43 protein-coding genes, 2 tRNA genes and 3 rRNA genes (1 of these 48 only partly in view) are annotated in these 57,671 nt (G+C 44.6%); 21 read left to right on the top strand and 27 right to left on the bottom strand.

What is annotated here, in order from left to right; translation table 11 throughout:
• The 4 genes from folM to AC2CZC_RS05765 all read right to left on the bottom strand — a co-directional run.
• A protein-coding gene (gene folM, locus AC2CZC_RS05780; protein ID WP_484584137.1) for a dihydromonapterin reductase crosses the window boundary here: on the bottom strand, nt 1-270 show its 5' end (the start). The gene continues 438 nt to the left of window position 1, outside the view; only the first 270 of its 708 coding nucleotides appear in the window; its start codon is at nt 268-270; its stop codon lies beyond the left edge, outside the window.
• Between the two features lie 252 nt (nt 271-522).
• The gene (gene nadE, locus AC2CZC_RS05775) at nt 523-1,362 is read right to left on the bottom strand and encodes an ammonia-dependent NAD(+) synthetase (RefSeq protein ID WP_484584136.1); all 840 of its coding nucleotides are present in this window, start codon (nt 1,360-1,362) and stop codon (nt 523-525) included.
• Nucleotides 1,363-1,440: 78 nt separating this feature from the next.
• Nucleotides 1,441-2,058: a YceH family protein gene (locus AC2CZC_RS05770; RefSeq protein WP_484584135.1), complete on the bottom strand. Its 618-nt coding sequence runs from the start codon at nt 2,056-2,058 to the stop codon at nt 1,441-1,443.
• Between the two features lie 99 nt (nt 2,059-2,157).
• A complete protein-coding gene (locus AC2CZC_RS05765; RefSeq protein ID WP_484584134.1) occupies nt 2,158-5,487 on the bottom strand; it encodes an ATP-binding protein in 3,330 nt (1,109 codons plus the stop codon).
• Between the two features lie 216 nt (nt 5,488-5,703).
• On the opposite strand from AC2CZC_RS05765, the gene AC2CZC_RS05760 reads away from it, so the two are divergent.
• Nucleotides 5,704-8,001 (top strand): penicillin acylase family protein, encoded by a 2,298-nt coding sequence (locus AC2CZC_RS05760; protein ID WP_484584133.1) that lies wholly within the window; start codon nt 5,704-5,706, stop codon nt 7,999-8,001.
• 23 nt (nt 8,002-8,024) lie between these two features.
• Here the strand turns inward: AC2CZC_RS05760 and AC2CZC_RS05755 are convergent, their stop codons facing one another.
• Together AC2CZC_RS05755 and AC2CZC_RS05750 are read right to left on the bottom strand one after the other, a co-directional pair.
• Nucleotides 8,025-9,083, bottom strand: a complete 1,059-nt coding sequence (locus tag AC2CZC_RS05755; RefSeq protein WP_484584132.1) for a GGDEF domain-containing protein — start codon at nt 9,081-9,083, stop codon at nt 8,025-8,027.
• A 110-nt stretch (nt 9,084-9,193) separates the two neighbouring features.
• Complete coding sequence (locus AC2CZC_RS05750) at nt 9,194-10,075, bottom strand: DMT family transporter (protein ID WP_484584131.1); 882 nt, start codon at nt 10,073-10,075, stop codon at nt 9,194-9,196.
• Between the two features lie 300 nt (nt 10,076-10,375).
• On the opposite strand from AC2CZC_RS05750, the gene AC2CZC_RS05745 reads away from it, so the two are divergent.
• The gene (locus tag AC2CZC_RS05745) at nt 10,376-10,759 is read left to right on the top strand and encodes an MAPEG family protein (protein ID WP_484584130.1); all 384 of its coding nucleotides are present in this window, start codon (nt 10,376-10,378) and stop codon (nt 10,757-10,759) included.
• 3 nt (nt 10,760-10,762) lie between these two features.
• Here AC2CZC_RS05745 and AC2CZC_RS05740 read toward each other — a convergent pair whose 3' ends face one another.
• Complete coding sequence (locus AC2CZC_RS05740) at nt 10,763-11,479, bottom strand: pseudouridine synthase (RefSeq protein WP_484584129.1); 717 nt, start codon at nt 11,477-11,479, stop codon at nt 10,763-10,765.
• A gap of 113 nt (nt 11,480-11,592) precedes the next feature.
• On the opposite strand from AC2CZC_RS05740, the gene AC2CZC_RS05735 reads away from it, so the two are divergent.
• Nucleotides 11,593-11,898 carry a DUF6482 family protein gene (locus AC2CZC_RS05735; protein ID WP_484584128.1) on the top strand — a complete coding sequence of 102 codons (306 nt, stop codon included), beginning with the start codon at nt 11,593-11,595 and terminating at the stop codon, nt 11,896-11,898.
• Nucleotides 11,899-12,088: 190 nt separating this feature from the next.
• On the top strand, nt 12,089-12,868 hold the full coding sequence (locus AC2CZC_RS05730; RefSeq protein WP_484584127.1) for a hypothetical protein: 780 nt from the start codon (nt 12,089-12,091) through the stop codon (nt 12,866-12,868).
• A 26-nt stretch (nt 12,869-12,894) separates the two neighbouring features.
• On the opposite strand, the gene AC2CZC_RS05725 is transcribed toward AC2CZC_RS05730, so the two are convergent.
• The 9 genes from AC2CZC_RS05725 to lptM form a co-directional block, all read right to left on the bottom strand.
• Complete coding sequence (locus AC2CZC_RS05725) at nt 12,895-14,040, bottom strand: TIGR02281 family clan AA aspartic protease (protein ID WP_484584126.1); 1,146 nt, start codon at nt 14,038-14,040, stop codon at nt 12,895-12,897.
• A 23-nt stretch (nt 14,041-14,063) separates the two neighbouring features.
• Nucleotides 14,064-14,942, bottom strand: coding sequence for a dTDP-4-dehydrorhamnose reductase family protein (locus AC2CZC_RS05720; protein ID WP_484584125.1), 879 nt, complete (start codon nt 14,940-14,942; stop codon nt 14,064-14,066).
• A 136-nt stretch (nt 14,943-15,078) separates the two neighbouring features.
• The gene (locus tag AC2CZC_RS05715) at nt 15,079-16,602 is read right to left on the bottom strand and encodes a peptide MFS transporter (protein WP_484584124.1); all 1,524 of its coding nucleotides are present in this window, start codon (nt 16,600-16,602) and stop codon (nt 15,079-15,081) included.
• A gap of 157 nt (nt 16,603-16,759) precedes the next feature.
• Nucleotides 16,760-17,461, bottom strand: coding sequence for an HAD-IA family hydrolase (locus tag AC2CZC_RS05710; RefSeq protein WP_484584123.1), 702 nt, complete (start codon nt 17,459-17,461; stop codon nt 16,760-16,762).
• An 81-nt stretch (nt 17,462-17,542) separates the two neighbouring features.
• On the bottom strand, nt 17,543-18,463 hold the full coding sequence (locus AC2CZC_RS05705; protein WP_484584122.1) for a tyrosine recombinase XerC: 921 nt from the start codon (nt 18,461-18,463) through the stop codon (nt 17,543-17,545).
• Entirely contained in the window at nt 18,460-19,086 is a 627-nt protein-coding gene (locus AC2CZC_RS05700) for a DUF484 family protein (protein ID WP_063360888.1), read from the bottom strand. The genes AC2CZC_RS05705 and AC2CZC_RS05700 overlap by 4 nt, the downstream gene beginning before the upstream one ends.
• Nucleotides 19,083-19,913: a diaminopimelate epimerase gene (gene dapF, locus AC2CZC_RS05695; RefSeq protein WP_484584121.1), complete on the bottom strand. Its 831-nt coding sequence runs from the start codon at nt 19,911-19,913 to the stop codon at nt 19,083-19,085. Before dapF ends, AC2CZC_RS05700 begins: the two co-directional genes overlap by 4 nt.
• Before the next feature lie 46 nt (nt 19,914-19,959).
• Nucleotides 19,960-21,216, bottom strand: a complete 1,257-nt coding sequence (lysA, locus tag AC2CZC_RS05690; RefSeq protein WP_484584120.1) for a diaminopimelate decarboxylase — start codon at nt 21,214-21,216, stop codon at nt 19,960-19,962.
• Nucleotides 21,217-21,396 (bottom strand): LPS translocon maturation chaperone LptM, encoded by a 180-nt coding sequence (gene lptM, locus AC2CZC_RS05685; protein WP_063360891.1) that lies wholly within the window; start codon nt 21,394-21,396, stop codon nt 21,217-21,219.
• A 132-nt stretch (nt 21,397-21,528) separates the two neighbouring features.
• Here lptM and cyaY point away from each other — a divergent pair, with 132 nt between their 5' ends.
• The 7 genes from cyaY (at nt 21,529) to add (ending at nt 28,427) form a co-directional block, all read left to right on the top strand.
• On the top strand, nt 21,529-21,849 hold the full coding sequence (cyaY, locus tag AC2CZC_RS05680) for an iron donor protein CyaY (protein ID WP_046354930.1): 321 nt from the start codon (nt 21,529-21,531) through the stop codon (nt 21,847-21,849).
• A complete protein-coding gene (locus AC2CZC_RS05675; RefSeq protein WP_484584119.1) occupies nt 21,849-22,502 on the top strand; it encodes an alpha/beta hydrolase in 654 nt (217 codons plus the stop codon). Before cyaY ends, AC2CZC_RS05675 begins: the two co-directional genes overlap by 1 nt.
• Before the next feature lie 16 nt (nt 22,503-22,518).
• Nucleotides 22,519-23,361 carry a DUF2914 domain-containing protein gene (locus tag AC2CZC_RS05670; RefSeq protein WP_484584118.1) on the top strand — a complete coding sequence of 281 codons (843 nt, stop codon included), beginning with the start codon at nt 22,519-22,521 and terminating at the stop codon, nt 23,359-23,361.
• A gap of 18 nt (nt 23,362-23,379) precedes the next feature.
• Nucleotides 23,380-24,318 carry a hydroxymethylbilane synthase gene (hemC, locus tag AC2CZC_RS05665; protein ID WP_484584117.1) on the top strand — a complete coding sequence of 313 codons (939 nt, stop codon included), beginning with the start codon at nt 23,380-23,382 and terminating at the stop codon, nt 24,316-24,318.
• Between the two features lies 1 nt (nt 24,319).
• Complete coding sequence (locus AC2CZC_RS05660) at nt 24,320-26,143, top strand: uroporphyrinogen-III C-methyltransferase (protein ID WP_484584116.1); 1,824 nt, start codon at nt 24,320-24,322, stop codon at nt 26,141-26,143.
• Nucleotides 26,140-27,264 carry a heme biosynthesis HemY N-terminal domain-containing protein gene (locus AC2CZC_RS05655; RefSeq protein WP_484584115.1) on the top strand — a complete coding sequence of 375 codons (1,125 nt, stop codon included), beginning with the start codon at nt 26,140-26,142 and terminating at the stop codon, nt 27,262-27,264. Before AC2CZC_RS05660 ends, AC2CZC_RS05655 begins: the two co-directional genes overlap by 4 nt.
• 167 nt (nt 27,265-27,431) lie before the next feature.
• Entirely contained in the window at nt 27,432-28,427 is a 996-nt protein-coding gene (add, locus tag AC2CZC_RS05650; RefSeq protein ID WP_484584114.1) for an adenosine deaminase, read from the top strand.
• Between the two features lie 13 nt (nt 28,428-28,440).
• Here the strand turns inward: add and AC2CZC_RS05645 are convergent, their stop codons facing one another.
• From AC2CZC_RS05645 to ubiD, 3 genes are all read right to left on the bottom strand, one after another.
• Nucleotides 28,441-28,851: a CBS domain-containing protein gene (locus tag AC2CZC_RS05645; protein ID WP_237137967.1), complete on the bottom strand. Its 411-nt coding sequence runs from the start codon at nt 28,849-28,851 to the stop codon at nt 28,441-28,443.
• 129 nt (nt 28,852-28,980) lie between these two features.
• The gene (gene fre, locus AC2CZC_RS05640) at nt 28,981-29,694 is read right to left on the bottom strand and encodes an NAD(P)H-flavin reductase (RefSeq protein WP_484584113.1); all 714 of its coding nucleotides are present in this window, start codon (nt 29,692-29,694) and stop codon (nt 28,981-28,983) included.
• A gap of 142 nt (nt 29,695-29,836) precedes the next feature.
• Nucleotides 29,837-31,312 carry a 4-hydroxy-3-polyprenylbenzoate decarboxylase gene (gene ubiD, locus AC2CZC_RS05635; RefSeq protein ID WP_063360901.1) on the bottom strand — a complete coding sequence of 492 codons (1,476 nt, stop codon included), beginning with the start codon at nt 31,310-31,312 and terminating at the stop codon, nt 29,837-29,839.
• 287 nt (nt 31,313-31,599) lie between these two features.
• On the opposite strand from ubiD, the gene AC2CZC_RS05630 reads away from it, so the two are divergent.
• Nucleotides 31,600-34,215 carry a putative bifunctional diguanylate cyclase/phosphodiesterase gene (locus tag AC2CZC_RS05630; protein ID WP_484584112.1) on the top strand — a complete coding sequence of 872 codons (2,616 nt, stop codon included), beginning with the start codon at nt 31,600-31,602 and terminating at the stop codon, nt 34,213-34,215.
• On the opposite strand, the gene AC2CZC_RS05625 is transcribed toward AC2CZC_RS05630, so the two are convergent.
• Both AC2CZC_RS05625 and AC2CZC_RS05620 read right to left on the bottom strand, forming a co-directional pair.
• Nucleotides 34,200-34,976 carry a hypothetical protein gene (locus AC2CZC_RS05625; RefSeq protein ID WP_484584111.1) on the bottom strand — a complete coding sequence of 259 codons (777 nt, stop codon included), beginning with the start codon at nt 34,974-34,976 and terminating at the stop codon, nt 34,200-34,202. The two genes, AC2CZC_RS05630 and AC2CZC_RS05625, sit on opposite strands and share 16 nt — an antisense overlap.
• Before the next feature lie 84 nt (nt 34,977-35,060).
• Nucleotides 35,061-36,470, bottom strand: a complete 1,410-nt coding sequence (locus tag AC2CZC_RS05620) for a M20/M25/M40 family metallo-hydrolase (RefSeq protein ID WP_484584110.1) — start codon at nt 36,468-36,470, stop codon at nt 35,061-35,063.
• Nucleotides 36,471-36,689: 219 nt separating this feature from the next.
• Here AC2CZC_RS05620 and dbpA point away from each other — a divergent pair, with 219 nt between their 5' ends.
• Nucleotides 36,690-38,072 carry an ATP-dependent RNA helicase DbpA gene (gene dbpA / locus AC2CZC_RS05615; RefSeq protein WP_484584109.1) on the top strand — a complete coding sequence of 461 codons (1,383 nt, stop codon included), beginning with the start codon at nt 36,690-36,692 and terminating at the stop codon, nt 38,070-38,072.
• An 11-nt stretch (nt 38,073-38,083) separates the two neighbouring features.
• On the opposite strand, the gene AC2CZC_RS05610 is transcribed toward dbpA, so the two are convergent.
• Nucleotides 38,084-38,683 (bottom strand): DNA-J related domain-containing protein, encoded by a 600-nt coding sequence (locus tag AC2CZC_RS05610; protein WP_484584108.1) that lies wholly within the window; start codon nt 38,681-38,683, stop codon nt 38,084-38,086.
• 68 nt (nt 38,684-38,751) lie between these two features.
• Between AC2CZC_RS05610 and AC2CZC_RS05605 the strand changes: the two genes are divergently transcribed.
• Complete coding sequence (locus tag AC2CZC_RS05605; protein ID WP_484584107.1) at nt 38,752-41,607, top strand: ATP-binding protein; 2,856 nt, start codon at nt 38,752-38,754, stop codon at nt 41,605-41,607.
• A 61-nt stretch (nt 41,608-41,668) separates the two neighbouring features.
• Here AC2CZC_RS05605 and AC2CZC_RS05600 read toward each other — a convergent pair whose 3' ends face one another.
• The 3 genes from AC2CZC_RS05600 to trxA form a co-directional block, all read right to left on the bottom strand.
• Nucleotides 41,669-42,850 carry a methyl-accepting chemotaxis protein gene (locus tag AC2CZC_RS05600; protein WP_484584106.1) on the bottom strand — a complete coding sequence of 394 codons (1,182 nt, stop codon included), beginning with the start codon at nt 42,848-42,850 and terminating at the stop codon, nt 41,669-41,671.
• A 132-nt stretch (nt 42,851-42,982) separates the two neighbouring features.
• Nucleotides 42,983-44,242 carry a transcription termination factor Rho gene (gene rho, locus AC2CZC_RS05595; RefSeq protein WP_023399073.1) on the bottom strand — a complete coding sequence of 420 codons (1,260 nt, stop codon included), beginning with the start codon at nt 44,240-44,242 and terminating at the stop codon, nt 42,983-42,985.
• A gap of 199 nt (nt 44,243-44,441) precedes the next feature.
• A complete protein-coding gene (gene trxA / locus AC2CZC_RS05590) occupies nt 44,442-44,768 on the bottom strand; it encodes a thioredoxin TrxA (RefSeq protein WP_039611268.1) in 327 nt (108 codons plus the stop codon).
• A 92-nt stretch (nt 44,769-44,860) separates the two neighbouring features.
• Between trxA and rhlB the strand changes: the two genes are divergently transcribed.
• The 7 genes from rhlB (at nt 44,861) to rrf (ending at nt 53,608) form a co-directional block, all read left to right on the top strand.
• Nucleotides 44,861-46,150 carry an ATP-dependent RNA helicase RhlB gene (gene rhlB / locus AC2CZC_RS05585; RefSeq protein WP_484584105.1) on the top strand — a complete coding sequence of 430 codons (1,290 nt, stop codon included), beginning with the start codon at nt 44,861-44,863 and terminating at the stop codon, nt 46,148-46,150.
• Between the two features lie 24 nt (nt 46,151-46,174).
• Nucleotides 46,175-47,677: a guanosine-5'-triphosphate,3'-diphosphate diphosphatase gene (gppA, locus tag AC2CZC_RS05580; protein WP_484584104.1), complete on the top strand. Its 1,503-nt coding sequence runs from the start codon at nt 46,175-46,177 to the stop codon at nt 47,675-47,677.
• Nucleotides 47,678-48,146: 469 nt separating this feature from the next.
• Nucleotides 48,147-49,679 (top strand): 16S ribosomal RNA (locus tag AC2CZC_RS05575).
• Nucleotides 49,680-49,754: 75 nt separating this feature from the next.
• Nucleotides 49,755-49,831 (top strand) — tRNA-Ile (locus AC2CZC_RS05570).
• A 112-nt stretch (nt 49,832-49,943) separates the two neighbouring features.
• Nucleotides 49,944-50,019 (top strand) — tRNA-Ala (locus tag AC2CZC_RS05565).
• A gap of 413 nt (nt 50,020-50,432) precedes the next feature.
• Nucleotides 50,433-53,315, top strand: a 23S ribosomal RNA gene (locus AC2CZC_RS05560).
• A 178-nt stretch (nt 53,316-53,493) separates the two neighbouring features.
• Nucleotides 53,494-53,608: ribosomal RNA gene (rrf, locus tag AC2CZC_RS05555) — 5S ribosomal RNA — on the top strand.
• Together the 16S, 23S and 5S rRNA genes with 2 tRNA genes alongside form the textbook arrangement of a ribosomal RNA operon.
• A 234-nt stretch (nt 53,609-53,842) precedes the next feature.
• On the opposite strand, the gene AC2CZC_RS05550 is transcribed toward rrf, so the two are convergent.
• Both AC2CZC_RS05550 and AC2CZC_RS05545 read right to left on the bottom strand, forming a co-directional pair.
• A protein-coding gene (locus AC2CZC_RS05550) for an IS630 family transposase (protein WP_484584823.1) occupies nt 53,843-54,809 on the bottom strand; the annotation gives its coding sequence in 2 pieces (ribosomal slippage) (nt 53,843-54,409 and nt 54,411-54,809; 966 coding nt in all).
• Nucleotides 54,810-55,959: 1,150 nt separating this feature from the next.
• Complete coding sequence (locus tag AC2CZC_RS05545; RefSeq protein WP_484584040.1) at nt 55,960-56,973, bottom strand: IS110 family RNA-guided transposase; 1,014 nt, start codon at nt 56,971-56,973, stop codon at nt 55,960-55,962.
• Between the last annotated feature and the right edge of the window lie 698 nt (nt 56,974-57,671).

Here is a 57,671-nt window from a genome sequence, read left to right as displayed (position 1 = left end):
TAGTTTTTCACAGTCCCAGCTTGAAGCATTATGAATGACAGCACGTAATGCGTTGGTGTGCCCTGTTATTTTCTCTACAAGTTGCGCTATTGCATCTGGTTCATTGAAGTCGACTTGGATACATGTCACACCTTTTGCCTCTAACTCATCGACGCTTTTATGTCGTGTCCGGTAAGTCACAATCAGCGGTAGATCAGCAGAAATAAAGTGCTTTGCAAGTGCAAGCCCGATACGTTGTGCTCCACCTGTAATTAAAATTGGGGCTGCCATTATGTTTCCTTAAAAAGTGGTGTCTTGTGACTATAAATCTGGTGAAAAAATCAGAATATGCTGTGCTTTTGGCACCATCACTGACACATTTGCCAAATTAATACGGGACGAGTTGCCTTTGTGATCACTAACTTAGCATGGGTTTTCAGTGACTGTATAGTAACTTGTTACTTTTTTGTTAAATTTAGGGCTCGGCTATACAAAAATAAAAAAGGGTGCAAAGTGCACCCGATCTATAGACAAATTTTGTGCTTACGCTTGCTCATCATACACTGTTGGAATAGGTTGTCGTTTGTGCTGCGTTCGCAGATAAATAGCAACAAGCTTATCTTCAACTTCTTGTGTAACGGGCTGGCCTTCCAAGAAGTCATCAATGTTGTCATAGCTCAATCCGAGTGCGTCTTCATCAGCTAGACCCGGTCGGTCACATTCTAAATCAGCAGTCGGTATTTTATCGACTAGTTGCGCAGGTGCGCCCAGTTTCGCGGCAAGTGCACGTACTTGGCGCTTTGATAAACCAAACAAGGGTGCTAAATCACAGGCTCCATCACCAAATTTAGTATAAAACCCGGTAATATTTTCTGCGCTGTGGTCCGTGCCAACTACAAGACCGGCGCTTAAACCTGCAATCTCATACTGTGCAACCATACGTTGCCTCGCTTTCACGTTACCTTTAACAAAATCAATTTGGGTCTGTTGAGGTAGCGTCAGATCTGCGTCTGTCATCGCTTGCATAGCCTGCTCGTGCATGGCATCTGCAGCCGGCTTGATATTGACAGTCAGTCGCTTAGAAGGTTTTATAAAATCCATCGCTAGCTGCGCTTCATCTTCGTCGGCTTGCACACCGTAAGGTAGCCGCATTGCAATGAACTGATAAGATTTATCAGGATGGGCTTGATTTAATTCATCTACAGCTAGTTGGCAAAGACGACCACAAGTTGAAGAGTCAACACCCCCGCTGATCCCAAGAACAAGGCTTGTGCAGTGTGCAGATAGCAAACGCTGCTTGATAAACTGAACGCGACGTGTGATCTCTTCTGTCACGTTGATGCTGGGTTTAACTTTCATTTCGGCAATTATTGCGTCACGCATTGAATATCCTCAGGCCTATTTATTTTCTTCACAAATAGTGTAATTGATCCACAAGTCTCTGGGCAATGATGTTTTTAGTTAAAGTCCAAGATGTTGCTTTATGGCGTTAAGCTCGGCTTTTAACTGATTTATTTCCTCTAGCAAAGCATTCAGTTCATTTGGATTATTGATATCTGCTTGTGCTGTCGTTTGTGGCTCTGGTGCATCACCAAATAAATGTTGATAGCGGCTTTCGCGTTTGCCAGGCTCACGCTCTAGTTTCACCACGAGTTCTTTTTCTTGTAGTTGAGTTAATGCCGTTTCAACTTCACTGACATTGCCAAATTCAGCTAAGCGACCACTGCGGGTTCGCAATTCCCCTGGCGTTTGTGGGCCGCGAAGCAACAGTAAGCAGACAATGGCACGTTGTTGCTCGTCCAGTTGTAAACTACTGAACTCTGTATTACAAAAACGGTGTGTATATTTAGTCACACGTCCCGATAATGCCTCGTCACACATTACTAAGCGCTGCGTTTTAAGTTGTTCTAAGCCATCTAATACATCTGATTCGGTCAGTGAAAGTACAGGCTCTCGATTGGACTTTTGATTGCATGCATTGGTGAGTGCATTCAATGACAGTGGATACTGATCAGGTGTGGTGGTTTCTTTTTCTAATAGGCAGCCAATTAAGCGCTGTTCTATGGTAGTGAGCTTCATAGTTTCCCTTTTCAAATCGTATCGTAATATGAAACGTGGCCGCGCTTGATTGTGACTAACTGAATGTACGCACGCAAAGCTCAGGCCATTAAATTAGCTTTACTCTATGCTATTTAAGGATATTTTCCTAGTTGTGCTGGTCCACTCTTGAAGTGATTGTGTCAGTAAATCGAAATCGATGGGCTTGCTTAAATACGCATCCATGCCTGCGGCAAGGCACTTCTCTTCATCACCTTCCATCGCATTTGCAGTGAGGGCAATGATGACAGTATCTTTATGATGTGTGCCCCCTTTTCCTTGACGGATCACCTGTGTGGCTGTGTATCCATCCATTTCAGGCATTTGGCAGTCCATCAAAATGATATCGTAAGGTTGCTCTGTCTTTTGTAAGTGCTCAACGGCTAATCGACCATTGGCTGCGCAGTCTGCTTTGATCCCAATCTTCGAAAGTAAGCTCAGTGCCACGGTTTGATTGATTTTATTGTCTTCAACGAGTAACACCGAACAATCTAGCTGTATGTTTTGAGGTTCTTGCTGTGCAGTGTGCTGCTTTTGCACCAGTGCTAGCGCGGTTGCAGGGGTTAATGGGGCAAGCACCGTGTTGCATTCATGCACTTTTGGCAGTGCCGCTAATTCATCTGGGGTATGGCACAAAATAGCATAGTTGAGTTGATGTTTTTTGATAAATGAGAATAGGGCCTGAGAGATCAACTCAGAACTCTGTGTGAGTACAGTGGCTGTTACTATGAGCGCTGGATGGGTGTTGCTTTGTGATTCGCAGAACTCTAGCGCATCGGGGATCGTTAAAAAATGTTCTGTTGGCACTCGCCATGCATTAAGCATATGCCTAGCACTCAACTCAGTTTGTGGGTGTTGATCGATAATGAGTAGGTAATCACTGGTACTTTCGAGCGCTTTTATGGGTTGCGCATCTTGTAATTCAATATAAAAAGTAAAGGTACTGCCGACGGAGAGCTTGCTGTATGCATGTAAAGCGCCGCCGAGTAATTCGCACAGCTGTTTTGCAATGGTGAGCCCAAGCCCCGTGCCACCGAACTTACGCGTTGTGGAGGGATCTGCTTGTGTAAAAGAGTCAAATATTTTATCTAGCTGCGCCTTACTGATCCCAATGCCAGTATCTTCAATGCTGCACCAAAGACGCGTATTTTGATTGCTTTGCTCAGTGTAGCAAGTCAGGGTTATCTTGCCGTTTTCAGTGAATTTAATGGCATTACTGATCAAATTATTCAATATTTGCTTTAAGCGGTGGGGATCTGTATTGGCATATTGATACTGCATATTACGACTATCGAGGAACAGCTCGGTATGCTGATCAATGGCCTTCGGCGCAAAGGCTGCAAAGCAATCACTGATAATTTGAATGAGATCGCATTGCACAGTATCAATCGACATTTTCCCTGCCTCGATCTTAGAGAAATCGAGGATATCGTTAATGATGGTTAATAAAGACTCTGCAGAGCTTTGCGCCAGCGTGAGGTGGCGTTTTTGCCCGTCATTTAAGTTTGAGCTGTTAAGAATATTAAGCATGCCTAAAATGCCGTTCATCGGCGTACGTATTTCATGACTCATACTGGCTAAAAAGGATGCCTTTACTTTGGCAGATTGCTCGGCCAGTTCTTTTTCCATTACGGCTTGATGTTGTGCTTGTTGTTGCTGTTGACTGCTAAACAGGCTCGCGAGCATGGCTGCGATGGCTTTCAAAAATCGCTTGTCACTTTGCGTCCACTGTGGATAAGCAGTGTTAAACTCTGCGGTTAATGCACCATACAAGGTATCCTTAAAGAAAATAGGAACAAATACAATGGCATCGATCTCAAATGGGGATAGATATTGCTCATTGATCGCACGCGTGACCGAATGGCTTTTGGCTGACCAGGCTTCAATGGTGTGCCTACTTATTAAGGCATTAAATAAAGCGGCCTGAGATGTTCTGCGCCATGGTGGATAGTGTTGTAAGCTGTCTTTTTTAGTATTACTAAAGCAAGCTGGATATAGATGGGTTTGCTCGTCATTAAACAGCCAGATACTGGCTCGTGTCGCCCCAACTCCTTGGCAAATGGTGTCTATACAAAGCTCTTGAGCACGATCAATATGGCTATTTAAAATGGCTTCATGTGTGCTGAGCTGTGCCAATAATTCATTATTTTTAGCAACCTTTTCGTGTTCAACTTCCATGGTTTTACGTTGATGAATATTTTGAATAGAGCCAAACACTTCAAGGGTTTTGCGACCGGATGTTTTCGTTTGAGCTTTGATCAGAACCCAGCAAGGCGGTTTGTCTTTTGGGACGATTAAAAATTCACCTTGGAAGCTTTTACCGTTTTTGATTGCTAAGCCCATGGCGTCTTGGAAGCGCTTTCGTTGGGCGCCTTCTTTAAAAAACTCAGTGCTGCCCATCCAAGTTGGTTGGTAATGAGGTGGTACATTAAAAATCTGCTGTGTAACGGTAGACCAGTTAATATGATGGCTGCTGAGCTCGACTGACCAAGCACCGACTTCTGCCAAGGAGCCCATACTGGTCAGTGAATTTGCTTGATCTTCGAGTTGTTTTAATAGTCGTGTAAAGAAGACAAAGGCGACCATAAAAATGATCACAATGGTGAGTAATGCAAGACGAAATGGCCACAGGGCTGATTCTTCTCCAGACCAGCCAAACCGAGGTGCTGCATAGAGTACCCAAGAGCCCGATGGCACGTTAATTTCAAAGGTTAATGGGTTAAGTTGCTGAATATCACTTGTACCATAAAAATATGCGCCCTGTGTACCACGGGCATGTTGTCCGCGTATGGCGATTTGATAGTTGTCTTCAAGTTCACTGAGCTGCGTATTTTGATACAGCTTTTGCATATCAATGACCACAGAAAGCAGCCCCCAAAATTGACGATCAGCATCATAAACAGGTACGCGCGCTATGAGGGCGTCTCCACCTTGCAAGAGTTTTAGTGGACCTGCCAATACAATCTCACCGGTTTGCTGTGCTTGTAATGCTTCAAAGCGTTGGGTGGGGTGGGTACGATAGTTTAATCCAAGGGCTTTCTCATTCCCTTCTAGCGGGTAGATGAATTTTAAAACCATATCTGGGGCGGCGCCCAAATTGCGTAACACCTCATCGGTTTCAAATAGGGGAGCCGCGATCTTGGCAAATTTTTCTTGGGTTAGGGTTTGTTCATTACCCAATGCAATTGCAAGCCCCCGAACTAATTGAATATTGGCGGCCAACTGCCCTTCGATTCGCGTCCGATAGACATTCACTTGCTCATAAGTGCGGTTTTTTTGAACTTCAATGAGGTGTTTATAATTTACTCGATCGACATACCATCCTGTGGCAATGATCACAGTTAACAGTATGAGCACTCCGAGCTTTGATAAGATAGCTTTCCTTGGCGGCACAACATTCTCTGTTTGCATGTCTGGTCTGTCGGTTCCATGAATATGATAACTATAGTTGGCTTGCTAAAAAGTCGCCAAACCAAAGTGCTTTAAATGAATTGCAAAAAAAGCATGATAGGTTCATTGGTGTTGACGTGTTTTTGAATCTGCCTCATTGACTTGCTATAACTGATGAGCAAGTTTCTCTATGGTGTAGGGGCGCAGGTACTCGCTCACTCAAATAAAGGAAGGTATATGCTGAAATGGTTAAAGATAGGTATTTCAATTGTGGTGATAGGGGTACTCGCCGTGACTGCAATGATTTATGGTGTACTCTCGTTGAGTTTGCCCGCGCTGGATGGGCATGCAAAAAGTCAGGCTCTAACAGCGCCAAGCACGTTGAGTCGAGATGGTATTGGACAGGTCGTGATTACGGCAAAAAGCCGCCAAGATGCAGCTTTTACTCTGGGGTATGCCCATGGTCAAGATCGCTTTTTTCAAATGGATTTGTTGCGACGTAATGCAGCTGGAGAGCTTAGTGAGCTATTTGGGGAAGGCGCACTAGAGCTTGATAAATCACTGAGATTCCATCAATTTCGACAGCGCAGTGAACGGATCATTGCAGCAATGAGCGAGGCGGAGCGTACCTTGCTCGAGGTATATGCGCAGGGCGTTAATGAAGGCCGAGCGCAAGCCGGTATGTTGAGTTTTGAATATTTACTGCTGGGCACTGAGCCGCGTCCATGGCAGCCAGCTGACTCATTGCTTGTCATTTTTAGCATGTATTTAGACTTGCAGGCTGCCACGTTTAAACGAGATAAAACTTTAATCCATATTGCCGAGCAGTTTGGTCAGTCGATGGTTGATTTCATATTGCAGCCGAGTCAATATCAGGCTGCGCTAGATGGTAGTCTACTCGCCATGCCTGTTGTGCCCATTCCAACTTTAGATAAGCAAAACCTGTCAGTAAAACAGATCCCCCAAATTACAGAAGCCCCCATATTTGGCAGTAATAACTGGGCCGTGGTGGGGAGTTTGACCTCAACGGGTGCAGCCATGGTATCTGATGATATGCACCTTGGCCTCAATGTGCCCTCAATCTGGTACCGTGCCCAATTGAACTATCAAACTGAATCTGCAGAGCCAGTTACAGTGACTGGGGTAAGCTTACCTGGGGTGCCCGCAATTGTGGTGGGCAGTAATGATAAAATTGCTTGGGGTTTTACTAATGGGTATCTAGACACCGCAGATTGGATAGAGTTGTCTGAGCAAACGCCTCTGCAAAGCATCAATGAAGAGATTAAATTACCAAATGGCCAAGTGCATACTTATACATTGTCGCTCAGTAGATTTGGTCCCGTTAAGGCGTTTAACGGTAAGCAATATGCGCTGCAGTGGGTCGCACATCAGCCATATGCGGTTAATTTAAATTTGTTGCAGCTAGAAACCGCAGAGTCTGTGGTGCAAGCACTGAATATCGCACCGCATGTTGGCATTCCAGTACAGAACTTAATGGTGGTTGATAAGCAGGGCAATGCCGCATGGCGACCTATTGGTGCCTTGCCATCGCGGGTGTTTCCGAGTGATTTGGCGGTCTCGGCTAATCGTGCAGAGTTACCCTTATGGCAGCAAAATGAATTGGTTCGGCCACAAGTGATTAACCCTGATAATGGTAAGTTATGGACTGCGAATTCACGTGTTATGTCGGCACTGGAGCACCGCCGTTTTGGCGATGGGGGATATGCACTTGGCGCGCGTGCGGTACAGATCCGCGATAGATTATTGGCTGATAGCCAATTTAGTGAAGCCAGCTTTAATCAGTTACAGTTAGACAATGAAGCGCGTTTTTTACTGCCGTGGCATGAGCTGCTGGTTGAAACCCTAACAAACTCTCAGGCCCCTTTAGCTGATCAACAACAAATCCTAGATTACTTGGCTGATTGGCAAGCTTGTGCATGCAGTGACTCAGTAGGCTACACCTTGGTGAAGTATTTTAGAAAGAGCGTGATTGACACCGTATTTAGCCCCATTGAGTCCTCTTTAAATGCGCAAGATGAAACGCTCAGTCACTTATCGCGGTATTTTGAGCCCGCACTTTGGCAACTATTGGCGTCTAAACCAACAAGCTGGTTGGCACAGCATGCAGATTGGCAGCATTTACTTGAGGCTGCTTTTGTCCATTCACAGCAAAAGCTGACAGCACTATTTGGCAGTAATATGGCGAACTGGGCATGGGGCAAGGTCAATATGCTTACAGTGCAACATCCATTTAGTCAGCAGATGCCTTTTTTAAGTCGGTTTTTAGACATGCCTACAGTCCCAGGTTTTGGCGATAGCTTTATGCCAGCAGTGCAAGGAAAGCGTTTTGGGGCATCACAGCGCTTTATTGCGCAGCCTGGGTTTTTAAAGAATGCCGTGATGACAGTGGCAGGGGGTCAAAGTGGTCACCCGCTTTCGCCTTATTATCGCAGTGGTTTTGATGCCTATGCACAAGGTGAATTGACGCCGTTATTGCCCAGTGAAATAAGGCATACGATAACCTTGTCTAAATAAGAAAAGCCCATTTAAGCGTTCTGTCATACGGCTTTTAATGGGGCGCTTGTAGTACGATTACGCCCCTGCGCTTTGCTCATGTAAAGCGCATCATCGGCTAACTTGACGGCGATACGAAATGGCAGAGCAGGGGACCACTGCGCTATGCCAAAGCTCATGGTGACCTGTAATTCATGCGTATGAAATATATGTTGTGCAATATCGCGTCGCAGGCATTCCACGCGTTCTTGTGCATGGTGTAAATCGCAGTTAACTAATACCAGCAAGAACTCCTCGCCTCCCCAGCGCACTGCAATATCAGACTCTTGTGTGTATTTATTAATTTTTAGCGCAACTTCAATCAAAACATCATCACCAATATCGTGGCCAAATTTATCATTGATGTTTTTAAAATGATCAATATCCGCCATGATGATGGTTAATTGTTGTGACGTGTTGACACAATTTTCTTGTGCGTTGTTTATCAGCTCTTTAGCATAGCGACGGTTAAATAAACTCGTTAAAGGGTCTTTGGCGGCCAGTTGTGCAAGCTGATAACGGTTGGAGAAGGTCACTTCACGAATATGGCCAATGGTGTAAATACTAGGTATGGCACAGATCAGCACGTTGATAAAATGGATGAAAGGCGCCAGTTCGCTAAATAAAAATTGGCTATTCACCTTGCCAAATAACTCGAATAAAAGTGCAAAGGTGATAATAAGCATCAAAGCCATTGCTGAAGCGATTTTAAGCTTAAGTTGGTAATCGAGTAAGATCAGGCTGGCGATTGTCCAGAGGTAATACTGAAATCCATAGTCCATGCCTAATGTGGCGCAAACAAAAATAGAGTGCAGCGTGACTTCCACGCAAAATAGCCGCAAGGCCAGATGGCTCTTATTCTGATGTAGTAGTTTGATGCCGAGTGACCAAGCGATAACACTGCCGATATTGACCACGGCTAATATCAGAATGTCACAGTACCAGAACAACACCAATAGTAAGCAATGGAGCCCTAAACAATAGTAAGCCAGCTGTTTGAAGAGCCGAATTTTAACTTGTTCGACGCTGTCTGGTTGACTGAAGTAATGTTGACGTGTTGCCACACCATGCTCATATATCTTTGATGATTAGTTGAGTATAGGAGAAGGATCACCTGCTGAACAATTGTTGCTGGCGGACTCTCAACTGTGGCTCGTGTCTTGGTATTTTTACCTCAGAGTATATCGCCCATCATCACCAGTATGGCTGCCAAAGCAATTAAGCAAAGACCGAGTGTATCGCGCTTTTTAGGTGGTGATTTAAGCCAAAATGTCGCAATCAAGAGGGTAAAAAAGACTTCAATTTGCCCCAATGTTTTGACATAGGCGACATGTTGAAGACTCATTGCGCTAAACCAACCAATAGAGCCGATGCAACTGCTTGTGCTAATCAGTAACACCATAAATAGGTGTGATTTAAGCGTCTGCCACGCCTTGGGTTCTGTGATACCGATATATAATGACAGAATAAGTGTTTGGCAACTTAGGACACAGAGTAAAACCCAGCCTGCGCTGTGCGGAAATGGTAAGCCGGATGCAAGAGATGCCTCTCTCACCCATAACGAAGTTAGCGCAAAACATGTACCACATAACAGCCCGAGGCAGGCAGTTTTGAAATTGAACTGTTTAAAGCTAAACCCACTGAGCAGCAATACGGCAGCGCCGCCGATAAGCACGCCTATCCAGCCTAACCATGTCAGTGCCGAACCAAAAAATAGCATGCTTAATATCGCGGCCATTAATGCTTCACTTTTTGCTAGCCCTGCGCCAATTGCAAAGTTTTTTTGTTTGAATAATACGACCATCAATGCGGTGGCGATGATTTGCATAAAGCTTGCCGCGAGTATGTAGATGATAAGCGGTTGCGAAGGGGACAGAGGTGGTGCAGGCTCAAATAGATACAACACATATAAATACAAACCGGCAATTGGGGTAGCAAAGATAAATCGGGCAAGCGTCACCATACTTACGCTGGCATGTTGACTCAGCTTACTTTGCAGCGCATTGCGCCAAGCTTGGCTCATAGCGGCAAGACAGGTAAATAAAATCCACCCCATAATCGACCTTGAATAAATGAGTTTTTTATTAAACTACTATTTTATGGTGCTGAATCATAATGAATTTTCGTGATGTTGAACATATCACTAGGGGACGAGCACACTGCGACAGTCTGTCACAGTGTACTCTTTTTACAAATTGCCTATACTGTATTCGATGTTACTCATAAAGCCACTAACGTGTATTAGAGTGGCTTTATTTCCCGCCTAAATGTCTGTACATTATCTGACCTAGTGTGTATTTCAACTAGACGATAAAACGAGAATAAATAGCACCTAGTTCAAACTCAAGGAGTGACCATGACCGTCATTATTATATGTGCGTTAATTGCGGTGATTTTGCCTTATGCAGCTAAGATACCGATTATCATTGCGGCCAATAAAGCGGGTGGCTATGACAACAAGCAGCCCAGAGCTCAGCAAGGTCAATTATCTGGATTAGGTGCCCGTGCTGTGGCGGCGCATTATAACTGCTTTGAGTCTTTAATCGTGTTTGGAGTCGCTGTTGCTGTTACCCTCTCTACAGAGACTACAGGCAGTGCAATTCAAAGTTTGGCTATCGCGCATATTATTGCGCGCTGCTTGTACTGTGTGTTTTATTGGACGGACTTGGATCTACTGCGTTCTCTGAGTTGGACCGTTGGCATACTTTGTCCTATTACCATGATAGTGATGTGCTTGTAACTGTCACTGAGATGTTTGCAAGGTCAAATCACTGATGGCGATTTGACGATATTGCCCCTCGGGTAATGCATGTGCGTCAAGCGTTAGGTTAGCGATGCGAGTTCGATGTAGGTCGACAACACGGCGGTCGCAGTATTTCGCCATTTTTCTTATTTGTCTATTGAGGCCTTGTTTTAAAATGATGATAAAGGTCTTGCTGGCAACTTTCTTGACTGAGCAGGGTAACGTCAGCTGCCCATCTACTGGCACACCTTGCGACATTTTTTGGCAAAAACTCTCATCAATTTCTCTATCAACGGTCACTCTATATTCTTTCTCTTGATGTTGATCCGGATGGATCAGTGCATGACACAACTCTCCATCATTGGTTAGCAGCAGTAAGCCGCGGCTATCTTTGTCTAATCGACCTATCGGATAAACACGTGCGCCCTTTGGTAGGTGATGGACTAAACTTGCAGGGTCTTGCTCATTTAGTTTGCAGTCTACGCCCACAGGTTTGTGATACATAAACAGGAGTTTAGGTGCCAGTCCTGTAATTTTTTTGCCTTCGACGTGTATTTCGTCTTGCTCAGTGACGTGATCAATATGATTGGCTGGGCGACCATTGACTTGCACTACGCCTTGTTCAATGAGTCTCGATGCTTGACGCCTTGAGCAGACACCACAGTGGCTGAGGTATTTAGCTAAGCGCATGGGAGGGGGATTAATTGGTTCGCTCATGGGCACTTTTTAGTAACAAGGCAAGCTGGCATGATAGCAAAATTATTGGCATATGTATTGGCACTAAACCTGACGATGAAATCTTACGTATAAGGTTAATTTGGAGGCTAAAAATGAAAATCACGCTCGCTGCGCTCGCAGATAAACCCATGATAGATAAATTTGTTGCTAATTCGCTCGAGCAGGCACTGTATCAACTAACGGTGTGTTTGGGGGACACAGAGTATGTAGTGGTGGATGCCAAAGGACAAGCCATCAAGGCGCACAACCCGTTAGCACTGCAAAAGATGATTCAACATTTACCATACAAGGCAATGACATTGCGCCATCAAAGTGCCTATGACGAAATGATTGGGCAACCGCTGAGGCAAGGCAGTAATCAGCTCGAAGTTCCCTTTGGCGATAATAAGCTTTATTAGGTTAATGTTGAAACAATGTATGCTTTTTTACACATGTTCGACATAAAAACTATACGATAATATTGAATACTGATATTTATCTATTTTTTGTAAGTTATTGCCTTTTAAGTTTTTTATTTTTAAATTGCGCGTCATTCATTTTTATAAATAACTTCATTTTTATTTTTTTTCACACTTTATTAAAACAATCATGCGTTTTGAGGTTACACTTAATGTAACTTGGGTTAACTTGGTGTTACTTGTTGTGGAGATCAATAAATTACAGCGGCATTTAAGTCAGCGTAGTGATCTTGTGCGAGTAGGTGAACCACACGAACGTGGTCACCTGATCCCCGCTCGTGCAATTTCAAAAACTAAAACATTACTGTCATTGGGTGTAAATGATAATTGGCGCTTCGATAGAGCGTTTCAGGCCTTAAACCCTGACTGTAAAGTGGTGGCGGTCGATCATAAGCTGAGCTTATCATCTGTGCTGAGTGAAGCATTCGGCAGTGGTTTGAAGTCATTGCACAGCGCTTTGATGGGCAAATTAAAGCAAAGCAAACGGCATGCGCAGACGATACTTAATCAAGTATTGCTTTATACCTTTTACAGCAGTCATACCCGTTTAGTACGTCGCCGAGTGAGCAATCAAACCAATGAGTTAGACATTAGTTTGGAAACCTTGATTGCTGTTTATGGCACGCTAGATGACAATGCGACCATGTTAAATATCAGGATGGGCTGTGAGCAATCTCATTTGCTTGAGGATATTATTTCATTACAAGATATGCTCAGTGTGGTGACGATTGAGTTATCACCTTTACCTGATAGTACGTGCCAAGTTGAAGCCTTTATTGATCGCATGTCGACTTGTTTTGATATTGTACATGTCTCTAGCAATGGGGTTGAAGTGGACCAGATCACCGAGATGGCGTGCCTAGCTGCACCACTTGAGCTGACCTTTATGAATAAGCGACTATCCAGTTAGTTCACTGGCTTTTTATGCTTAGTCGCTTATCTCGGTTTTAAAATCAGCTCCGCTGTGTGCTGATCTATCTCAAACTCAAAATGACGCAAAAAATTCATCCCTAATAACCCAGGCCCATAATGTGATTGTTCCATTACACCAAATTCGAATGGCGTTTTTTGTTTGGTGCCAATCTGGATACCCGCACTTTGGTAAAAGGGGACTTCTGTAATGCCGTTAGCAGTACTGACACGCCTTGAATTGATATAATCAACATCATAGGCGAGCTGTTCAAATTGTGCTGCGGTTAAGGCGGTGACACTTGCACCTGTATCTATCATTAATGCAATATCTTGACCGGCAATTTTGGCATTTAATACGTAATGCTCACCGTGACGTATAAGTGGAATGCGCTCAACTTGTTGTGTCGCGTTATCAAGTCTAGCTTTAAGTGGTGCAATGGCTTGGTGCTGTAACTGCTGAGTGCTCAGTTGCGCGAGTAATAACTCTGCTTCTACGGTATTGTTAAGCGCCAAATGTGCTTCAACGATGGCCGCAACAATAACCATACTGTTGGGCTGTTCACTGAGCCATATCTGGCCTTGGCTAATGATTTCATGCCAATTGCTTTGTGTTTTAAGTTGCTTTAGCTGCTGTGCAATTAACTGCGTGAGAATATCTTGCAGTTGTGTATATTCAGGGTAAAGGTGGAGTAATTTGAGGTATCGATATATGGCTTCGTTGTGCTCATCAAGAGCAAGATAAACATCGGCTTCTAACTGCAAAGCGATAAAGTCGTTGGGCTTTAAAGCTAAAATTCGTTGTACAAATAACAAGGTATCAGACCGCTGCTGAGTGCTTTGACGATCTAGCCCTTCTCCTAATTGCCTCAGCCAAACATGCACCTGTTGTATGTGCGAAAGTGGATTCGGCGTGTTTTCCCAAAGTGAAATGGCGGTCAGTATGTCACCGCGATTAAAGTGTTGTTTGGCCAAAGCTAATGGATTAATTGCTGTCGATACTGCACGGGTTGAAGGCGCGGTTATTGAGGCGTCATTCATGGCCAATATTGTGTGGGGCGGATTATTATCAGTACGTAAAAGGCTCTTTAAAATAGACTCTGGGCGCTGCCACTCTAAATAGACATTGAGGGATAAAGAGCACATCAGTAAAAGCTGAAGTAAATACCGCATAACCATGTGCTCCTTTGAAGTAATTAACTTGTATGCTGACTGAGCACTTTGGCGAGTGCCGTGGCAAAATCACGTTGATGTATAATGTTCATGGTATTTAATCGTGTATCTTGCAGCGCGCAGTTATAGGGTCTTGCTGCCGTTTGTGAAGGCTCAGGCAGTGCTTCTAACCCGCTTGTATCAATATCTAATACTTTGGCGATATGAACGGCCATATCGTATTTGGTCATTGATTGATTTCCTGAGATATGAAAAATCCCGCTTTGCTTATCACGTGGTTGAGCGAGTAAAGCGTTCAGAGTCAGGGCGATATCCTCTACATGTGTCGGAAAACGTACCGCCCAGTCGTCATGTGCACTGCTGCGATTTTTCAGTACTTGCTCAGCAATGATGGTGACCGCTGACTCGGCTAAGTATTCTACATCACCATATAAAACAGGTACTCTTACAATGGTATGCTGTGGGCTAACAGCCAAAACAGCTTGCTCTGCCTGTGCTTTACTTTGGCCATAAAAATTCACGGGCGATCTTTGAGCGTTTTCATTATATGGCGCTGACTGTCCATTAAATACATAATCAGTGCTGATCAGCACAAATTGAATGTCTCGGTCCTTACACTGGCGTGCTAAAAACTCTGCAGCTTGAACGTTCAAGGCTATGGTGGCTTGATGATCGTTTTCACAAATGTCGGGTTTGCGCTCTGCGGCTGCATGCACCAAAACATTAGGCTGATGAGTATCTAAAAATGTGGTTATGGATGCTTGGTCATGTAAATCAAGTTGCTCGATGGGAGGCTTAGCTCTACTAAACCCTGTGCCAATAACGTTATTTGATTGGGACAGTATCTTGACTAGTGCGCGCCCGAGTAATCCAGTGGCGCCTGTAACGACAATTTTATTCATTGTTTTCTCATCTTTTTTATCACCTGTTTATCTTAACGCTAGCATGGCGCGTACTGAAGAGGAAATGCGGTGAAATAAAAGATAAAAACCAAGAAAGGTGAGATACGGCACGCCAGTGCCGTATCTGTTTATGAAGTTATGCAGTAGGTTGCTGCGTTTGGCCTTCCCAAATTTTCGCTCTAAAACTAAATAGCAAAATAAGGATACCGACACCGATACCAAACAAGCTGATCTGTAGGTAAAGGTTTGGAATTTGATCCACTTGCTCTGGGTCAAAGTTACCCGCCAGTAATCCTGAAATGATGTTACCGATAGAGTAAGTCAGTACAAATATCCCCATCATTTGGCCTGCAAAGCGCTTTGGTGATAACTTACTGACCGCACTTAATGCCACAGGGCTTAGACAAAGCTCGCCGACGGTATGCAGGAAGTAAGTCGTAATAAGCCACATCGGTGCTACTTTTAAGCCTTGCGCCGCGTATTGAGAAGCGAAAAACATCACAATAAATCCTGTTGCCATTATGATCAGACCAATTGCACATTTAAGGCTGTATGAAGGGGTGATCATACGTTTGGCAAGGTTGATCCAAAGTGCGGCAAAGAAAGGCGATAAAATAATGATGAAGAATGAGTTTGAAGATTGGAACCAGGCAGTCGGGACGGTAAAGCCAGCGATCACTCGGTCAGTATAATCTTGTGCGAATAGGTTTAAAGAGGAGCCAGCTTGCTCGAAGCCTGACCAAAAACACGCTGATGCCACACAGACTAAAAACAGTGCCCATAGCTTTTTCTTTTCACCCTCATCAAGGTCGCCCGCAAAATAAATATAGCCATAATAGCCAAGGAAAATCACAGTAAAGGCAACAGCAACATATTGTGCAAGCGTCACAGGTTCGATAACGATCACGCCGGCATAAGTCAGTGCGACAATCGCGGCGGTTGCTGCTAGAACAGCGCCGATTGCAAGCCACGCATTTTTACTGCCAGCGGGCGTTAATGGGTGACTCGGCTTGTCACCGACACCTTCAATGTTGCCAAGCGTCATGCGATACTGAACAAGACCGATTGCCATACCCACGGCCGCCGCGCCAAAGGCCCAGTGCCAACCGACATTTTCCATAAAGTAACCACACACCATGTAGCCAATTACCGAGCCGATATTAATGCCCATGTAGTAAATGGCGTAGCCACTGTCGCGGCGCACATCTTCACTGCTGTATAGTTGGCCGACCATAGCACTGATATTGGGCTTTAATAAGCCTGTACCCATGGCCACTAGAATGAGGCCGATGAAAAACGTACTTTGGGCTGGAATAGCGAGCACGATATGCCCGAGCATGATGATAATACCGCCATACCACACGGTTCGTTGACCACCAAGCAGGCGGTCAGCTATCCAACCGCCGGGTAGGCCGAGGAAATACACTGCGCCTGTGTACAAACCATAAATCGCGGTTGCTGTGGCAACGGTGAAGGCAAGACCTTCTTCTTGTAGGCTTGCGGTCATAAATAAGACCAACAAGGCGCGCATGCCGTAGTAGCTCATACGCTCCCACATTTCAGTGAAAAATAGGGTTGAGAGGCCTTGTGGATGACCGAAGAAACCCGTGTCTAACTTGTTGTCCGGTGACTCAGCAGAAGCTGCTTCGTGAGATGACATAATGACTTCCGATTCTGTGTTTTTATATTTGAAAGCCAATATTAGTACGTTATCTATACTGTGAATGCAAATTTAGCAGACTAATTGCGAATTGACAGTGCCCAAATAAAGGTACCTTTTGGTTGAGTAATCGTTATTTGAGCACACTGATTGATGCTTAACACAGCGCTTGAAGCTGGTGGATATCTGAAATTTCAATATCCGCAAGGCCCTTGTAGCCATAGGGGGTATCTTGATTATTTAACCATACGCTTTGACAGCCAGCATGGTTCGCGCCCTGTACATCGGTATCTAAACTATCGCCAATATGTAAGATCTGTGCAGGCACTATGTCTAAATCACGGCAGGCGCGCTGAAAAAGGGCATCGCTTGGTTTTGCTTCACCATCGGGCCCTGCTAAGTATACCTTTTTAAATACGCCAGCTAAGTTAAACTTGTCGACCTCAACATTACCATTGGTGATGGCAACTAAGGTGTATTTTTGGGCTAAGTTATCCAACAGAGTCAGTACAGAATCAGCAACCGTGATTTGACTTCGGGCGTCAGCAAATGCCTGATAGGCACCATGCGTATGTCGTGTGATCTCTTCCGCTGTTAAGTTTAATTGTGACAAACCATAAGCAAGTGCAACTTTTCTCCATTGTGTGACATCACTTTGTAAGTGTGGTTGTGTTTCACCAATATGGTGTCTGCACTCAAGCCAATAGTCACCGCCTTTGGCTGCCCATTCAGGGATGGCTTGCAGATAACTGTGCATGGCTTTGATTGCACCGAGAATAATAGGGTGGTTATTGTAAAGTGTGTCGTCTAGGTCAAAGCTTAAGACTTTAATAGGTGAGATGGCTCGATTAAATCGCATAGTGCACGTTAAGTTGGACAACAATGTTTTTATTGTAAGCGAAAAGCAGTGCCTGAGTGAACCCGAATACGTATCGCTTGGCTAAGGCTTTTTTTGCTTGGCTCTTGGGTGGGCTTGATCGTACACCTTGGCAAGATGCTGAAAATCGACATGCGTGTACACTTGCGTGGCAGACAAGCTGCTGTGCCCGAGCATTTCCTGGATCCCGCGCAGGTCACCACTAGACTCTAATAAATGGCTAGCAAAGGAGTGGCGTAACTTGTGCGGATGCACGTTGGCACTGATCCCTTGTTTTATGCCCCATTCCTTCATACGCGCGCGCACATGCCGGACAGAAATACGGGTTTTGCGACTACTCACAAACAAAGCAAGCTCTTCCTCGTGGGCAAACATAGGACGCAGTTTTAACCATGCGTCAATGGCTTCGCGGGCTTTACTGCCGACAGGCACCACACGTTCTTTATTGCCTTTACCCAATACACGGATCTCTCCGTCACGAATATCATACAAGTTGGTATTCACTAATTCACTAATACGCAGGCCACTTGAATACATGAGTTCCATCATGGCTTTGTCACGAACAGCTAATGCGTCATCATCCTCGATATCGAGTAGCTGCATCATTTGATCAACATCGAGGTTCTTTGGCAGTGGCTTTTGAAACTTCGGGCCTTTTTGTGCTGCCGCAGGGTCGTGCACACTGTCTGAATCTGCGTGCTTAGTTTTTAGAAACTTATAGAGGCTACGAATACAGCTGAGCTTGAGGTTAATGCTGCGAGGGTTGTATTGTTGTGCGCGTAATTGCATTGAAAAGCGTCTAATTAATTCGCTGCTGACACTCGACCAGCCATGGCAATGGGGGGAGAAAAACTGTGCGGCTAAGGTTAGCTGAGTTTGATATTGCGTTAAGGTGTGCGCTGAATATTGCTTTTCATAGCGTAAATAGGCCATGAAGTCGTCAATAGGGGTTTGCCACTGAGCGCTGAGCGGTATGTCGCTCATGCGAGCTCCTTGAGCCGTATTTGCAATGAAGAGACCAGTTCATTAACAAACAAATTACCGTTATCAGGTGAAAAGTGGTCTGCACAGTCACTGGCAAAGGCCAAAATTGCGGTGGGCTTATCACTTGGACCAAGTAGGTAAAGGGCAACAGATTGACAGGCAAAGCCACTGAATAGCAATTTTTGCTCTTCTAAATCTAGCCGCCCCAAATAGCGAGATAACTTGTTAAAACGTCTACTCACCAGCTCTTCTAACGTGGTGTCATAGGGGATCAGCTGACACACGGAAATTTTCGGCGATTGCGATAAGGTATCAGCGAGGATATCTGCCAACTCTTGAAAGTTCTTGCAGTACCATAGAGCACGTTGGCAATCACTAAACAATTTGAAAATGAGTTCATTTTCTCTTGCTGAGTCGATCATGGTGCTGATTTGTTTTTTGAGCTTGGTATTTTCCTCGCGAAGTAGGCGCTGCTGCATCAAGGCGAGGTTGGGCGCACCTTGGTGCTGGACATGCAGGTTCATGTCTAAAAGTAAATATGGGTGCTCAAGCAAAAAGTCCGGATTTTGCTGTAAAAATGTCATCACATCTTGGGCTGACAAATTTGTTGGGTTGTTGCTCATATTGCTACCTGTCCATCAAAAACATGTTCCGCAGGGCCTGTCATTTTGACGGGCTTATTACCGCCACTCCAGCGCACTTGTAACGTGCCACCAGGTAAGTCAACACGCACTGTATCGGCTAACTTGCCTTGTGCAATGCCAACAGCCACTGCGCCACATGCACCGCTGCCGCACGCTAAAGTCTCTTGTGCACCACGCTCCCATACCCGAAGCTTGATATGTTCTCGGTTAATGATTTGCATAAAGCCGACATTAGTCCGTTTTGGGAAGCGCTCATGGTGCTCTATTAGCGGTCCTAAAGTATCGACATCAGCGGTAGTTATATCATCAACTTCGATGATACAGTGTGGGTTACCCATGGAGACTGCGCCACAAAAAATGGTGTGCTCATTGGCTCTTAGCACATAAGTGAGCTCACTTTGTTGTGCTTTGAAGGGAATATCTTGTGGCGCGAATTGCGGTGTTCCCATATTGACGGTGACCTGACCATCTTTCTCTGTATATAAGGTAATGTCTCCGCCCTTAGTGGAGACACTGACCTTATGTTTGTTGGTGAGGCCTTTCATTCTAATAAATCGGGCAAAACAGCGCGCACCGTTGCCACATTGCTCGACTTCTGTGCCATCGGCATTAAAAATACGATAATGGAAATCTAAATCTGGGGAATAAGGCGGCTCGACCAGTAATAATTGATCGAAGCCAATACCAAAATGTCTATCTGCGAGCTTTTTAATTTGATCACGCGACAAAAAAACGTTCTGTGTGACGTTATCAATCACCACAAAATCGTTTCCTAAGCCATGCATTTTTGAAAAATTTACAAACATATTACCTAACTATTTAGCCGCTGAGTGCGATACAGGATCGCTGTTATTATTCTGAAAGTAACGCTTCGCCTTGCCAGAGCGACTCCAGTGACTCTCTTGCACGCACTACTTGCGTGCGCTCCCCATCGACCATAATTTCTGCCACTCTGGGGCGTGAGTTGTAATTTGAGCTCATAGTAAAACCATAAGCACCAGCGCTGCGCTGAGCAAGTAAATCTCCCGGTAAAATAGCTAAACTTCTATCTTTACCAATGAAATCACCGGTTTCACACACTGGGCCTACGACATCATAGAGGTGTTCTGGTGTGCCATCATTTCTTGGACTCACGGCAATGATTTCTTGCCACGCTTGGTATAGTGATGGACGCAACATGTCGTTCATACCAGCATCAACAATCGCAAAGTGCTTGCCGGCTGTAGGCTTCAAGTACTCAACTTTAGTCACCAGTAGGCCAGCATTGGCTGCAATGGCACGGCCTGGCTCAAAAATCAGTTCCAGCTCACTGTACGAGGCTAATCGCGCGATGACTTGTGCGGCGTAAGCACTTGGGTGAGGTGGCTTTTCACCATCATAAGGAACCCCGAGTCCACCGCCAATATCTAAGTGGTGAAGCGTGATCCCCGCAGATTTTAAGGTATCAACCAAGTCTAATACTTTATCTAATGCGGCTAAAAACGGCTCTACTTCGGTGAGTTGGGAGCCGATATGAAAATCTACCCCAACGACCTTGATCCCCGGTAAAGCACACGCCAATTGATAGACGTCAAATGCTTGTTTGATATCAATACCAAACTTATTTTCTTTCAATCCAGTAGAGATATACGGATGGGTTTTGGCATCGATATCTGGGTTAACACGAATAGAGACTGGCGCTTGCACTTGCATCTGCGCGGCAATATCCGAGATGCGCTCAAGTTCAGCTTGAGACTCGACATTAAAACACTTAATTCCTTGCTCAAGGGCAAAGGTAATTTCTTGAGGTGTTTTTGCTACACCAGAAAACACCACTTTTTTAGCATCACCGCCTGCCTTTAATACACGCGCTAATTCCCCTTGGGAGACAATGTCAAAGCCTGCGCCCATCTTTGCCAGCACATTGAGCACCGCAAGATTACTATTTGCTTTGACTGCATAACATACGAGATGTTTATGACTTGCTGCGGCATCTGTGAATGCGCGATAGTGACGCTCTAAAGTTTTGCGTGAATAGACGTAGCACGGTGTACCATATTGCGCGGCAATATCTTTAACGGCAACTTGCTCTGCGTACAGTTCGTTATCTTGATATTGGAAAAAGTCCATTTACTTATCCTTTTCGTCAGCGTTGTTGTTTTCCTGCGGTGTTTGTTGTGTGGTTGAGCCACGGTTTTTATCTGCGTCTTCAGGTAAATACAGTGGACCACGTTGCCCGCAAGCTGTTAACGTTAAGATGCTAGTCAATGCTAGGGCAAGTAAGCTAAATTGAGTGTATGTCGCTTTCATTAGATTAATGATGTCAGTGCCTTTATAATCGCAGAGTAACAGAATTCGCGAAAAAAGCAGCTTTTGCGGTTGAAATTTATTCCCTGTATCGGGAAAGCTGGCTGTCGCTTAGCCGTATTTAAGGAATTAGTCATGACAGATAACGAGTATCATCAGTTAGCCGAAGCGTTAATGTTAACAATTGAAGAGCAGATCGACGATTGTGATGCTGATTTAGATTATGAATCTGCTTCCGGTATTTTAGAAATCATCTTTGCTGATCGCTCTAAGATCATCATCAATAAGCAAGCACCACTGCATCAAGTTTGGGTAGCAACTAAGTTTAATGGCCATCACTTTGAATTACGTGATGATAAATGGATAGATAACCGCTCGGGCGCTGAGTTTTGGCAATTTATGGCCGATGCAGCAACACGCCAAGCGGGTCAAAAAATAGAGTGGCAACACGACTGATGTTAGAATTTGTAGAATACGCTGCCAAAGCGCAGCACAAGGCAACGGTGATCTGGTTACATGGATTAGGCGATTCAGGTAATGGCTTTTTACCGATAGCACCAGAGTTAGATTTACCTGATTCACTGGGTGTGCGGTTTGTTTTTCCTCATGCACCAGTACAGCCAGTGACAGTAAACGGCGGCATGGAAATGCGTGCTTGGTATGACATCAAAAGCATGGATCTTGAAAATCGTGCAGATGAAACGGGTGTTCGAGAATCTGCTGCAGCAGTTGCACAGTTAATAGAGCAAGAAATTGCAGCAGGGATCCCTGCGGATAAAATTATTCTTGCAGGTTTCTCACAAGGCGGCGTGATAAGTTTACATTTGGCGCCTCGCTTATCGCATACCCTTGCAGGTGTAATGGCATTGTCTACGTACATGTGCGCACCGCAAAAGCTCAGCGCAGAGGCAACACAAACTGCGCTGAATATTTTTATGGCGCATGGCAGTCACGACCCAGTGGTACCGATGCAAGCAGGGCGCACTGCATACGATGCCCTTGTAAGTCAAGGCTACGAAGTTAACTGGCAGGATTATCCGATGGAGCACCAAGTGTGCATCGAAGAGCTTAAAGCGATCCGAGCGTGGCTAATCTCACGCTTGTCATAGTGAATAGGACATACATATGACTCAACGAATAGTGATCAAAACAAAAATGACAGGGGCTGATCCACAGCCTCGCCGTGTTGAAACCGTCGGGTATCAATATCATTGGCGGCGTATTGTTACTGCGGTATGTGTGGCAAGTTTTGGTGTGACTGCGTTGTCATATGGTGTGTTTACCTCCGTTTATGCAGATGAAGCCGAGCCACAAATCGCGATGTCAGCGAGCGCAGCCCCTGTGCCAGCTGATGATGTTACCATTGCCCAACCAAGTGTGTCAGACGTTGAGGTGCGTGAAGTGGCTCAAATGCCTACGGTTGTTGATGAACCTGAAGTGGTAGTGAGCGCTGAGCCAGTTACAGCTCAAATTATGACAGAGCCTACTATTGAGGAGCTTCCAATCGAGCCCGAAAAATCACAACAGGCGCCTGTTGAGACCGTGACTGAGCCACCTCAAAATAATGTTCAAACGCAATTCGCAGCAGATGCGCAAGTGGCGAGCGTCGCCTTGAATGCCAAGGTGGATACGAGCCATATTAGCCGTGCAGTGTTGACGTCAGGTATCGACAATCGCGAGCCAATTAACGTATTAAAACACCTAGTTGAACCGAATAGATTCCAAGAAAAGTTATTTTTCTTTACTGAGATCAAAGGGCTTCAAGGCGAAGTGGTGCAACATTTGTGGTTTCATCAAGACCAATTGATGGCGGACATTACGTTGCCAGTCAGTACGCCGAGATACCGAACGTATTCGAGCAAAAATATTATGCCGAGCCAAACGGGAGAATGGCGCGTTGAAGTGATCACCCAAGGTGGGCAACTGTTGGCACAAAAATCATTTCGAATTTTAGCGAAGGCTCCTTAGGAGCCGACAAGGCAAAACATGACAGATACAAAAAATACTGTGCGCATTGCAACACGTAAAAGCGCATTAGCACTTTGGCAAGCAGAATACGTTAAAGCGCGATTAGAACACTTTCATCCCACACTGACGGTGGAGTTAGTGCCTATGTCGACCAAAGGCGATAAAATCTTGGATACACCTTTGGCTAAAATTGGTGGTAAAGGTCTGTTTGTTAAAGAGCTAGAACAAGCCATGCTAGAAGGGCGTGCTGATATTGCCGTGCACTCAATGAAAGATGTGCCGGTGGACTTTCCTGACGGGTTAGAACTGCACACCATTTGTGAACGAGAAGATCCGCGTGATGCGTTCGTGTCTAATCAATACAAGCACATCAGTGAATTGCCAGCAGGTGCCGTGGTGGGCACCTCCAGTTTACGTCGTCAATGTCAGATCCGAGAAGCGCGTCCTGATTTAGTGATTAGGGATTTGCGTGGCAATGTAAATACCCGTTTGGCTAAATTAGATGCCGGTGAGTATGACGCAATTATATTGGCCGCTGCAGGCCTGATCCGCTTGGAAATGCCAGAGCGTATCGCAAGTTTTGTGTCTGTTGAAGAGTCACTTCCAGCTAATGGACAAGGTGCAGTTGGCATTGAATGTCGCAGCGATGATACGCGCATCCAAGCGTTGTTAGCGCCTTTAGAGCATGCAGCAACGAGAGCGCGTGTCCTTGCAGAAAGAGCGATGAACCGACGTCTAGAAGGGGGCTGTCAGGTGCCTATCGGTGCGTATGCTGAGCTGCAACAAGACCAGTTATACTTACGTGGTTTAGTGGGCGCGGTGGACGGGAGTCAAATCCTTCGTGCAGAGCTCACCGGTGATATTGCCAATGCAGAAGCATTGGGTATTGAGCTGGCAGAAGCGCTGTTAGCCCAAGGTGCGGACAGTATTTTAGCGGAAGTTTACAGAGACGCTTAATGTGAAATTTGCCATCACTCGGCCGCAAGGAAAAGGAGACGCGCTTGCCACTGAGTTGGCTAAGTTAAATGTATCAGCACTGTGCACACCAGTGCTGATGCTCAATGCGGTTCAAGCATCCCCCCAACAATTACTCAGCGCGTGCGACGCCGATATACTCATTTTTATCTCGCAAGATGCGGTGATGAACTTTGCGCAGCAAATACAAACCGATGGTTTGTCTGTGTCTTCTACTTGCCAAGTTTTTGCTGTGGGCACACAGACCGCAGATGCGGTGAAGGCACATTTATCACGCCATGCCACGGTACCCGAGCGTCACGACTCAGAAGGGTTGGTCGCGCTAACCGCACTTCAGTCGGTGCAAGATTTACAGGTTGTGATAGTGAAAGGGCGCGGTGGCCGTACGCATATTGCAAAAGCGCTTAAATTGCGCGGGGCGAGGGTAAGTACCTGTAATGTATATGAACGAATAGCAGCGCAAAGTCACGCTGATGACTGGTTAGACCTCTGGCAGGAAGCTAAAATAGACGGTATAGTGATCACCAGTAACGCAGCGGTTGATGCGATTTTTAATGCACAACAAGCGGCCAATCAAGCTTGGCTGCAAACCCGTATGTTTGTTGTTGTCAGTGAGCGGACAGCGCAACATCTTAAAATACAGTATAAAATAACCAATACACAGATCGTGGTGAGCCAAGGCGCCAGTACAGAGGCGTTAACCCAAACGATAGGTGATTTAAATTCCCAACAGGGCAGCGCAATGACGGAAAAACAGCAAGAAACGTCGGCTTCAATCCCATCGAATGAGCCGCAGCAGGTGGAAACCTATGCAAAAAATGATACGGCCAAATTGAGCAAAACAGCGGTACTGGCGTTGTTGGTCGCTTTGACTGGGGTGGGTGCGGCAGGCGGTGTCTATGTTTATCATCAACAGCAAGTAAGCCAACAAAGTGCTCAAATAGCGCAGCTGACAGCGCAAAATGGGCAGCTACAGTCACAAGTAAATGCGACCCAAGCGGCATTAAATGATATACAAAAACAGTGGCAAGCTCAGCAAAAAACCATGGCTGCACAGCTACAGCAGCAGCAACAACAAGTGCAACAGACATTACAACACACCCTGTCACAAGCGCGCCAACAAGTGGGGGGAGCGGTGAGCTCTGAGTTGCGTGCACTGGCGCGTTATGCCGAGTTCAAAGCGGCCAGTGAGCGTGACTATCTAGGGGCGGTGATTGTACTCAAGCGTTTGAATGAAGCGCTGTCGGAAGAGTTGGCGACAGATCCCCTTAAATTGGCGATTAACCAAGACATTGCGATGTTACGTGCCTTACCAAAACCCAGCACAGAAGCGGTGTATATGGAATTAGCGGGACTCATCGCGCAGGTTGATAAGCTTTCTTTGAAGACCATTGATAAACCAAAAGATCGCGCCGTTGAAAGTGCTGAACTCAGTCGCGACATCAGTGACTGGCAGGCTAATCTTGTTCGCAGCTGGAACAAGATAAAAGCAGACTTTTTGACAATTCGACAGCATGATAAACCTGTGATTGACCCATTGTTAGATGCGCAAGAACAGCAATTAATACGCGCACAGCTGCGGAGCTATTTACAACAGGCGCAAACGGCATTCTTAGATAACCAAGCCAGCATTTTTGACCAAGCCTTATCTGGGGCTCAGGTGACTTTAACCAGTTACTATCGTACTGATGAGTCAGCAAGCAACACGGTTTTGGAGCAGATACAAATGTTACAACGCACTGAGCATCCAGTTGTTAAAGCCCCTCAGCTGGCGACTCCGCAGGCATTAAAGGAGTGGTTGCAATGATACGCTGGTTATTTGTAGTCATATTATTTTTCGTCGTGATGGCAGGTGCCCATGTGCTGATCGATGAAAAAGGCTATGTCTTAGTATCAGCGGGCGTGTATACCATAGAGAGTACGCTGGTTTCATTAGTATTTATGCTGTGTTTGGCGCTCGCTATTGGCGCAACACTATTAAAGATAGGCAAAGCCATATGGCGTGTGATTGCTGGTGTTTCTATGCGTCGCAACAAAAAACGCATTGCGCGCCAAGAAGCTGCATTTGAGCAAAGTGTATGGGCGTTGATTAATGGCCAAGACGAGAGTTTAAGCTATGCGCTGCAAAAGGCTGAGTTTCCCGAAAAGTGGCGTGACCAGCAATGTGCAATTCAAGCTAAAGCCGCGCTTCATGCAGGGCAAAAAGTGGTTGCCAGAGAGTATTTACAGCAACTCAGTGAACCTGCACAAAGCAAGGTCAGTCAGCTTTGGCTAGCGGCTGAGCAAGAGGGTCAAGCGTTAGAAACTTTAGCCCCGCAAGCGCAAATGAAAAAAGCCTCGCCGACGCAATTACATGCCTATATCAGTGCGCTGTTACAAGCGAGAGATTGGGATACCTTACAGTCGACAATTATGCAGCGCCATAAACAGTTACACTGGAGCGAATCGCAGTGGGATAGTTTCTTTCATGATTATTTTTCTGCCATTGCGCAGCACACAGATAAAGATCTTCTAGCATTGCAAAGCGCATTGCCTCGGGGGCTCAGAGCGATCAGTCACGCTGCTTTTGTCACTGTGTGTGTGCGAACAGGTCAATTAGCGCCAGTTCGTAAAGAGTTGATAAAGCTTTTGAAAAAAGACCAAGTGAGCGAGCTTGCCGAGATTTTACAGCACCTAGATGGTGCGGATATCGAATTGCGCAAATTGGTACAAAGTAAATTGAAAAAACAGCCAGAGCAAAGCGATTTACTGTTTTGCTTGGCATGCTTGGCCAATGGTGAGGGAGATCACAGCCTGGCTGCGAAAATCTTCGATACGTTATCGAATGAGCCGTGGCAAGCGCTCTGGCAGCATCAAGCACAGAGGGCATTTGCTAAAACGGGGCAGTATGAAAAGGCCTATTTGCTGTTGAGTGACCAGCATAATTAATGAAAAGCCAGCGACAACGCTGGCTTTTTTGTATCTTATTTACCTATCAGCATATTGGCAGTCTAATGTCAGAGGTCTGTTTAGTTTGTTTTTGCGGATAATTGTCCTTGTATCTAAACTTAAGATGCGTATGATCTGAAAAATTTTATCTGCAAACCGAGTGCCTTATGATCAATACCAAACTACCTTTACTTGATTTACACCGCCACTTAGACGGTAATGTGCGTGCTGAAACAATTTTAGACCTCGGTCAAAAATTTAACATGCCGCTGCCAGCACACGATGTTGAGGGCCTGAGGCCGCATGTGCAAGTACTCGATAATGCGCCAAACTTGATGGCATTTTTAGCCAAGCTAGATTGGGGTGTGAAGGTACTGGGTGATTATGATGCATGTCGTCGTATTGCAGTTGAAAATGTTGAAGATGCTATCGCGCAAAATATGGATTACACAGAATTGCGCTTCAGCCCATATTACATGGCAAAAACACATAATTTGCATCCGCAAGGTGTGGTAGAAGCAGTTGTGGATGGCATAAAGTCAGCCAGTGCTGAGCGTGATATTAAAGTGAATTTAATCGGTATTATGTCACGTACTTTTGGTGTCGAAAAATGCCAGTACGAGCTAGATGCACTGTTGGCATTTAAAAATGACTTAGTTGCAATTGATTTGGCGGGTGACGAAATCGGTTTCCCTGGCGAGCTATTCATTGATCACTTTAAACAAGTGCGCGATGCGTACCTTGGTTCGACTATTCATGCTGGTGAAGCTAAAGGCGCAAGCAGTATTTGGCAGGCCATTGAAGAGCTCGGTGCCACACGTATCGGACACGGTGTAAAGGCCATTGAAGATCCTAAGCTAATGGACTATTTACGTGATAACCGCATTGGTATTGAGTCTTGCTTAACCAGCAACTTACAAACTAGCACAGTTGCAAGCATTGAAACACACCCACTCAAGCAGTTCTTAGATCATGGTATTTTGGCGACTATCAATACCGATGACCCGGCTGTGCAAGGGGTAGAGCTTGATAATGAGTTTGAAAAAGCAGCGCCGTTAGCTGGCTTGAGCGAGTCGGACATCATAAAAGCGCAACACAATGCCATCGAAATTGCATTTTTGAGTGATGCGGATAAGCAAGCGCTTTTGAACAAATACGCTTAATCCACTAAGCTGCTCAGTGCGCTGAGCAGCTTAAATAATTGTCTTTCAATGCCGCGATGACCTGACTGCGTGTCACAATGGCAATCACTTTTTCATCTTCCAGTACTGGGTAAATCTTGGGTTTGTTTTGCTGCATTTGAGTGGCTAAATCTACCACTGTGGTTGCCTTGGTGACTGACAGCGTCTCTTTACTCATTAATTCGGCAACTTGATTGCTCCCATCACAGAAATAACTACTTTGAAGAAGCGGTGCAAGCAACTGCTGCTCAGAGATAAAGCCGACGAGGTGGCCTTCACTGTCTTGCACTGGGGCACCAAATAAACCAAATTGCTGTAATTGCGTAATCGCATCAGTAATGTCAGTGTCGGGTGTGATTTTTGGAAATTGTACCGACATGATGTCTGAGATAAATTGTTTTGCCATGATAGCTCTCCTGTTAAGTGATAGAGCTAGTATGGATGAAGGATAATCATTTTTAAAATTGATTATTTATATTGTATTGATAGGTTTTATAGATTGAATGCGCGGTTTGGCAACCGCGCATAGCGTGCATTATTTGATAAATGCAAAGGCATCCGCGAACATAAAGTCGCGCTGTGCGCCGTGATTGATAAAGTCATCTCGTACAATACCAATCATGTCAAAACGGCCAGCCATATAAACACTGTATGGTTCTAAAGACACAATGTCTTTCATCACGGCTTGGTGTACATAGCCAGTATGACCTGTCCAATTGTCAGATGCATTTTCAACAACTGGGATGAATTGGAAATTCGCTTGGCTGCTAGCCCACGCTTCCATTTCTGCTTTTGCATACAGTGCTGATTCTTCTTTCACACCCCAGTAGAACAACACAGGTTGGTCATAGTTAATTTCAGCTAGGTAGTCAGCCATTGATTTAACGTAAGAAAAACCAGTGCCGCCTGCTAGTAATACTAAAGGTCTTGATTGCTCAGGACGAACTTGAGAAACACCCAATCCGACTTCTAAATCCACTTCAACATCGTTGCTATGCGCTTCTCTAAGGTGATCAAGCGCTTGCATCGCGTATGAATCGGCACCAGATGCACCAATATGCAGTTCAAGTTCTTGCTTTCTTGACGGGCTGCTGGCAATAGAGAAAGCTCGTTTATCTTTCTCGCCAAGTACGAGTTGTAAATAGTGTCCCGCAGAAAACTCTGCATCATGTTGTGGCTTTAAGAGCACTTTATGAACAAATTCAGTGAGAGGAGAAATGGCCTCTACACGCGCTTTTAGTATTTGCATTTCAAACCTTAATAATTAAGCACTTTGGCGAAAGTATGCGCACTGTAACATATTTGGTTGCAGTTTTGATATATCGTCCGCTGTGATTGTTTCCCCAATTTGTAAACAATCACAGCCAACTTAGGCACATAGCAGTGTGCGGTCACGGCTTATCCATAATGCCAAGACTATCCCAGATCTCATCTACTTTTTGTTTGACCTCATCATCCATCACGATGGGCACGCCCCATTCACGGTCCGTTTCTCCTGGCCATTTATTGGTTGCATCCATGCCCATTTTTGACCCAAGTCCAGATACTGGCGAGGCAAAATCGAGATAATCGATAGGGGTGCTCTCGATCATGGTGGTGTCTCTGGCTGGATCCATACGTGTGGTGATCGCCCAGATAACATCATTCCAATCGCGTGCATTGACATCATCATCACAGACAATGACAAACTTTGTGTACATAAATTGACGCAAGAAAGACCAGACGCCCATCATCACGCGCTTTGCATGACCTGGATATTGCTTTTTCATTGTCACCACGGCCATGCGATATGAACAGCCTTCTGGTGGCAGATAAAAGTCGACAATTTCAGGAAATTGCTTTTGTAGAATAGGCACGAATACTTCGTTTAATGCCACGCCTAAAATCGCGGGCTCATCAGGTGGACGGCCTGTGTAAGTGCTGTGATAAATTGGGTTTTCACGGTGTGTAATATGCGTGACTGTCATGACTGGGAAGTCATCGACTTCATTATAGTAGCCAGTGTGATCACCGTATGGGCCTTCAGGTGCGGTTTCACCTTGCTCAATGTAGCCCTCTAATACGATTTCTGCGCTGGCAGGAACTTGCAAATCATTTGAAACAGACTTAACCACTTCCGTTTTACTGCCTCTAAGTAGGCCTGCAAATGCGTATTCGCTGAGTGTATCTGGTACAGGCGTTACCGCACCAAGAATGGTGGCAGGATCTGCACCGAGCGCGACCGACACAGGGTAAGGCTCACCAGGGTGCTCTTTACACCACTCTTGAAAATCCAGTGCACCACCGCGGTGGGATAACCAACGCATGATGATCTTGTTTTTACCTAGTAATTGCTGGCGGTAAATACCTAAGTTTTGGCGCTTTTTGTGTGGGCCCTTTGTGACGGTTAAGCCCCAAGTGATAAGAGGAGCCGCATCACCAGGCCAGCAATGTTGGATTGGTAATTTAGTTAAGTCGACTTGATCGCCGGACAGCACAACTTGTTGGCATGGTGCTTTTCTCACTTCTTTCGCAGGCATGTTAAGCACTTGCTTAAAGACAGGGATCTGGCCAATGGCTTCTTTGATGCCTTTTGGCGGCTCAGGCTCTTTTAAAAATGCCAGTAATTTGCCAACTTCACGCAATTCGTTGACATCAGTTTGTCCCATCCCCATGGCAACGCGCTTCGGGGTACCGAAGAGGTTAGCTAACACAGGGATATCAAACCCTTCTGGGTTTTCAAATAAAATAGCGGGTCCGCCAGCTCGTAAAGTACGGTCGGCGATTTCAGTCATCTCTAACTTAGTTGAAATGGGCTGACTAACGCGCACCAGTTCACCTTGCTTTTCTAGCAGCTCGATAAACTCTCTTAAGTCTTTATATTTCATTTTTGCCTTTTACGCAGTGAGTACGCTTATTGGTAGATGGAGTATATCAATTCCCCACCCACAGCACATACTCAAACAGTTCAATAGTGGCCAAGTAGACACACAATAGTGTAATTATGTGCATACGCTCGCTGTGAGACAGGAATTATTAAATTGGGTACGAATTAAGTAAGTATTTGGTTTAACACTGTTCATATTTTTGTCTATGTTATGCACTCTAGAGTTTCAATGCCTTGGTCTATAGGCTATATTCTGTGAGAGTCGACGGAGTATTGGGTGGAGGCGGCTTGAAGACAATAACAAAAATAGCGCAGCGAATACTCTTTGCGTTTATCGGGCTCAATGCCACACAGACTCTTTCGCAAACATTGCCAGCACAAGTGTTTGATAATCACAGCGCTGTGATGCTGCTCATTGAGCCAGACAGTGGCAAAATTGTGCGTGCCAATCAAGCTGCTGCAGATTTTTACGGCTATAACAAAGCGCAGCTAGAATCCTTATATATTCAAGAAATTAATCAATTCTCACCGCAACAAGTAGAAAAAGAGCGATTATCTGCGCTCAATGAAGGACGCAATTACTTTATTTTTCAACACCGTTTAGCCAATGGTGAAAACCGCACTGTGTCCGTCTACTCCTCTCCATTTATGGATAAAAATGGCGAGGCTTTGCTGTTTTCGGTGATCCAAGATGTCAGCGCAAGGCGCGAGTTGGAGCATGCACTTTGGCATTATCAAAGCAATCTTGAACAGCAAGTGGCACAGCAAACTCAAGAGATCAAATATGCCAGTACCGTACAAGTTTTTTTGCTCAGCAGTGTGATTGGTATTTTTGTTGGCACGACTGTCATTTTGGGATGGGGCTTCTTACGTTTACGGAGAACGAAAAAGCGCTCTGAATTTCACCGAGCTAGATTGAATGCAATTTTTGATGCCATCGGCGACTATCTTATTTTTACGGACGTCAATGATAAGGTGTTATCAGCCAACCGTGCTGCCTATCAAGATTTAGGTGAATTGGATGACAAAGCGATTGCGGACGTATTGTCGAAATGCGTGTGTTTAGAGCAGCTTCAATTTGAGCCAAAAGAGTGCCAAATCACGACCAACTTCGGTGTGTTAGATGTAGAGATCAGTAAAACCGATGTATTAGATCACAACGGTGGCTTATACGGTCATATCTTCTTATTGCAAAATATCACCCAGCGTCTAGCTGATGAAAAAGAGCAGCGTTTGGCCAGTACGGTCTTTTCGACGACCAGTGAAGGCGTATTAGTCTCTGATAAAGATAACTGTATTCAAATGGTTAATCGCGCTTTTACCGATATTACGGGTTTTACCGGGCCTGAAGTCATGGGGAAAACCCCTGCGATTTTTAACTCAGGGCGCCATGACACCGCCTATTTTACCCAGTTGTATGATGCGCTCAGCACACGCGGCCATTGGGAAGGGGAAATTTGGAATAAACGCAAAAATGGTGAGGTATACCCCAGTTGGTTGCAAGTGTCTGCGGTGTTTGATCAGCACGGTGCGATTGACATGTATGTGGCTTTGTTCAATGACATTACGTCTCGCAAGCGCAATGAGCAGCTCATGTGGCAACAGGCGAATTTTGATAATTTAACCGATTTGGCTAACCGTCATCACTATCATGCGAAATTTGATATTGCATTGGCGCATGCGAAACGCAAGCAAACACGAGTTGCTGTGTGCTTTATCGATTTAGACCGCTTCAAGGCTGTCAACGATACGCTAGGGCACCATATCGGGGATTTACTCCTGATTGAAGCTGCTAATCGGATCCGAGAGTGCACACGCAATTCAGACACTGTGGCGCGCTTAGGTGGTGATGAGTTTGCTTTGCTATTACCTGATATGGATTTGATCAGTGATATGGAAAAGCTTGCTGAGAAAATCTTGAGCGCATTAAGTGCACCTTTTCACCTTGAAGGGCATGAAGCCTATGTGTCTGGCAGTATGGGGATCACCTTTTATCCGGATGATGGCGAAGATCGCAAAGTATTATTGCGTAACGCGGACAGCGCCATGTATAAGGCAAAAGAAAGTGGCCGAAATTGCTATCAGTTTTTCACTACAGCAATGCATGAGCACGCCAAGGCGCGCAGTCAACTTGAGGGCGCACTGCATCGCGCGTTGGCCAATCAAGAATTACGTGTTGTCTATCAACCGATTGTTGGAGGGCACAGGTTAGGTTGCGAAGCCTTACTGCGTTGGCACAATGACGCTTTAGGTGAAGTCTCTCCGGCGGATTTTATTCCTATCAGTGAAGAGCTGGGGTTGATCATCGCAATGGGCGAGTGGGTGCTGTATCAAGCCTGTGCACAAGCGCGTGCATGGTTGACGAAAACCCAGCAACCATTTTTTGTCTCAGTCAATGTATCTAGTGTGCAGTTTAAGCGTCAAAATGTGGTTGCTCTGGTGGCAAAAGTGCTCAAAGACACTGGACTACCGGCTGAAAGCTTGACCTTGGAAATCACAGAAACTGTGCTTGCAGATAATTCAGATGATGTTGAAAAGCAACTTGCGCAATTACGGGCAATGGGGGTTGGACTGGCGATTGATGACTTTGGTACTGGGTATTCCTCACTGGGTTATTTAAAACGTTTTCCACTGTCTAAACTCAAAATTGACCGTGCCTTTATTAAAGATTTACCCGATGATGAAGAAGATAAAACCCTCATCAGTGCCATTGTTTCAATGGCCAGCAAGTTAAAATTAACCGTGATTGCTGAAGGGGTAGAAACGCAAGCTCAACTTGCTTTGTTGCAAGAGCTTGGCTGTGACTATACACAGGGGTACTTCCATGCCAAGCCCTGTAATATCAGTGAGTTTGAAGCGTTTCTAACTCAGTATTATGACACAGAAGCTCACTCACAGATTTGATGCAGGGTACACAGTGAGTCTAGCGCTTCTTTGGCTTTGGTATTGCCTTGTGCGTGTGCGCTTTTGAGGAGTTCAAAGCCCCGTTGCAGATCTTGCTCACCCCCTTCTGCTGCGATCAGCATAGTGGCTAAGTTGTACATTCCCCACTGATCTTTATTTTGTGCAGCCAGTTCGAAAAACTCCCGAGCTGCAACGAGATCGCCCCGTTGATAAAAGCCAACCCCCTGATTATTGTCAGCTGAAAAAACCGCGCGCTGATGTTTTGGGAAGTGGGGGATCGCTCGCTGCTTAACGATACCGCCCATGACATAGATGTCGTTTGGACGATAGGCGGCATATATTGCGCCACTTTGGTAGTAAGGCATAATTTGTGTTCTGGAAATACGCCATGGGTCAATTTGAAAGTAGTCATCTAGCATTAAGTTATCGAGCTGAATTGCGCGCTTTGCATCGCGTTTTCGTGAATAGGTATAACGGCCTTGCTTGAGCGTTAATTGCGTGTCACTCACGGCGATGACCTGAGCGATACGGTATTGAGGTTGATACACTCTATCACTTTGCATACGGCCAATATCAACCATGATCACATCATCCACTTTAGGTGCTTCTAGCCAAGTATGCTGTATTTGTTGGGCACGCTGGTGTTTGAGAATCCAATGTGCACAGACACCAATAATAACAAGTGCGATAAGAATTGCTTTATATCGACTTAGTAATTCAGAGATGATGTCGTGAGAACGAAAAATTGCGTGTTTAATCATCGCCAGCTCCGTGGTTGATCATGATTATTATTATTGTAATGCCAAGACAAAGATAACATGCCTTTGTCTTGGCATAAAGCGGGTTTATTTACCTGCTATTTTGGTTTCAGCATTGGCTGCCATTAAGGCAAACACCGCATATGCCGCGGTATTTTGCTTCAATTTCTCAGGATCAACCTTATCTAACGTATCATCCGCAGTGTGGTGGTAATCGAAGTAGTCTGTGCCTACTTGATGTAGATCGAAAATTGGCGCTGATGTGGTCTGTCTCAGAGGAATAAGGTCCGGTCCGCCTCGCGCTTCATTTTTACGAATATATTTCACGCCCAATGGCTTCAATTGCTCGGCAATGGCTCTGACTACAGGCAGAGAAGCCGCGTTAACGTTTGACTCAAACGCATATACGATATCGGCACCAAAGTCAGACTCCGCTGCGGCAACAATATTACCTAGTTGCTTTTCGTAATGTTTGAAATACGCCTTAGCGCCCCATAAACCCAGCTCTTCAGCAGCAAACAAGACAACACGAATACTGCGCTCAGGACGAGTATGATCAGCAATATGCTTAGCAGCTGCCATCGTCAAGGCTACGCCAGCACCGTCATCAAGAGCACCCGTTCCAAGATCCCACGAGTCTAGGTGGCTACCCAGTAAAACGTATTGCTGAGGGTGCTTAGATCCCGTAATTTCACCGATAACATTGTAGCTGGTGCCTTCGCCTAAATCTTCAGTTTGAATATTCAGTTCAACTTGAACAGGTTTACCAAGTGCTATCAGACGCGCAAGTTGATCTGCATCTGGGTTTGCCACCGCAGTGGCTGGGATCTTAGTAACACCTTTGGTGTAGTGACTACCACCGGTATGAGCAAATCTGTGGTGACTGGTACTGACCGAGCGCATCATGTAAGCGATTGCGCCTTTTTTAGCGGCTTCTACAGCGCCTTTATTACGGGCTTTTACCGCAGGCCCATAACCATTGCCGTCGATAGCTCGGTTCATACGGTAATTAATAAAAGCAATCTTACCTTCTAAACTGCCCGCTGGTGCCGCAATTAATTCGTCAAATGTTTCGAATAAAACGACTTCGCCAGACAGGCCTTTTTTTGGTGTACTGATACTATTGCCGAGTGCAGTTAGGTGTAAAGGTTGTTTGCTCGGCGTCAGAATAAAACCAGATTCATGGTAGCGTCGCCACTCAGGAAATTTGGAAGGTTCCAACCACACTTTATCAAAACCAAGTTTTTGAAACTTTTGCTTCGCCCATGCAACGGCCATCTTGTCATTTTCAGTGCCTGGTAAGCGCGGCCCAACTTCTGTTGTAAGTGATTCCACCAGTTGCCAACTTAGATCGCTATTGAGAGCGTGCTCGCGCACTTTTTCCACCATCTTTAACTCAGCGTTCGTAAACTCTTGCGCGTGAGTGAGATGGCTTGTGCACAATGCCACAAGCGGCAGTATGCTGGATTTAATCAGCGTACGAAATGCATGTTTCATGAATAATCCTTGATAGATAAATTGAGTTTCATTTTGACATTGAACGTATTTAATTTAAACGTTAATAAGATGAATAGCATGAACATGCACTGTAGTATTATTGTTTTTTTATGCTGGATAATACGTCACTTGGATTTGTGAAAGTAGGTAGACGCTTATATATCAAGCCCTGTCGATATTTGTTAAAATTGGTTTACTTTGATCTGTTAGGACATCCATGTGAATTTGCAATTTTCTCAACTACCACTGCGCCAAGAGTTACAGGCTTCTTTGTCTAAGGCTGGCTTTAGTAAAATGACGCCGATTCAAGCGCAGGCTTTACCCGAGTTATTAAATGGCAAGGATGTTGTTGCGCAAGCTAAAACCGGTTCTGGTAAAACACTGGCCTTTAGTTTGGCAGTTTTACAAGCGTTAGATTCAAGTACTCAGCAAATTCAGGGGCTCATTTTGGCGCCTACACGAGAACTTGCATCGCAAGTTGCTGATGAAGTGAGAAAGTTGGCGAAGTCACTCGCGAATATCAAGGTGCTGACGATTTGTGGGGGAGAGCCGATTGGGCCACAGATCAGCTCATTAGAGCATGGCGCACACATTGTTGTTGGTACGCCAGGGCGTATTGAGGAGCATTTGTTTAAAGGTACGTTAGATTTGACTGGGGTCAGTCATTTTGTGTTGGATGAAGCCGATCAAATGCTAGAAATGGGTTTTATTGATGCGATTGAAAACATCGCTGTCTACTTATCACCGACTCGTCAGACAATGATGTTTAGTGCGACGTACCCTAAAGATATAGAAAAGCTTGCAACGCAGTTTATGCAATCGCCAGTGGTCGTCAAAGGTGAAACAGAAGCACTGAATAAGCAAATCAAGCAGCAGTTCTTTCACCTTAAAAACAATAAGCTGCGCTTTAATACGTTAAAATTATTGTTGCTACAGCATAAGCCACAAAGCTGTATTGTATTTTGTAACACTAAGGCTGAAACGAAAAAGCTGTACACTGAGTTGCAGCAAACAGGTCTACAAGTGGCTGTTTTGCATGGTGACTTGGCACAAATTGAGCGCCAGCGAATGTTACTGCGCTTTGCCAACAAAAGTGCCTCAGTTCTTGTGGCTACAGATGTGGCGGCACGCGGACTAGATATTGATGATATCGATATGGTGATTAACTATCATATGGCGCTTGAACCACAAACCCATGTCCACCGTGTTGGGCGTACTGGTCGAGGTGGTAAAAAAGGCTTTGCTTGCTCGCTTTATGGCGAAAATGAAACGTTTAAAGTTAAACAATTAAGTGATTTGTACGAGCGCGAGTTTAATCCATCACCAACACCGCCGCTCAGTTTGTTAGATAGGCCGGTATACAAGCCAAGTATGGTTACTGTGGTACTGGATGTTGGTAAAAAGCAGAAAGTGAGAGCTGGTGACATTGTAGGTTGCCTCACGGGTGAAAATGGCATCAGTGGTGCGCAGATTGGAAATATTACTGTGCAAGACAACCAAGCCTATGTGGCCATTTATCGTGATGCAGTGAAGCCTGCTATTCGCAAATTACAAGCTGATAAAATGAAGGGTAAACGCGTTAAAGCTAAGCGCCTTGTGTAAATAAAGGCTGCTTATAGGCAGCCTTTAAGCTGTTCATATTCACTTTTTATTTGTTGAAAAGCATGTGTAGAGCCACCTTTATCTGGGTGGTTTTCTATGGCAAGTTGTCGCCAACGCTTTTGCAATTCTGTTGCACAAAAATGTTCTGACAGCTGCCATTTTTGTAGTAAATGTGTGCGTTCAGAGGCACACATTGGCACATGAGAGACATACCTTTTCCAGAATCCGTTTAATAGGGCTTCTACCTCTTCTCTGCTGGTATCATAATTATTCCAGTCTAGGTAATAATCCTTTAATGGTTCAATTTTTTGGAGTGCTTGCTTATTCCACGTGGTGTGAACTGAAACTCTCTGCTGTAAGTAGATGTCGAGATTGGAGATGTGGACGTCGTAACCATTTAACTGCAACTCATTTTGTAATTGGTATAACGCATTCATGATAAGAAAGTTCTTTTTAAATAATTCTTTATGAGGATCTGAATCTAATTCTGGTAAGGCATTGTTTTTACTTATTCGGCTCGCTAATTCATGCACCTTCAGGTGCTCGCCAGTCGAGATAATTTCAAAAATAATATCAAGTAATGGGTTGGTCATTGTCCGGTCTGTAAACATAGTGTATCTTCATTGCCTAAGGTATTGTTGATGAAATATTACGCTATTGCAAATTAGGATTAGCACGGATGGCATTTAGAAATACATGCTGTATGTTGATGGTGATATTGGGATTCAGTTTCCAGGCCATGGCATCAGAGGTGTCTAATGAAATTCAGACACTGGAGCAGCAAATAGGAAATATTGCTCACCTAGATAACTGGCAAGAAAAAAAGATGGCTGCGGAGCAGCTATTAAACCATCCTCAACTGCAATTAAAGCAACGCTATGCTTTATTACAAAATATGGGGAATACGGCATTTTCTCTGGGTCGTTATAACGATGGCATCGGTTATTTTAAAACGCTCGAGTTGGCGCTAGATGAACAGGGAGAGCCGCAGCTGCTATTCAAAGCGATAAAAATGCAGGGTGTTGGTTGGTATTATGCTGGTGGCTTTTCTGCAGCTAAAATTGACTATGAACGGGCCTTGGAACTTGCAAAAAATCACTCACCAGCCATAGAAGTGGCACACATTCAAAATAACCTTGGCTTAGCTAACTTAAAACTTCATGATTTATTAAACGCCCTGTCTGCATTTACTGAGGCGCACTCCTTGTATCAGTCACATGGCAACGAACAAGATGAGGCTGACATCATTCTGAATATTGCCAGTGTATATATACGCCTGCTTCGTTATGAAAAAGCAGAAACCTTGTTACTTAAGGCCATTAAGCTGTTTGATAAATTGTCAGATGGACGCGGCATGGCTTTAGCCCAAGCAAACTTAGGGGTAATTTACACTCAGACGGATAGACTCGAGGAAGCGCGCACATTTTTACAGCGCGCAGCTGATTATTATGAGGCTGCCAATGATGTCACATTTTTATCCTACGAGTATACGAACCTAGCGAGAGTGAGTATTGTTTTAGGTGAGTTTGAACGTGCCGAAGTGGAGGCAAATTTTGCGATTTATTATGCTGAAAAGTCGGAAAATTTAGAAAGTATGGCGCAGGCTCTGCACATCCGAGCTCAGTTAGATTTCGTTCAAGGTAAAATTGTGTCGGCCATAGAGGCCGCTCAGCAGAGCATGGAGATCAGCATGAAGTTAGGTGGTTCACTTCTAGCTAATCAATCCATGTCGATTATTGCACTGGCAAAAGCCGCTCAAGGAGATACGGCACAAGCATTGTCGATTATGATTGAATACAATCGAGTACGCTCAAAGCTACTTAACCAAGCTCTGTTCAAAGAGTCGGAAAAATACCAAAAGCAGTTTGAAGAGGGGGAGTTAAGCCAAGAACTTGCGAAACTAAAACAAGCTCAGCAGCTACAAGAGTTGAAAAGTCATCAGCAACAGCAGTTGATTTGGATGGGGTGCTTGGTGGTTATTTTTGCGCTATTAGCATCTGTGGCATGGTATCGACGCAGCCTAGAGCATAGAGCAAAGTTAGATTTACGTCATGAAGTTGCGCAGCGTACAGCAGAGTTGCAAAAAACGGCGGACCAGCTGCGCAATGCGAATCAAATTAAAAGCCAGTTTTTGGCAAATATTAGTCATGAAATCAGAACACCACTGACGGCTATTCTTGGTTACAGTGAGAATATGCTCAGAGAAAACCAGCATAATGTTGACCTTCAGGAGTCTCTTGAGGTGCTGCATCGTCAGGGCGTGCATTTAAAAGAGTTGATCAGCGACGTGCTAGACTTGAGCAAAATAGAAGCTGAGCAGCTTGAGTTAGAAATGACTGAGTTTAATGTGGAAGCTCTGCTCACTGACATTACCGATATGTTTCACCACCCCTGTATGGAAAAATCACTTGAATTGATCGTTGACCATCGACTTGAGACACCATATTGGGTTTGCTTGGATTATGTGAGGGTTAAGCAGGTGCTAATCAACTTGCTAAGCAATGCCATCAAGTTTACCAAAAAAGGGCATGTTGAACTGATCGCTGAACCCTCTGAAGAAGGGTTATTATTCACAGTCAGTGATACAGGGATCGGTATGCCTGCTTCTCAGTTAGAAAAAATATTCGATTATTTTCAGCAGGGTGATAACAGTATTACACGACGATTTGGCGGTTCCGGGCTGGGTTTAAGTTTATCTCAGCAGCTAGCTACTATGATGGGAGGTACCATCAGAGCCAGCAGTGAACTCCATGTTGGAAGCCGTTTTTCGTTTTGGCTACCTTGTCAGCGACTCAATGTCTCGCATTATCAGAGTGTTTCAGAGCAGCCTAACCTCGGTGTCAGTGCCATGTTTAGTGGCGAGGTCTTAGTTGCAGAAGATCATGATGATAATCGAGTGCTATTTGAACGTATTTTAGCTCAGCTAGGTGTTAAAGTTGAATCGGCCAACAATGGTCGGGAGGCTGTTGAAAAATGTCTCAGTAGCTTCCCTGATTTGGTTTTGATGGATATACAAATGCCAGAAATGGACGGATTGGAAGCGCTTAAGTTATTACGTCAAGCTGGTTATGAAGGGCCTGTGTACGCGCTAACCGCCAATGTGATGGAACATGAAATCAGCTATTACTTAGAGTATGGGTTTGCTGGTCATCTAAGTAAACCTATAGAGCATAACAAATTAGTGTCTGTTCTACACAGTGAATTAGATGAAGCACTGGATACACCATCTTATGATGATATAAGTATCGATATGACTGATCTAAGGCAAAGCTTTGCATCGACTTTGGATCAAGAGCGATATAAGTTAATTGATCTGTGGCAAGACAATGATTATGACGGGCTACAGTATCACTGCCATAAAATCGCAGGGGCTGCTTCGGTATTTGGTTTTGTTGCAATAGCTGACATCGCTAAGCAATTTGAACAAGCACTTAAAGAGAAAAAAAGTGCGCAATATCAGGATTTGTTTTTGATTTTGTGTGATGAACTCAAAGTACAGGCGTATTCAGAACAGTTCGATGTCACTGGCGTCTAGATCATCAGGTTGTGAGCTGGGCTTTTTCTCTATTTCAAGTGCAGCTTGGTGTGTTCTGCTTTTATCTACGTGGATCTAAATCAGGCTCAGGTGTTTCTGTTTTAAAAATACTGAGTTTGTCATGAATACTCGAAGAGAGATTTAATAAATCAGCGCTTGAAACCGCTTGTATTTTGGAGCTAGATAAAGCGTCTGAATTGAGCTCGACCATGGACTCAATACTTGACTGTGCCTCGTCTGAGACAACTTTTTGCTGGGATACCTGAGAATGAATGCTGTGCGACATGTCGTTGATTTCTAGCATAGCATGTTCTATTTGATCGACTTCTTTGGTTGACTCTTCAGATAGCTGAACGGTTTTATCTGTTTCTTCTAGTGCTAACAACATCAATGAATGTGCGCTATCCGTGCCAGCTTGAATTTTGCTGACCATTGCGCGGACTTCTTGCGTTGATTGGCTGGTTCGTGCTGCTAAGTTACGAACTTCATCAGCGACAACAGCAAAGCCTCTTCCTTGTTCTCCCGCTCGAGCTGCTTCAATAGCGGCATTCAATGCCAATAAATTAGTTTGGTCTGCAATAGCATTGATAACGTCGATAACGCTACTGATTGCATCACTATCCGTCTTTAACGTTTCAATCTGTGTGCTGGTTTGACGAATATGATTCGCTAGGCTGAGTAAGCTCTGTTGGCTATTATCTGTATCAATGCGTGTTTTTTTCACAGCTTCAGTTGCGCTTGCTACTGAGTTATAGATTTTCTCTAAATTCTCATCGAGCTCTCGTGATACTACCAGCATGCGATTGATTGAGGCTGCTAAGTCCTCGCCATGTGCATGTTGTATGGTGGCTTTTTGCGTCATTGACGCGTAGGTATCTCTCAAGTCATCCGCCATAGGGGATAGTCGAGCAGAGCAAGCGTACACTTCGCAGATAAGGTGTTCAATGGTGGCAAGACCCGCATTGAGGGCAAGGCAAGTTTGCGGTAATTGCTTGTCTTTATCATCAAAACGATAGGTTAAGTCTATTTGTGTGTCACTAAGTAGCGCTTTGACTAAATTATCTAAGTAACTGCCTTTGTTAGTATGCTTTGAAATCATGAAATAGATGACGAAGGAGCTGATTAGCATTAGGGAACAGACAATAAGCGTGGTAGTAAAAGAAATATCAAAATAAATGGCGCATAGTACCGTAATAATAATGTTGGCGGATGTAGTACTGATAACACCGACGTTTAAACGCATCTACTTGAAACTCCTTTCTATGAGCTTAAAAACGAAAGCTTTTTCCAGTTAGACTAATAGGTATAGTCTAGTTCAAAAAGAAATCCAAGTTGGCAAGAGACGAAAAAAAACCTGCCGTAGCAGGTTTTTTTATTATTTTCGCTTCATGGAGTCGAAGAACTCATCATTCGTTTTACTCATCGATAGTTTATCGATAAGGAATTCCATGGCGTCAATTTCACTCATTTCATGTACGATCTTACGTAAGATCCACATTTTTTGTAATTCGTCTGGCTTCGTTAGTAGTTCTTCGCGACGAGTACCTGAGCGGTTGAAGTCTATGGCAGGGAAAACACGCTTTTCAGCAATCTTACGATTTAAGTGGAGCTCCATGTTACCAGTACCTTTAAACTCCTCGTAGATGACTTCATCCATCTTAGAGCCGGTATCGATAAGTGCTGTTGCGATGATGGTTAAGCTTCCGCCTTCTTCAACGTTACGTGCAGCACCAAAGAAACGTTTCGGTTTGTGAAGTGCATTTGCATCCACACCACCTGTAAGTACTTTACCAGATGAAGGAATAACCGTGTTGTATGCACGAGCCAAACGAGTGATTGAGTCGAGTAAGATAACCACATCTTTTTTGTGCTCGACAAGACGTTTGGCTTTCTCAATAACCATTTCGGCTACTTGTACGTGGCGGCTGGCTGGCTCATCAAATGTTGAGGCAACAACTTCACCTTGCACTAAGCGCTGCATCTCCGTTACTTCTTCCGGACGCTCATCGATAAGCAATACCATCAAGGTCGCGTCTGGGTTGTTGTATGAGATAGATTGCGCAATGTTTTGCAGCAACATTGTTTTACCAGCTTTTGGTGGCGCAACGATAAGGGCACGTTGACCTTTACCGATAGGTGAAGCTAGATCTAAAACACGCGCAGTAATATCTTCAGTACTGCCGTTACCACGTTGCATAACTAGACGCTCATTCGCATGAATAGGCGTTAAGTTTTCAAATAAGATTTTTGTTCTTGAGTTCTCTGGCTTGTCAAAGTTTACTTCGTTCACTTTTAATAGTGCGAAGTAACGTTCGCCATCCTTAGGTGGACGGATCAGACCGCTAATTGAATCACCAGTACGCAAACTGAAGCGTCTGATTTGACTCGGCGATACATAGATGTCATCTGGTCCTGCTAAGTATGAAGCTTCGGAAGAGCGTAAAAAGCCAAAGCCGTCTTGGAGAATTTCTAAAACACCGCCGCCGTAAATGTTTTCGCCGCTTTTCGCATGCGCTTTCAAAATAGCAAAGATAATATCTTGTTTTCTTAGACGGGCTACGTTTTCGAGTCCCATTGACTCGGCAAGTTTTACAAGCTCATTTATTGACTTGTCTTTAAGTTCGCGTAAATGCATATTGGTGGGTTCTTTAATTAACGTTGTCTTCTCGTCGCACGAGGGATTGAGTTGATATTCGATAAAAGGTTAGTGGCTCTATAAGTTAGCAGCTAGCTAGCGAGTCGTCCAGTCTTTATACAAAAAATAAATCCATTTTATGTGGGGGGTGTCGCTAGAAAGCAAAAACCCAAATACGCCGTATTTGGGTTTTTAAGTATTAAACGTTATCGTTTAAGAACTCAACAAGTTGAGTTTTAGATAATGCGCCTACTTTAGTTGCAGCAACCGCGCCATCTTTGAAAAGAAGTAGTGTCGGAATACCACGAATACCAAATTTACCAGGTGTGCCTGAGTTTTGGTCGATATTTAGTTTGCCGATGCTTACTTTACCAGCAAACTCTTCTGCTACTTCATCAAGAATTGGTGCAATCATCTTACAAGGGCCACACCACTCAGCCCAAAAGTCCACAAGAACTGGGCCGCTTGCATTTAGTACGTCAGCTTCAAAGCTATCGTCAGTTAGTTGAATTATTTTGTCGCTCATTACGTTCTCCGATAGAAATTTGGCGAATTATTTAGTGCGTATTTAAACACTCTTGTTTCTTATTGCAAGTTTAAACGTTATGCTTTATTGCTATGACTAAGACACATTTGACCAACACGAAATTTTCAGACTTTGCTTTAGCACCGGAAGTGGTCGCCGGTTTAACAGCGAATGGCTTCGATCATTGTACGCCAATTCAAGCAAAGTGTATGCCTTACGTATGTGAAGGCAGGGACATTGCGGGTCAAGCGCAAACAGGAACAGGTAAAACATTGGCGTTCCTAACCGCGACTTGTCATCGTTTAATGCAAACGCAACCAGAGCAGCAAACTTCGGGACAACCGCGCGCTATTATCATGGCACCGACTCGAGAGCTTGCAATACAAATTCACAAAGATGCTCAAATTATCGCACCGCACTGTAAATTAAATCTAGGATTAGTATATGGTGGCGAAGAATATGAAAAACAACGGGCACAATTAGAAAAAGGTGTCGATATTTTAATTGGCACCACAGGCAGGCTCATTGATTTTTATAAACAAGGGGCATTTAACCTAAATAGCATCGAAGTTGTGGTACTTGATGAAGCTGATCGCATGTTTGATTTAGGCTTTATTAAAGATATTCGATATTTATTTAATCGTATGCCTGGTACACAAGATCGTATGAACTTGTTGTTTTCTGCGACCTTGTCTTATCGAGTACAAGAGCTGGCCTTCGAGCATATGCATAACCCCATCCATGTTCAAATAGAACCAGATGTTAAAACGGGTAAACGTATCCAAGAGGAATTATTTCAGCCCTCACAAGAGGACAAATTGCCTTTACTTTTAACCTTAATCGAGGAAGAGTGGCCAGATAAAGCAATTGTTTTTGCTAATACCAAGCATAGCTGTGAAAACGTTTATGAGTGGTTAAAAGTGGACGGCCATCGTGTTGGCTTACTTACAGGTGATGTAAATCAGAAGAAGCGTTTGTCTATTTTGACAAAGTTTACCAAAGGTGAGTTAGATCTATTGGTTGCTACTGACGTTGCTGCTCGTGGTTTGCATATTCCAGAAGTAAGTCATGTTTTTAATTTTGACCTACCAGATGATAGAGAAGATTACGTTCACCGAATTGGTCGTACTGGTCGAGCTGGCGCATCAGGGCATGCAATAAGCTTTGCGTGTGAGCAATATGCTTACAACTTGCATGAGATTGAAGAATACATTGATCATGCAATTCCAATTTCTCAATATGATAAGTCGGCATTGCTTGATGACATAAAAGCACCGGTAAAACAGCATCGCAGAAACTACCAGTCTGGTCCTAGAAAACGTGGCAACACTCGCCGACAAGGTAATTACCAAAAATCAGCGCCTAAACACGGTCAGAAGTAGTAAAGGTTAGTAGAGGTTACGAGCGTGGGATATAACTCACCACTTAACAATGTATATGCTGTAATTGACTTGGGCTCTAATAGTTTTCATATGCTTATAGCGAAGCATATGGCTGGTGGAGTCCACACAATTGGCAGAGTAAAACGCAAAGTACGATTGGCTGCAGGGCTGAATGAACAAAATGTGTTATCACAAGAAGCGATGGAACGCGGGTGGGAGTGTCTGTCTTTATTTGCAGAGCGACTACAGGATATTCCTGCGCAAAATATTAAAGTTGTTGCGACGGCCACATTGCGTTTAGCGACGAATGCGCAAGAGTTTAAGCAGCGAGCTGAAAGTATTCTGAACCATAAAATTGAGATAATAAGTGGTGAATTAGAAGCTTGTACTATCTACAAAGGGGTTGCTCATACATCTGCTTGCCATGGAAAACAACTTGTAGTTGATATAGGTGGTGCGAGCACTGAGATTGTAATTGGTAGAGGCTTTGATGCGCAGATTTATCAAAGCCTTAATATGGGCTGTGTTACTTATCTCGAGAAATACTTTAAAGACGATAAACTGAGTGATGAGAATTTTGCAAACTCAATTGCAGCAGCAAAGCAGACTATTGGTCCTCATGTCGAAGCCTTTCAGCAAGTAGGTTGGGAGCTCGCGATCGGTGCTTCTGGCACAGTACAAGCTATTCAAGAGATATTCTCGGCACTTGGGTTAGACGAATATCTTTCACTTGATAAGTTATACCAGATAAAAAATCTTGCAATAGAATGTCAAACAATCCCTCAGCTGGACTTGCCTGGATTGAGTGAAGAAAGGCGACTCGTGTTTGTGTCTGGGTTGGCCATCCTAATTGCATTGTTTGAGTCACTTGAAATTGAATACATGGGGCTTGCAGGTGGTGCACTTCGAGAAGGTGTCCTGTATAGCATGATTGAAGACTTGAGTGTTGCAGATATAAGAAAGCGTACGTTAAATTGCTTTATTGCACGTTATCATGTAGATAATTTGCAGGCACAGCGTGTTTTTGAAATCAGCAATGGCTTTTTAAATCAACTTAAAGGCTACTGGTCTGTTGATATGTGCTTTGCTAGTGATGCATTGAAAGCTGCATCTGTGATGCATGAAATCGGTTTGTTAATAGATTTCAAAGAGTATCATCTTCATAGTGCGTATATTTTGAATAACAGTGTGATGCCTGGATATACACGCGCACAGAAACAGTTGGTAGCAGCACTAGTTAGTTGTCATCGTTTAGATATAGATACAGATTCATTTTCACAGTTAGGTGTGAATCAACATTTGGCTGAAATATTAATACGACTATTACGTATTGGCGTAATTTTATCGATGCGTCGACAGGATGATGTTTTACCAGAACTGTTTTTGACGGCATCTGAACCAGAGACATTAACATTGACAATGCCAAAAAGCTGGTTAGAAGCACATCCACTTATGTGTACTGAGTTAGAGCAAGAAGCGCGCTACCAAGAAAAGTGCGGTTGGCTTTTGAAAGTAGAGAGTGAATAGCTGTTTTTGACGTAAAAACAACCAGGAGAAGGTGTTTTTGGTTGGATTTTATTCGGTTGAGCGTTTTTTTGTTTTTTTATCTAAAAAACGCTTGATCAAAATGTTGAACGCCCTATAATGCGCACCCACTGACACGGCGGGATGCGAGAGAAAACGCAAACCAAAGTGAAGGTTAAAGCCAAACGGAAAGCTTAATTGAAAATAAATTAAATTTTCTAGTTGACTTTAAAAGTGAAGCGGTTAATATGGCGCTCCACTTCGCAGCAACGCTGCGGTAACTAACCAAGCGTTAGTTATACTGTTCTTTAAAAATATGAAGCAATCATCTGTGTGGGCACTCGTACAGATTGAGTTCTAACAGCTCTTGATTCAGGAGCAAAAGAATTAGAGTCTCAATTTCTTATGAGTGACTATATAGTCAATTTATACAGAATTCATTGAGCACGAAACTTCGGTTTCAAAAAACTTTTAATTGAAGAGTTTGATCATGGCTCAGATTGAACGCTGGCGGCAGGCCTAACACATGCAAGTCGAGCGGTAACATTTCTAGCTTGCTAGAAGATGACGAGCGGCGGACGGGTGAGTAATGCTTGGGAACGTGCCGTAAGGTGGGGGACAACCATTGGAAACGATGGCTAATACCGCATAATGTCTACGGACCAAAGGGGGCTTCGGCTCTCGCCTTATGATCGGCCCAAGTGGGATTAGCTAGTTGGTAAGGTAATGGCTTACCAAGGCGACGATCCCTAGCTGGTTTGAGAGGATGATCAGCCACACTGGAACTGAGACACGGTCCAGACTCCTACGGGAGGCAGCAGTGGGGAATATTGCACAATGGGCGCAAGCCTGATGCAGCCATGCCGCGTGTGTGAAGAAGGCCTTAGGGTTGTAAAGCACTTTCAGTAAGGAGGAAAGGTTAGTAGTTAATACCTGCTAGCTGTGACGTTACTTACAGAAGAAGCACCGGCTAACTCCGTGCCAGCAGCCGCGGTAATACGGAGGGTGCGAGCGTTAATCGGAATTACTGGGCGTAAAGCGTACGCAGGCGGTTTGTTAAGCGAGATGTGAAAGCCCCGGGCTCAACCTGGGAACTGCATTTCGAACTGGCAAACTAGAGTGTGATAGAGGGTGGTAGAATTTCAGGTGTAGCGGTGAAATGCGTAGAGATCTGAAGGAATACCGATGGCGAAGGCAGCCACCTGGGTCAACACTGACGCTCATGTACGAAAGCGTGGGGAGCAAACAGGATTAGATACCCTGGTAGTCCACGCCGTAAACGATGTCTACTAGGAGCTGGGGTCTTCGGACAACTTTTCCAAAGCTAACGCATTAAGTAGACCGCCTGGGGAGTACGGCCGCAAGGTTAAAACTCAAATGAATTGACGGGGGCCCGCACAAGCGGTGGAGCATGTGGTTTAATTCGATGCAACGCGAAGAACCTTACCTACACTTGACATACAGAGAACTTACTAGAGATAGTTTGGTGCCTTCGGGAACTCTGATACAGGTGCTGCATGGCTGTCGTCAGCTCGTGTTGTGAGATGTTGGGTTAAGTCCCGCAACGAGCGCAACCCCTATCCTTAGTTGCCAGCGATTCGGTCGGGAACTCTAAGGAGACTGCCGGTGATAAACCGGAGGAAGGTGGGGACGACGTCAAGTCATCATGGCCCTTACGTGTAGGGCTACACACGTGCTACAATGGCAGATACAGAGTGCTGCGAACTTGCGAGAGTAAGCGAATCACTTAAAGTCTGTCGTAGTCCGGATTGGAGTCTGCAACTCGACTCCATGAAGTCGGAATCGCTAGTAATCGCGGATCAGAATGCCGCGGTGAATACGTTCCCGGGCCTTGTACACACCGCCCGTCACACCATGGGAGTGGGTTGCTCCAGAAGTAGGTAGCTTAACCTTAGGGAGAGCGCTTACCACGGAGTGATTCATGACTGGGGTGAAGTCGTAACAAGGTAGCCCTAGGGGAACCTGGGGCTGGATCACCTCCTTAACGATTTAGAACAGATTTGTTCGAAGTGTCCACACAGATGATTGTTGATTAGAATTAGAGAACACAACATTGTTTGGGTCTGTAGCTCAGCTGGTTAGAGCGCACGCCTGATAAGCGTGAGGTCGGTAGTTCAAGTCTACTCAGACCCACCACTTCTTTCCGATGCTGCGTTTTTAAGCTCGTCGTTTAGAAAACACTAAACGTCCTCGCTTAAAGCCTTGCCTCAAAAAGAAGTGTAAACAAACAATGTATTCCTAGTAATGTGGGGCTATAGCTCAGCTGGGAGAGCGCCTGCCTTGCACGCAGGAGGTCAGCAGTTCGATCCTGCTTAGCTCCACCACTTTACTACTCCTTCTCAAAGATAAGCACTCTTACTTAGTTTACTTTTAAAAAACTGAGAGTTTTTAACTCTGAGAAGTTATTCTCTTGCTCTTTAAAAATTTGGAAAGCTGATAATTAAATTCTCGAATAACAAGCAATTGTTATTCAGAGTTTTCGAAAGAAAATGCCGATTAATCATTTAGTTGATTAATTAGCGTCTACTTTAGTATTACTTAACTTCTGGCGAAGTTAAAACTGTCTTTAGCGTACAACTAGTGTAGCGATGCACTATTTTACGACGAGGATTTGTTATTTAGGCAACGCTGCCGAGTAATTTATCGAAGGGAGCATAGCGTGCTATGTGACCAAGTAAATTATGACAGCAAGGCAGAATAAATGACAAAGACCAAGTAAAACCATTTTGGGTTGTATGGTTAAGTGACTAAGCGTACACGGTGGATGCCTTGGCAGTTGGAGGCGATGAAGGACGTACTAACTTGCGATAAGCTAAGTCAAGCCAGTAAGAGGCACTTGAGACTTAGATTTCCGAATGGGGAAACCCACCGCTTAGCGGTATCTTGCAGTGAATACATAGCTGTAAGAGGCAAACCGGGAGAACTGAAACATCTAAGTACCCCGAGGAAAAGAAATCAACCGAGATTCCGAAAGTAGCGGCGAGCGAAATCGGATTAGCCCTTAAGCTTCAGTGTAATTAGTGGAACCTTCTGGAAAGTTGGACGACACAGGGTGACAGTCCCGTACACGAAAATTTATCTGAAGTGAAATCGAGTAGGTCGGAGCACGTGAAACTTTGACTGAATATGGGGGGACCATCCTCCAAGGCTAAATACTCCCAACTGACCGATAGTGAACCAGTACCGTGAGGGAAAGGCGAAAAGAACCCCTGTGAGGGGAGTGAAATAGAACCTGAAACCGTGTACGTACAAGCAGTAGGAGCCCTTCGAGGGTGACTGCGTACCTTTTGTATAATGGGTCAGCGACTTATATTCTGTAGCAAGGTTAACCATTTAGGGGAGCCGTAGCGAAAGCGAGTCTTAACTGGGCGCTTAAGTTGCAGGGTATAGACCCGAAACCCGGTGATCTAGCCATGGGCAGGTTGAAGGTCAGGTAACACTGACTGGAGGACCGAACCCACTAACGTTGAAAAGTTAGGGGATGACCTGTGGCTAGGAGTGAAAGGCTAATCAAACCGGGAGATAGCTGGTTCTCCCCGAAATCTATTTAGGTAGAGCCTCGGACGAATACTTACGGGGGTAGAGCACTGTTAAGGCTAGGGGGTCATCCCGACTTACCAACCCTTTGCAAACTCCGAATACCGTAAAGTAATATCCGGGAGACACACGGTGGGTGCTAACGTCCATCGTGGAGAGGGAAACAACCCAGACCGTCAGCTAAGGTCCCAAAGTGTATGTTAAGTGGGAAACGATGTGGGAAGGCTAAAACAGCTAGGAGGTTGGCTTAGAAGCAGCCATCCTTTAAAGAAAGCGTAATAGCTCACTAGTCGAGTCGGCCTGCGCGGAAGATGTAACGGGGCTAAACATACCACCGAAGCTACGGCTGCATACATTAGTATGCGGGGTAGGGGAGCGTTCTGTAAGTGGCTGAAGGTGTGCCGGGAGGCATGCTGGACATATCAGAAGTGCGAATGCTGACATGAGTAACGATAATGCGGGTGAAAAACCCGCACGCCGGAAGACCAAGGGTTCCTATCCCATGTTAATCAGGGTAGGGTGAGTCGACCCCTAAGGCGAGGCTGAAGAGCGTAGTCGATGGGAAACGGGTTAATATTCCCGTACTTGGTATAAATGCGATGGGGGGACGGAGCAGGCTAGGCAAGCATGGCGTTGGTTGTCCATGTGAAAGGCTGTAGGCTGGTGACTTAGGAAAATCCGGGTCGCTAAGGCTGAGAGTCGAGACGAGCCACTACGGTGGTGAAGTTGTTGATGCCCTACTTCCAGGAAAAGCCTCTAAGCTTCAGTTTATATCGAATCGTACCCTAAACCGACACAGGTGGTCAGGTAGAGAATACTAAGGCGCTTGAGAGAACTCGGGTGAAGGAACTAGGCAAAATTGTACCGTAACTTCGGGAGAAGGTACGCTCTTGTTTGTGAAGGACTTGCTCCATAAGCAGACGAGAGCCGCAGTGACCAGGTGGCTGGGACTGTTTATTAAAAACACAGCACTGTGCAAAATCGTAAGATGACGTATACGGTGTGACACCTGCCCGGTGCCGGAAGGTTAATTGATGGGGTTAGACTTAGGTCGAAGCTCTTGATCGAAGCCCCGGTAAACGGCGGCCGTAACTATAACGGTCCTAAGGTAGCGAAATTCCTTGTCGGGTAAGTTCCGACCTGCACGAATGGTGTAACCATGGCCACGCTGTCTCCACCCGAGACTCAGTGAAATTGAAATCGCAGTGAAGATGCTGTGTACCCGCGGCTAGACGGAAAGACCCCGTGAACCTTTACTACAGCTTGGCACTGAACATTGACCCTACATGTGTAGGATAGGTGGGAGGCTTTGAAGCACAGTCGCTAGATTGTGTGGAGCCGACCTTGAAATACCACCCTTGTAGTGTTGATGTTCTAACTTAGGCCCCTAATCGGGGTTGAGGACAGTGCCTGGTGGGTAGTTTGACTGGGGCGGTCTCCTCCCAAAGAGTAACGGAGGAGCACGAAGGTTGGCTAAGTACGGTCGGACATCGTACGGTTAGTGTAATGGTAGAAGCCAGCTTAACTGCGAGACAGACACGTCGAGCAGGTACGAAAGTAGGTCATAGTGATCCGGTGGTTCTGAATGGAAGGGCCATCGCTCAACGGATAAAAGGTACTCCGGGGATAACAGGCTGATACCGCCCAAGAGTTCATATCGACGGCGGTGTTTGGCACCTCGATGTCGGCTCATCACATCCTGGGGCTGAAGTCGGTCCCAAGGGTATGGCTGTTCGCCATTTAAAGTGGTACGCGAGCTGGGTTTAGAACGTCGTGAGACAGTTCGGTCCCTATCTGCCGTGGGCGTTTGAGAATTGAGAGGGGCTGCTCCTAGTACGAGAGGACCGGAGTGGACGAACCGCTGGTGTTCGGGTTGTTATGCCAATAGCATTGCCCGGTAGCTACGTTCGGAATCGATAACCGCTGAAAGCATCTAAGCGGGAAGCGAGCCTCGAGATGAGTTCTCACTTTAACTTTAAGTTAACTGAAGGGCCGTTGAAGACTACAACGTTGATAGGCGAGATGTGGAAGTGCTGTGAGGCATTGAGCTAACTCGTACTAATTACCCGTGAGGCTTAACCATACAACGCCAAAGTGGTTTGACTTGTTAGAAGTTAAGAATAGAAGTAGACGATAAGAATTTAATTACGCTCTCCGAATTTAAGCATTGTGAATAGATTAGCTCTTATGAGAAATCAATTCACCTTGCGCAAATGAAATGACAAAAAGACGTCATTAACCATTTGCACGAAAAGAATTTGCTTGGTAACCATAGCATTTTGGAACCACCTGACTCCATGCCGAACTCAGTAGTGAAACGAAATAGCGCCGATGATAGTGTGGGGTTTCCCATGTGAAAGTAGGACATTGCCAAGCGCCAAATAAAAGAAAGCCCGATTCGAAAGAGTCGGGCTTTTTTGCGTTTAAGTCCCTCTACAACAGCTAAAACGGCTCATTTCACCTTGCGCAAAAAGAGCGCTCTCACTTCGTTCGCTGTCGCTAACCTTTTGCACGATAGCGCCGATGATAGTGTGTGGGGCGGACGGCGAGTCTTTCCCATGTGAAAGTAGGACATTGCCAAGCGCCAAATAATACCATTCCGCATAAAGATTAAATCAGCTTTATCCATTCACGACTGCACATTTTCTTAACTCGTTCAGGTATTGAAATAAATTGATTCCAAGCTTTTGAAACTTCGTCAACTATTTCTACATAGCCCGAAAATATTCTATTGGATAAGCAATGTTGCCTTATCCAGCTCCATACTTGTTCTATTGGATTTAACTCAGGTGAGTAAGGAGGAAGCTTTATTAGCGTTAAGTTGCTGAATTCTGACGCAGTATCATGTGTATGCCAGCCTGCGCCATCTATTATCACTACTGCATGCCTACCAATTGGTGTAGCTTGTGATATTTGACGCATGTGCTGCGTCATCGCTTCTTTATTTACGAATGGACTTACTAGCGCTTCTGTTTGGCCCGTGGCAGGACATACTGCACCAAATAAATACCCGTATTCAAACTGTTGTTGTTTCACAATCCTTGGCCGAGTACCCGTCTTAGCCCAAATGCGTGTAGTCGGATTTTGCTGGCCAAATCGAGCTTCATCCTGAAACCATACGTCGATACGATCAAGAGGTAAGTGTCCTGGTGTGTGAAGGATCGTTTCCAGTTGGAAGTTTTTTAAAAGCTTCTTGGCTTTGTAATGACTGCTTAGGGTGTTTTGAACGACTTGTGATCCAACTAAAGCCAAGCTGCTTTAGGATTTTATAGACATGATTTAAGTGGTAATGAACACCAAATTCACTGCTAATGTAATGCACAATGTCCTCACCGGTTAGACGGCCACCTTGAAGCTCCGTGTTTGTGCGTTTAATAAATTCAGACAGTTGATCAAGCTGAGACTGTTGCAGTCTGGATGGACGTCCTTGAATAGGCTTATTGTCTAAGCCATCGAGCCCATGCTCTAGGTAACTAGAGACCCATTTATTAACACTACTCCGTGCTATATTAAGGCGTTTTGCAATGTCGGTTCTGCTATGACCTTCATAAAATAATGACACAGCAAGTAATCGCATACGTTTACGTGCGTTGGGTTCTTTTCGAGAAAGCGCTAAAAGCTGTTCAGATATACTTGGGTTCAACGTTATTTAGTCTGTAATTTTATATGCTCTATATTAGATCAGATATTTAAGCGGATTGGTATAAAAGAAAGCCCGATTCGAAAGAGTCGGGCTTTTTTGCGTTTATAGCTTAAAATTTTGGAACCACCTGACTGGAAGGCCAGCCCCGCCCATGCCGAACTCAGTAGTGAAACGAAATAGCCGAAGGGTCGGCCCCGACCGATGATAGTGTGTGGGGCGGACGGCGAGTCTTTCCCATGTGAAAGTAGGACATTGCCAAGCACCAAATAAAAGAAACCCGTTGCAGAAATGCGACGGGTTTTTTGCGTTAAGTCCCTTAGCAGCGGTTAAACTGGTTTATTTCACGGTTATATGTTTCATTGCATTACGTTATTTCTTTGTAGATAGTTCTGCGTTGTCTATTTATCCCTGAAGCTGGGTTCCATCGCGCCAATACTTCAATCGGCGCTGTTTAAAATAGCTTATTTCACCTTGCGCAAAGAGAATGTACTCACTTCGTTCGCTGTCATTAGCCCTTTACACGATAACTGCGAAGCTTCGCTTCGGTCTCATTTCGCCCATGTGAAAGTAGGACATTCTACTGCGTAGCGCACCAAAAGCGCCAAATAAAAGAAAGCCCGATTCGAAAGTGTCGGGCTTTTTTCGTGCTAAATCGTCTCGAATATTGCAGAAGTCATGCACATTGATAAGAGACGAATTAGCGCAAGGAGAAGGGAACACCTTCACAGTTTTTACCTTTTACTCCTTTTAAATGCATACCGTCCCTCATCAGCGGTCAAAACGGCTCATTTCACCTTGCGCAAAAGAAATGTACTCACTGCGTTCGTTGTCATTAACCTTTTGAACCATGTCGTCCTGAACTCGTATATGGACTCCACTTGTTTGACAACATGTTTTTTAAAATTAAAGATGCTGCGTATATTCGGTTTCTTTTGAGAGCGCGACTCTCTAACCTTTGATTTATTCGCACCTTCTGTCCTAAACGCTTCGTTAGTGTATTACCACTTCCAGTTCAGACAGGTTTTCAGAAGGTTGGTCTTACCGTTTTAATTACATTGTTGTCGAACTCTTTTTAAGATGTTTGTTAAATCATAACTGGCTGGTAGTTCGTACCTTGTTTTAGCATTGCCCAAGCCGTCCTGATATTTTTATTCACCAGCGCAATACAAGCTCGCTTCACACCTGAACGAGCAACTAGCCTTAAGAGCCATTGCTGCTTCAATGTCTTGTGTTTCTCCGGCAGATTAGAAATGTATGACAATGCCCCCAAAAATAAACAGGATTTTAGCTGTTTATCTCCAGCGCCTTTATCAATTCCCAGCATCACGGTTTTACCTCCACTGCTAAATTGTTTTGGGGTAACGCCTAAATATACAGAAGCACATCGCCCATTTTTAAAGTGCTCTGTTTGACTCAGGCTGGCAATTAGCCCCGCTGCGCCTAAAACACCCACACCTTTAAGCGCAATAACACGTTGGCATTGTTCATTTTGAGAAACAAGCTGCTCTAGGTTTTCAGTCACTTTATTCAGAGATTGCTCTATTTGCTGGTATTGAGCTTTTAAGACATTAACTAATGGCAATAATACCTCTGGTAAACCATTACGCTCAGTTAAAACCTCTTTCAATGCTTTCTTGGAGCGAGGAATAGTGATGCCATATTCATAAAATAAGGCCCTAATATGATTACCGAGTTGTGTAAGCTGTTTATCTAAATACTTACGACTCACAGTGAACGTTTGGAGAATTTGCTGTTCGATATTTTTTACTGGAGAAAAGGGGGTATTCGGTTGTATAGCAGCAATCGCAATCCCGATAGCATCATTGGCATCTGTTTTTTGTTTGCTTATATAAGGCTTAACATGTTTCGGAGACATCCCCCTCACTTCATGACCATAGGATTGAGCAATCCGCCCCCAATAATGAAAACTGCCACATCCCTCCATTGCCACAATGCTAGGGGGAGAGTTAGCGAGTATCTGGCGAACTTTAGATGGAGACTGTGCTTTATTAAAAACAATTTCGCCATGTTTAGAGACTTTTACGACTTGGATAATATTTTTTGCAAGATCGAGCGCAATCTCGTTACGATTATTCATATATGGACTCCTTGGTTTTGGTCGACACCACATTACACTGTATGTGAGATGTGGTGGAGTCCATATATCGTTTCAGGAGCCAGGCTTTGTTAGTTTTGACTCGGTTGCTACGTTTATCGCGGTATATTGATTGCTTCTCGTTAAATCGGCTTGTTTCATCTTGCGTAAAAAAAGTGGATTCACTGCGCTCGCTATCGTTGCATTTTGCACTTTTATCCACAAGTTTTTGTGTATAACTTGTGTGTCTAGACTGTGCTTTTTGAGGTTAACTAATTAAATAAATTTATTAAGAAAAAAGCGAAAAAAACGCTTGTGCTAATCTCAAATCTCCCTATAATGCGCACCCACTGACACGGAGCAACGCGCTGAAAAGCAAGCAGCGAAGTGAAGGTTAAAGCCAAACTGAAAGCTTAATTGAAAATAAATTAAATTTTCTAGTTGACTTTAAAAGTGAAGCGGTTAATATGGCGCTCCACTTCGCAGCAACGCTGCGGTAACTAACCAAGCGTTAGTTACACTGTTCTTTAAAAATATGAAGCAATCATCTGTGTGGGCACTCGTACAGATTGAGTTCTAACAGCTCTTGATTCAGGAGCAAAAGAATTAGAATCTCAATTTTACTGAGTGACTATAACAGTCAATTCGATTTATTTCTTTTATAAGAAATTATCAATCAGTATTCATTGAGTCAGGTACTC

The sequence above is a fragment of the Pseudoalteromonas sp. MMG033 genome, from assembly GCF_057197785.1.
The sequence above is the reverse complement of the archived record's forward strand: the minus strand, read 5'-3'. Positions and strand labels throughout refer to the sequence as shown.

Bases quoted from the DNA above. Each gene is read 5' to 3' on its own strand.
- lptM (WP_063360891.1), bottom strand. From the start codon at position 21,396: ATGAAAGCGACATACACTCAATTTAGCTTACTTGCCCTAGCATTGACT.
- AC2CZC_RS05675 (WP_484584119.1), top strand. From the start codon at position 21,849: ATGTTAGAATTTGTAGAATACGCTGCCAAAGCGCAGCACAAGGCAACG.
- AC2CZC_RS05735 (WP_484584128.1), top strand. From the start codon at position 11,593: ATGAAAATCACGCTCGCTGCGCTCGCAGATAAACCCATGATAGATAAA.
- AC2CZC_RS05710 (WP_484584123.1), bottom strand. From the start codon at position 17,461: ATGCGATTTAATCGAGCCATCTCACCTATTAAAGTCTTAAGCTTTGAC.
- cyaY (WP_046354930.1), top strand. From the start codon at position 21,529: ATGACAGATAACGAGTATCATCAGTTAGCCGAAGCGTTAATGTTAACA.
- rho (WP_023399073.1), bottom strand. From the start codon at position 44,242: ATGCATTTACGCGAACTTAAAGACAAGTCAATAAATGAGCTTGTAAAA.
- AC2CZC_RS05655 (WP_484584115.1), top strand. From the start codon at position 26,140: ATGATACGCTGGTTATTTGTAGTCATATTATTTTTCGTCGTGATGGCA.
- AC2CZC_RS05545 (WP_484584040.1), bottom strand. From the start codon at position 56,973: ATGAATAATCGTAACGAGATTGCGCTCGATCTTGCAAAAAATATTATC.
- fre (WP_484584113.1), bottom strand. From the start codon at position 29,694: ATGCAAATACTAAAAGCGCGTGTAGAGGCCATTTCTCCTCTCACTGAA.
- AC2CZC_RS05720 (WP_484584125.1), bottom strand. From the start codon at position 14,942: ATGAATAAAATTGTCGTTACAGGCGCCACTGGATTACTCGGGCGCGCA.
- AC2CZC_RS05730 (WP_484584127.1), top strand. From the start codon at position 12,089: ATGCGTTTTGAGGTTACACTTAATGTAACTTGGGTTAACTTGGTGTTA.
- hemC (WP_484584117.1), top strand. From the start codon at position 23,380: ATGACAGATACAAAAAATACTGTGCGCATTGCAACACGTAAAAGCGCA.
- AC2CZC_RS05750 (WP_484584131.1), bottom strand. From the start codon at position 10,075: ATGGGGTGGATTTTATTTACCTGTCTTGCCGCTATGAGCCAAGCTTGG.
- AC2CZC_RS05760 (WP_484584133.1), top strand. From the start codon at position 5,704: ATGCTGAAATGGTTAAAGATAGGTATTTCAATTGTGGTGATAGGGGTA.
- rhlB (WP_484584105.1), top strand. From the start codon at position 44,861: ATGACTAAGACACATTTGACCAACACGAAATTTTCAGACTTTGCTTTA.
- AC2CZC_RS05765 (WP_484584134.1), bottom strand. From the start codon at position 5,487: ATGCAAACAGAGAATGTTGTGCCGCCAAGGAAAGCTATCTTATCAAAG.
- AC2CZC_RS05610 (WP_484584108.1), bottom strand. From the start codon at position 38,683: ATGTTTACAGACCGGACAATGACCAACCCATTACTTGATATTATTTTT.
- dapF (WP_484584121.1), bottom strand. From the start codon at position 19,913: ATGTTTGTAAATTTTTCAAAAATGCATGGCTTAGGAAACGATTTTGTG.
- AC2CZC_RS05725 (WP_484584126.1), bottom strand. From the start codon at position 14,040: ATGCGGTATTTACTTCAGCTTTTACTGATGTGCTCTTTATCCCTCAAT.
- AC2CZC_RS05740 (WP_484584129.1), bottom strand. From the start codon at position 11,479: ATGAGCGAACCAATTAATCCCCCTCCCATGCGCTTAGCTAAATACCTC.
- AC2CZC_RS05645 (WP_237137967.1), bottom strand. From the start codon at position 28,851: ATGGCAAAACAATTTATCTCAGACATCATGTCGGTACAATTTCCAAAA.
- trxA (WP_039611268.1), bottom strand. From the start codon at position 44,768: ATGAGCGACAAAATAATTCAACTAACTGACGATAGCTTTGAAGCTGAC.
- AC2CZC_RS05600 (WP_484584106.1), bottom strand. From the start codon at position 42,850: ATGCGTTTAAACGTCGGTGTTATCAGTACTACATCCGCCAACATTATT.
- AC2CZC_RS05625 (WP_484584111.1), bottom strand. From the start codon at position 34,976: ATGATTAAACACGCAATTTTTCGTTCTCACGACATCATCTCTGAATTA.
- AC2CZC_RS05770 (WP_484584135.1), bottom strand. From the start codon at position 2,058: ATGAAGCTCACTACCATAGAACAGCGCTTAATTGGCTGCCTATTAGAA.
- nadE (WP_484584136.1), bottom strand. From the start codon at position 1,362: ATGCGTGACGCAATAATTGCCGAAATGAAAGTTAAACCCAGCATCAAC.
- AC2CZC_RS05620 (WP_484584110.1), bottom strand. From the start codon at position 36,470: ATGAAACATGCATTTCGTACGCTGATTAAATCCAGCATACTGCCGCTT.
- AC2CZC_RS05605 (WP_484584107.1), top strand. From the start codon at position 38,752: ATGGCATTTAGAAATACATGCTGTATGTTGATGGTGATATTGGGATTC.
- AC2CZC_RS05745 (WP_484584130.1), top strand. From the start codon at position 10,376: ATGACCGTCATTATTATATGTGCGTTAATTGCGGTGATTTTGCCTTAT.
- ubiD (WP_063360901.1), bottom strand. From the start codon at position 31,312: ATGAAATATAAAGACTTAAGAGAGTTTATCGAGCTGCTAGAAAAGCAA.
- AC2CZC_RS05670 (WP_484584118.1), top strand. From the start codon at position 22,519: ATGACTCAACGAATAGTGATCAAAACAAAAATGACAGGGGCTGATCCA.
- lysA (WP_484584120.1), bottom strand. From the start codon at position 21,216: ATGGACTTTTTCCAATATCAAGATAACGAACTGTACGCAGAGCAAGTT.
- AC2CZC_RS05715 (WP_484584124.1), bottom strand. From the start codon at position 16,602: ATGTCATCTCACGAAGCAGCTTCTGCTGAGTCACCGGACAACAAGTTA.
- AC2CZC_RS05705 (WP_484584122.1), bottom strand. From the start codon at position 18,463: ATGAGCGACATACCGCTCAGCGCTCAGTGGCAAACCCCTATTGACGAC.
- add (WP_484584114.1), top strand. From the start codon at position 27,432: ATGATCAATACCAAACTACCTTTACTTGATTTACACCGCCACTTAGAC.
- AC2CZC_RS05700 (WP_063360888.1), bottom strand. From the start codon at position 19,086: ATGAGCAACAACCCAACAAATTTGTCAGCCCAAGATGTGATGACATTT.